Source organism: Nonomuraea aurantiaca (genome assembly GCF_020215705.1).
GTDB classification, from domain to species: Bacteria; Actinomycetota; Actinomycetes; order Streptosporangiales; family Streptosporangiaceae; genus Nonomuraea; species Nonomuraea aurantiaca.
In genome coordinates this window covers 168,115-225,785 of the sequence record NZ_JAIWNB010000020.1, presented here as the reverse complement: position 1 = coordinate 225,785, position 57,671 = coordinate 168,115, and the positions used below count along the sequence as shown (strand labels likewise).

Here is a 57,671-nt window from a genome sequence, read left to right as displayed (position 1 = left end):
CCGTTTCCACGCCCGGATGGCTGCGGTGTGCCTGACCTGCGGCAACCCGTTGAGCGTGCAGTTCACCGAAGCCCTGCGGCGCAGGATGAGTCGCGGGCTACGATGGCCACATGACCGCTCCCCAGCGCCGCGGGCAACTTGCCGCCCGCGTCCAACGGCTCGAAGCGGCCGCTTTTACGCTCGGTTCCGACCCAGGGGACATCAAGGCGCCTCCGCGCTGAGCCCTGGCTGAGACGATCCGGGTCCTCGACCGGGCGAAGGGGGCGAGCACCGCATCGGTCCACGTACCGCCCGCAGGCACACAGGCGCGCACACGGCCTCTTCCCACGACGGCTTGACCCACCAAGCCTTCATTACCAGGGAATCAGCCGAGCGGGACCTCCGCCGAGCGGGAGGGAATGGCGTCGAGCGTGTCGAGCATGTCGCGGTCGAAGGTGATCGTACCGGCGGCGATGTTCTCTTCGAGGTGCTCGATGGCGGCGGTGCCGGGGATGAGCAGGACGTGGGGAGCGTGGTGCAGCAGCCAGGCGAGGCCGACCTGTGCGGGCGTACGGCCGAGTGACGCCGCGGCGGCGAGGACGGCAGCTTCGTCGGTCACCTTCGGCATCTGGGGGAAGGCGCCGCCGAGGGGAAAGAACGGCACCCAGGCGATGCCCTCGGTCCGGCACAGTTCGGTGATGGCTTCGTCGTCGCGTGTGACGAGGCTGTAGGCGTTCTGCACGCAGGCGATGCCGGCGGGGATCGCTCGGCGCAGTCCGTCGAGGGTGACGCTGCCCAGCCCGATCGCGCCGATCTTGCCCTCGTCGCGCATCGCCGTCATCACGGCGAGCTGGTCGTCGATGTCGACCACCTGATCGCCCGTGGCCCGCACGCCGGGACCGGAGTCCGTGCGGCGCAGGTTCACCACCGGGATCTGCTCCAGGCCGAGGCTGATGAGGTTGTCCTCGACGCTGGCGCGGAGTTCTTCTGGCCGCTGTGCGAGCCGCAGCGGGATCGGACCGCCGGGATCGGGGGTGGCGCCGACCTTGCTGACGACCATGACATCGTCCTCCGGCCGGATCGCCTCGCGGAGGAGCTCATTGACGAAGCCGTTGCCATAGAACTGGGCGGTGTCGATGTGGTCGACGCCCAGGTCGATCGCCCGGCGCAGGACCGCCAGGGCCGCGTCCCGATCGTCGTGCAGGCGTGCGAGCTGCATGGCGCCATATCCGATGCGGGACAGGGTACGGCCGGCGAACTGAGCGGTGCCGCCGGGCCGAGGAGCATTGACCGGCTCGCCGGAAACGGTGTTGCTGGAGGTCATGAGAACCCCGTCCAGGTAAGATGTGGGAGATATCGGAGGATCCTCCGATATCTCCACTGACTATAGAGCAATATCGGAGGTACCTCCACTTTGACTTCGCCCGACCCGGCGTCCGCCGGCACCGCCGCGGAACAGCCGGCCACGACACGGCGTCCGCTCCGCGCCCACGCCCAGCGCAACCGGGACAAGCTCATCGCCATCGCCCGGACCGCCTTCGCGACCGCCGACGACACCGTCCCGCTCGAAAGCATCGCCCGTGAGGCGGGCGTCGGCATCGGCACCCTCTATCGCCATTTCCCCACCCGTGAAGCGCTCGTGGAGGCGGTCTACGCAGCCGAACTCGACGACATCGCCACGAGCGCCCCGGCCCTGCTCGAACAGTTCCCGCCGCAGATCGCGCTGCGCGCCTGGTTGGACCGCTACGGGGCGTTCGCCGCGATGAAACGCGGCATGGCCGACACACTGCGCGCCGGCCAGGCCTCGGGCCGCATCCCGACGGCCACCACCAGGGACCGCATCACCACCGCGATCAGGACGATCCTCGCCAAGGGCGCCGACACGGGCTCACTCCGCGCGGACGTCGATCCCGACGACGTCGCCACGATGCTCCTCGGGATCTTCCTCGCCACGGCGGCCCGCGACACCCCCGAGCAGACCGGCCGGCTCCTCGACCTGCTCGTCGACGCCCTACTCCCCAGGCCAGGCCGCTAGCAGGGGTCCGGGACAGCCCGAAGGATCATTTCGTGTCCCAGATGCGCCAACGCATGGCAACCCTTGTCTCCGAAGCCGGCTACCGCAGCGACGAACCGATCGTGGTCGGGATGCGGCAGGGCGGCACGCCACCCGTACTCCTCGCCCATGGGCTGTCATCCACCGGTGGGCCGGTGACCGCCGCGACGCTCGCCTACGCGGCGTCACTGTCGAAGCAGATGACCGCGGCCTGCGCGGCGCTGCTGGCCCAACGTGGCGTACTGGACATGGAGTCGGCCCTGTCACGCTGGCTGCCCCGGCTACCGGCGTGGGCCGGCACCATCCGGCTCCGGCACCTGGTCCATCACACAGCCGCCCTTCCCGCCGACTCCGAGATCGATGCCATCATCACCGGGGACGATCGGACCACTCCAGGCATCATCCAAGCACTCGCCCGGTTCCCGGCCCTGGACCACCGGCCGGGCACCGAACACGTCTATTCCAACGCCGGATATGTCTGCCTGGCGGCGGTGGTGGAACGAGCGGCGGACATGCCGCTGCCCGACTTTGCCCAGCACCACCTCTTCGTCCCGCTCGCGATGGCGGACAGCCGCTACTGGCCCGGGCCTGACCCGACGCCCCCGGGCGCCGCGCCGCTTGCCCGCCTTCATCCCGCCCCACTGTCCCTGGGTGACGGAGGGGTGTGGACGACCCTCCGCGACCTGCTGCGCTGGGGCCAGGCGCTCAACGCCGATGAGCTCGGCGTCTCGGGGCTCATGCAGACTCCTGGACGCCTCGATGACGGAACGCCGATCGACTACGCCTGGGGCATCGGCGTGCGATCCCACGCCGGGCACCGCGTCTATCGGCACGGAGGAGGCTGGACGGGCCTGCGGGCTCTGCACGCCCGAGTGCCCGACCTGGACCTGAGCGTGGCTCTCCTGGCGATCGACGACCACACCGAACGCCGAGTCCCGCTCCTCGACAGCCTTCTCGATGAGGTGACCGGTCTCCACCTCCCGTCGAAGGACGGGCAGGCCTGATTCCCAGCGCCCATCACGCCGGGAAACGCGAACATGATCCGCTCAGAGCGGGCGCTTGCGGAGCAGGGCGAGGAACATCGCGTCGGTGCCGTGGCGGTGCGGCCAGAACTGCGCGTGCGGGCCGTCGCCCAGCCCGTCGATCTCCGGCAGGTAGTCGCGCGCGTCGAGCTGCTCCACGTCGCCGCGCCGACCGGCGATGTCACCGACGACGACCCGGGTCTCGGCCAGGTGCGGCGAACAGGTGACGTACGCGACCACCCCGCCGGGCCGTACGGCGTCGAGCGCGGCGTCGAGCAGGCGCCGCTGCAACCGGCCCAGCTCGGCGATGTCCGCGGGATCCCGCCGCCACCTCGCCTCGGGGCGGCGGCGCAGCGCTCCGAGCCCGGTGCAGGGCGCGTCCAGCATGATCCGGTCGAACGCACCCGGCCGCCAGGCCGGCTCGGTCCCATCGGCGGCGACCACGGCGGCGTCCCGGGTGGTCTGCCAGACCAGCCGCGCCCGGTGATACTGCACGTCGGCGGCCAGCAGCCGGGCCCCGCCCGGATAGGCCACCGCCCGAACCCCGGGCCCCACAGGATCGGCGGGATAACGGTCGTCGGAAGCCGCGAGGTCGCCGTAGGTGGCGATGGCGTCGAGGAGGCCCGCCTTGCCGCCCGGTCCGGCGCACATGTCGAGCCACAGCTCGTCGCGCCCGTCGAGCGGCACGCGGGTCAGAGCGAGCGCCACAAGCTGGCTGGCCTCGTCCTGGACGGCCGCGCGGGTCTCGGCGACCGCCGGGATCCTGCCCGGGTCGCCTTCCGGCAGGTAGGCGGCGTACGGCGAGTAGCGGGCCGGGTCGGCGCCGCTGTCGGTCAGCTCCTCGACCGAGCTGCGGCCGGGCCGGGCGACCAGCGTCACCAGCGGCCGCTCGTTGTCGGCGGCCAGCAGGTCGGCGACCTCGTCGGCCCGAATGCCCAGGGCGTCGCGGAACGCGCTCACGATCCACCGCGGATGGCTGTAGGCGACCGACAGATGCCCGGCCGGGTCGTGGGCCCGGTCGGGGGCCACGATCGGGATCCACTCCTCGATGGTCCGTGACCCGATCTTGCGCAGCACGGCGTTGGCGAACTTGGCGGCACCCGACCCGATGCGCAGCCGTACGAGATCGACCGTCGTGCCGACGGCGGCGTGCGGGGGAACGCGCATCTTGAGCAGCTGGTGGGCGCCGAGCCGCAGGGCGTCGCGCACGTCGGCATCGGGCGTCCGGTCGACGCACATCTCGATGATCGCGTCGTAGGTCCCGAGCCCGCGCAGCGTCCCGTAGGCCAGCTCGGTCGCCAGCGCCGCGTCACGCCCCTTCACCCCGCGCTCGCGCAGCAGGCGCGGCATCAGCAGGTTGGCGTACGCGTCACGCTCGTCGACGGCCCGCATGACGTCGAAGGCGGCATTGCGCGCCTGGTCACGCGCGGGACCCCGCGGCCGGCCCCGGCCACCGCCACGACCCCCGCCCTGACCGGCCCGGCCGCCGCCATGCCCGGTGCCGGTCGACCGTCCGTCGTTGTGGCGGCGCGGGCCCTGTCCCATGTCGTTTCTCACTCGAACCTGTCGTCGCTCTCAGGACGCACACCGCGCGCCCACTCCCCCGCGCTCATCAGCCGCTTGCCCTGCGGCTGGAGCTCGCCCAGCTCGACCGGGTGGGTCGCGGTGCCGACCAGCACGGTGTTCTTGGTGGCGGCGATGGCGCCGGGCGCCAGCGGCTCGGCCGTGGGGGCGAGCCGCACCGGGCCGAGCTTCAGCCGGTGGCCGCGGAACTCGCTCCAGGCGCCCGGGTTGGGCGTGCAGGCACGGATCAGGCGGTCGACCCGCATGGCGGGCGCGGACCAGTCGACCCGGGCGTCGGTCACGTTGATCTTGGGCGCGATGCTGACCCCGTCGGCCGGCTGGGGAACCGCCTGCAGCTTGCCGTCGGCCACTCCGTCGAGCGTGGCCGACAGCAGCTCGGCGCCCGAGACCGACAGGCGTTCGAGCAGGGCGCCGCTGGTGTCGTCAGGGCGGATCTCCTCGGTGACGACGCCGAAGACCGCCCCGGCGTCGAGCTCCTTGACGATCTGGAACGTCGAGGCGCCGGTGATCTCATCACCGTGCAGAATGGCGTGCTGGACGGGCGCGGCGCCCCGCCAGGCGGGCAGGATCGAGAAGTGCAGGTTGATCCAGCCGAGCGGCGGCACGTCGAGCGCGGACTGCGGCAGCAGCGCCCCGTAGGCGACCACGGGGCAGCAGTCGGGCTCCAGCCCGCGCAGCCGGTCGAGGAACTCAGGGTCGCCGGCCTTGGCCGGGCGCAGCACCTCGATGCCCGCCTCCTCGGCCAGCTCGGCCACCGGCGACGGGTGCACCTTGCGGCCGCGCCCCGACTGGGCGTCGGGCCGGGTGACGACCGCGACGACCTCGTGGCGCGGCGAGTCGATCAGTGCGCGTAGTGACGGCAGCGCCGTCTCGGGCGTGCCCGCGAAGACCAGGCGCATGGTCAGAGTGCCCTCCCGCCCGTGGTGTGCGGGGAGAACTTGACCATGGGAACGGAAAGCCCGCTCCACTCCGCCTCGCGGACGGCCTTCATCGCCAGCTTGCGCTGCTTGGGGTCCATCCGGTCGATGAACAGGATGCCGTCGAGGTGGTCGGTCTCGTGCTGGAAGCAGCGGGCCATCAGGTCGGTGCCCTCCAGCGTGACCGGCTCGCCGTACATGTCGTAGCCCTTGGCGACGGCGCGGATGGCCCGCGGTGTCGGGAACGACAGGCCGGGGAAGGACAGGCAGCCCTCCTCGCCCTCCTCGTCGATCTCGGCGGACAGGTCGAGATCGGGGTTGATCAGATGGCCGAGCTGTTCGTCGATGTAGTAGGTGAACACCCGCAGCCCGACGCCGATCTGCGGGGCCGCGAGCCCTGCGCCGGGGGCGTCCATCATCGTGTCGGTGAGGTCTTTGACCAGCTTGCGGAGCTCCTTGTCGAAGTCGACGACCGGCGCTGCCGCGGTGGTCAGCACCGGGTCTCCGAACAGGCGGATCGACTGGATCGCCAAAGGGTCACTCCGTTTCGTCAGTGGGTCAGCCCAGTTTAGTGTGCGCCAGCGATCGGGCTTTCATCGCGGCTTTGCGGGCTGCCTTGACGACGGCCTTGTCGTCGTGCGCGGTGGCGAGCATGTCGAGCACCGCGATCGTGTCCGGGTGGCCTACGGCGGGCATCTCGCCGACGAGCCGGATCAGGTCCTCGCCCGGCTCAGGGTCCAGCCGGCCCGCGGCGGAGCCGGACAGGTGCATGAGGGCGGCCAGCGAGTCGACCGCGAGCCAGGTGTGGTCGTCGGGGCTGAGCGTGGGTGCGTCGAGGTCGCGGATGTGCAGCCAGGACGCGGCGTATCGGCGCATCAGCGGCAGGTCGAGCGCCTCGCGGACGGGAGCCTCGGCCTCGGGCCCCAGCTCCTCCAGGATGGCGCCGACGGCGCCGCGCTGCCCCGCGGTGCCCTCCGCCGCGATCTCGATGAGGTCGTGCGCGGCCTGCGCGGGCGGCCGGCGCTCCAGCCAGCCGGCGACGGCGCTCTGCGTGGCGGCGCCCTTGACCAGGGCCTCGACCAGCTCGGCGGCGGACAGGTCGGCGAACACCTCGACCTCGGCCGTCGTCGGCGCGTCGTGTCCCTCGCGCAGCAGGTCCCGGCGTACGGCCCAGACGCCCAGCGAGGTGAGCGCGGTGCGGCCGGCCGCGGTCTGCTCGACCAGGCCGCAGTAGGCCAGCAGCGACAGCGCGTCGAGCAAATCGGCGGGCAGCGAGGCGGCCAGCCTGCGCATCTCGATGGCGCCGGGCTCGCAGGCGACCTCGTGCGACTGCAGGATGCCCCGGGCGAGGTTGGCGATCGCGACGCCGGAACGTACGGAGTAAACCGTGGCCAGCATCTCCGCCAGGTGCTCGTCGACGACGGCCGAGCCGGTCAGGCCCTCGTCGGCGCGGTCGAGCACGTCCATCACCACGCCGTCCCAGAACTCCAGCGTCGCCTCGACCGAGAGCCGCTCCGGCAGCGGTCCTCGCGAAGCGCGCCCGCCGGAGATCTGGAGCAGCCCGGTGTTGACCGCGACGATCCAGACGAGGCGCAGCCGGGCGGCGTCGAGGCCCAGCTCGGCGGCGGCCGCGTGGGCGTCGGCCTCGGCCGGCAGCCCTTCGGGGGTGACCTCGCGGGTGCCGGTCCAGCTCGCGAGCCGGATGGCGTCGGCGACGAGCGGCACTGTGGGCACGATCGCGGCCAGCTCGGCGTCGGGAGCCAGCAGGACAGGTGGGAACGTCAGCGCCTCTTGCTCCGCCACGGGAGTCTCCTCGGGTGGCCGTGGGGGCACGGCGGACTGCTCATCGATCAGCTTGCGCAGCTCGGCGAGGTCGAAGACGTTGTTTGCCACCCCACGAAACTTACTGCACACGAGTCACATGAGCGTACTCAACGGATGGCTCGGGAGCGCGCCTTGAAGGCGGCCTTGCGCGCGGCCTTGGCCACCGTGCCGTCGGGCAGCGAGCGTCCGAGCAGCTCCAGCACGTCTACGACGTCGGGGTGGTCCACGCGCCACATCTCTTCGATGAGGTGGGCGGGCGGGCCGGAGGCGGCCATGTTCTCGGCGAAGATCTCGGGGGCCTCCTCGGCGGCGGGCAGCGCCAGGGCGAGCATGTCGATGCTGACCCACAGCAGCTCCTCCTGGCTGAGCTGCGGGGCGGTCAGCCCTCGGGCGGTCAGCCAGTGGATGGCATGCGGGCGCAGCTCCTGGTCCTCCAGGCAGGCGCGTACCTCGGGCTCCGCCTCGGCGCCCAGCCGGTCAACGATGGTCACCGCGATGCCGCGCGCCACGGCGGGGGCGCCGGACGCGGCGGCGAGCAGCTCGGCCGCCGCCGTGACCGGGCTGCGGCCTGCCAGCCACCGGCTGATGTCCTCTTCGGCCAGCTCGGTGGGCATGCCGTCGAGCAGGCCCTCGATCAGCCCGGTCGCGTCGGCCTCGGCCAGGTCATCGGCCTGCGGGGCGTCGAGGCCGAGCGCCAGGTAGTGCTCGCGCAGCCCCCACACGGCCAGCGGGGTGAGCCCGGCGGCGTCGCCCTCGACCGTGACCATGCCGCACCAGGCCAGCCGGTCGAGCACCGCGCCCAGATCGGCGCCGCCCGCGTCCGCGACCTCCTCCAGGTAGTCGCCGATCACGGTGATGGGCACGGGCGCCCGCAGCCGGTAGAGCATGTCGAACAGGTCGTAGAGCTCCTCGTCGAGCTCGGCCGATCCGGTGACGGTGCCGCGGGTGTCGCGTTCGACGATGTGCGCGACGATCTCGGCCCACGTCTGGAGCGGGTCGTCACCGACGTCGCGCCGCAGCTCCTTTTCCAGCTCTCGGTACTTTCTCGCCTTTCCGGATTTCCCACCCAGGAGCGGCACATTCGCCAGCTCGGCCACGAGCGCGTCGGGCTCCGCCAGCCGTACGGCCGGCAGCGGCGCGCACCCCGGGCAGTCGCAGGGCGCCTCCCCCATGTCGGGCAGCTCGCCCGAGGGGATCGCGACCGACTGCTCCAGCGACTCCGGACCGATGGAGCTGAACAGGCTCTTGGCCATGCCGAAGTTGGCCGTGTCGGCGAGCGCCCCGGGCATCTTCGGCTCGATGCCGGTGAGCTCCTCGCGCATCGCCGCCGCGGTCTCCTCGCCGACCGCGCCGGCCTGTTGCAGGAAATCGACGAGGGTACGGGCGGCCGCCACCGTCTCCGGCGCGCTCTCCGGCGGTGCGATGACCTTGCGAGGGTAGATGGACAGCAGCAGCTCGTCGAAGGTCGCGGGAGTGAAGTCGCCCAGTTCGTTGACGTTGAGATAGTCGCTGGCGTAGTCGCAGAGCAAGCGGATTTCGTCCGCGTCCACCACGACACCCCGCGCGCGCCCCCAGGCACGGAGGTCGTCGATGGCCTGGTTCACCCATTCGATCGACACAGGGGCACGCTAATGGCTGGCTTACAGATGAGCGAATCGGGGAAATCGCTTAAATGAGGTCGAGCGGGTCGACACTCACCCGGACGACATCAGGCGCCTTACGGGCCGCACGTACCCCAATGGCCCCTTTGAGCGCGGCGGACAGCGCGGCGCCGCCGCCGCGCGGCACGCGGATCATGGCGCGTTCCCTGCCCGCCTCGTCCACCGGCACCGGGCCGAGCACCTGGGCGCCGTCGGGCAGGCGCGTCTCGTCGAGCATCTGCCGGACCGCGGCGGCGCTACCCGTGAGCGTCGCCATCCGTACGGCGGGCGGGAAGCCCAGCTCGGCGCGTTCGGCCAGCTCGCGTTCGGCGTGGGTGATCGGGTCCCAGCGCAGCAGCGCCTGTACGACCGGCAGCGCGGCGTCGCCGAGCACCACCACCTCGGCACCGGGCCGGAGCAGGGCGGCGGCGTTCGTCCAGCGGCGCAGCGCCTCCTCGGCGGCGCGCAGGTCCGGCCGGCCGAGCAGTGCCCACGCGTCCAGCAGCACGGCCGCCGCGTAGCCGCCCTCGGCCACCGGCTCGGCGCCGGGCGTGGCGACGACCAGGGCCCGGCTGGCGGGCACGGTGGCCAGGACGCCGTCGCGCCCCGAGGTGCGTACCGGAACCGAGGGGAAGGCCCGGCCCAGCTCCTCGGCGGTACGGCGGGCGCCCACGACGACGGCGCGCAGGCGGTGGCCACCGCAGTTCGGGCAGCGCCAGCCGGCGTCCACCCGGCCGCACCAGCGGCAGTAGGGGGCGGCGTGACCGCCTCGCAGGGCGAGCGGGCCATGACACGACGGGGGCCCGATGGTCGTGGGGTCACCGTCGAACCTCAGCCCGCCGTGCGTCGTCCCGCTGTTCTTTGTCCCGGTGTGCTTTGTCCCGCCGCCGGACCCGCGGCCGGCCGTCGCCGCCATGGCCAGGCCGGGTATGTCGGGTATGTCGGCGTTGGGGTCGTTCGCCGCGGCTCCGGGAGCCGCGAGGGCGCTGAGGCGGGTGGGGGGGAGTTCGCAGCGGGCGGGGGCGCGGCAGTTCTGGCAGGCCAGTGCGGGCAGGTAGCCGCGCCGGGGCACCTGGACCAGCACCGGACCGGACTCCAGCCCCTGGCGCAGCGCGCGCCAGGCCAGGCTGGGCAGCCTGGCCTGCCGCGCGGCCTGGTCCTTGGCGAGTTCGGCGTCCTCTCCGGCGGGATGTACGCGGGGCGCGAGGCTTCTGATCGTGGTGCGGGCGGCGACGATCGGCCTGGCCCAGCGGCCGGCGATGAGCTGAGTGGCCTCGGCGGTACGCGTGTAGCCGCCGATCAGCATGGCCGCGCCCGTGCGATGGGCCCTCAGCGCGAGAACCTCGCGGGCGTGCGGGTAGGGGGCCAGCCGTTCGGCGTGAAGGTCGTCACCGTCGTCCCAGATGGCCACCAGACCGAGCGCCGCCACGGGGGCGAACATGGCGGCCCGGGTGCCCACGACCGCCCGCACCTGCCCTCGCAGGACGCGCAGCCAGCGCCGGTAGCGTTCGGCCGGGCCCAGGTCCGCGGTGAGCGCCACGTGCCGCCCGTCACCGAGCACCCGGGTGAGCTCGGCGTCGGCCAGCGCCACGTCCTTGCCGTCGGGCACCACGACGACCGCGCCCCGCCCGCCGTCGAGCGTCGCGCGAACCGCCTCGGCCACCGCCCCGGCCCAGCCCTTGGCACCCGGCAGGGCGGACCAGACGGCCCGGGGCGCCCGGCCGTTGCGCAGCGCGTCGAGGAACGACGGCCCCATCGGGTAGTCGTCCCAGGCGCCGGCGGACGCGCCGTCCGCCGGGGCGGGACCCGTGTCGGTGGCCGGAGGGGTGGGCGCGCCAGTCGCCGCATCGCCGGACGTATCGGGAATCGAACCCATAGGCGCGCCAGTCGTCACATCGCCGGACATATTGGGCACCGAACCAGTCGCCGCATCGCCGGGCGTACCGGAAGCCGGTTCAGTCGGCGCGGCGGCCGTCTCGGCGGGTCTTGGGGGGTTGGCCTCGGCGCTGGCGTGGCGCGGTGGGATGGCCAGGCGCAGGACGTCGGCGAGCGTGCCCGCGTAGCGGTCGGCGACCGCCCTGGCCAGGCCCGCGATCTCCCCGGTCAGCACCCGCTCACTCGACACGACCCGTTCGAGGGCGGTGAGCTTGCCCGTGTGGTCGCTCTCCTCGACCCGTTCGAGTACGAACCCGTCCACCAGCTGACCGGCGAACCGCACCCGCACCCGCACCCCCGGCTCGGCCGTCTCGTGCATCGACGCCGGCACCAGATAGTCGAACGGCCGGTCGAGGTGCGGCAGCGGGTTGTCGACCGCCACCCGGGCCACCGGCCGCGAAGGAGCGGGAACCGGAGCCCCCTTGGCGGGCTTGGACGGCTCCACCCTCCGCACGGCGTCGAGCGGCAGGAGGGCGTTGGAGTCGGTCACGCATTACGTCTACCAGACCTGGACCACCGGCAACGCCCGCACGCCTCTCGAACCGAACCCCCACACCGGTCCGATCCCAAGCCGCACACCAGTCCGGTCCCAGCCCACACCAGGCCGGTCCCCAAACCCCGCACCAGCCCGCTCACCGACCTCCACACCGGTCCAGTCCCCGAGCCCCACGCCGGTCCAGTCCCGCGCCGCAGGCGGGCTCAGCCTTGCTCGCGCTGCCGCCGCCCGATCACCCAGGCGGCGACCTGACGCCGTCCGGAGAATCCGAGTTTGGCGAGGATGTTCTCCATGTGGGAGTCCACCGTGCGCCGGGCGACGACCAGCCGCTGCGCGATCAGCCGGTTGGTCAGCCCGGCGGCGACCAGCTCGGCGACGTCCACCTCGCGCGGGGTCAGCGGCGCCCAGAACGGTACGGCCGGGGCAGGAGGCGTGACGCTCGGCGCGAGCGCGTCGGCGATCGCCTCCTCCTCCGACATGGCCCGGCCCTCCGCGACGGCCTTTCCATGCTGTCGGCCGAGGGTCTCGCGTAGTTCCTTGTGGTGGCTGTCGCGCTCGGCGGCGAGGATCGGCGCGCCGAGCAGGGGGCTCACCTCGTACCCCCACAACCGTTGCGCCGCGCTCAGCAACCGGGCGGCGCGGGCGGGCCGGCCCTGGTCGGCGGCGAGCCGGCCGAGGAGCTCGACGCAGAGCGCCCGCCCGAACGTCATGTGCTTCGACACCTGCGTCCGAAGCGCCATCCTGGCCAGGGTGTCCGCCTCCGCGTAGTGGCCGGCCGTCCGCCGCGCCAAGGCGAGCGCGAGCTCCGTCCAGGCGGCGGTGGCGCCGTCGCCTGCTTCCCGGCAGAGCGCGCGGGCCCGGGCGAGAACCTCCTCCGCCTCGCTGGTACGGCCGGCGAGCAGCAGCGTGAGACCCAGTTCGACGGTGGCGTCGAGCGGACGGGCGCCTCCCTCGGGCGGCAGGCCGTCGATGCACCGGGTCAGGTGGCGTTCGGCCACGGGCAGGTCGCCCGCGCAGAGGCTCACCGTGCCGCGCGCCTTGGCGAGGCGGAGGGCCCCGCGCGGGCCCAGACGGGCCGCGGGCGCCTCCGCCTCCTCGAGCGCCTTACGGGCCGCGCCCAGGTCGCCGCTGCCGGCCGTCAGGTGGGCGAGCAGCACCAGGGCGTCGAGCCGTACCGGATCGGGGCAGGAGGTGATGGGCAGCAGGCGTTCCAGGTAGCGGCGCCCGTACCGGGCCATGCCCCCGAACACCCACAGCCGCCCCAGCCGAAGTCCCATCCGCAGCCCGCGCTCGCGGACGGCCGGATCGGCGGCGAAGGACTCGAGCGCGGCCCGCAGATCGGCCCACTCGGCTCTGACCCGGACGATCTCCTCACCCCAGTCGCGGCCCGCCACCTCGGCAAGCTCGGCCCTGACCCGCGCCGTCTCCTCACCCCGGTCACGACCCGCCACCTCGACCCACCCGGCCCTGACCCGGGCCATCTCCTCGCCTCGGTCACGACCCGCCGCCTCACCGCGGCCGCGACCCGCCGATTCGCCCTGGTCGCGACCCGCCGCCTCACCCTGGTCGCCACCCGCCGCCTCGGCGAACGCGTAGTAGTGCTCGCGGTGGCGTGCCCGCAGCCGTTCCCGCTCGCCGGTGCCCGCCAGCCGGGCGGCGGCGAACTCGCGCACGCTGTTGGGCATGCGGTACGCCGCCTGCCGCTCGTCCTGCTCCCTCGTCACGATCGACTTCTCGACCAGCGCCGCCAGTGTGGGACGCACCCGCGCGGCGGGCAGTGGGCCGCCGGCGCAGACCGCCTCGGCCGCCGGCAGCTTGAACGTCCCTGCGAACACGGCCAAGCGCTCCCACAGCAGGCGCTCCTCGGGCGAGCAGAGCCCGTGGCTCCACGCGATCACGGCCTGCGTGGTCGCGTCCCCGCTCCGCTGCGCCCCCGCATCCGGCGAACGCCTCCCCCGAGGACCACCCGCGTCCGCTGGATGGCTCCCCTGCGGCCCGAGCACTCCCGCTGGATGACTCCCCTGCGGCCCGCGAACCTCCGCTGAGTCACTCCCCCGACTCCCGCGCACGCCGCCTGGGTGGCTCCCCTGCGGGCCGCGCACTCCCGCTAAATGGCTCCCGTGCGGCCCGAGAACCTCCGCTGAATCGCTCCCCCGAAACTCCCGGGCGTCCGCTGAGGGCTTGAGCCGCCTGCCCGCATCCGCCACGTTCCTGGCCCGCCGCCCGCCCTCGTCTGCGGGATATGTGGCCCGCCCGTTGCCGTCCGGCGTCACCGGGCGTCCGTCCGACTCCGGGTAACCGTCCGAGTCCGAGCGGCCGAGCGGGTCCGGGCGACCGAGCGGGTGTGAGCGACCGACCGAGTCCGGACGACCCAGCGCGTCCGGACGACCCAGCGGGCCGCCGTACGCGTCCATCTGCGCGAGCAGCTCGTCCACGGGCGACCGGCGGGCGTGGACGGCGGCCAGCTCGATCGCCAGCGGGATGCCCTCCAGGCGGCGGCAGAGCTCGGCGACGGACGCCGCGTTCCGCTCGGTGAGCTCGAAGCCGGGAGAGAAGCCGGGCTCGACGCCGGGATCGACGGCCGCGACCCGGTCGAGGAGGAGCGACACCGACTCGACGCGCGCCACGTCGGCGGGCGCCGACTCTCCCCCTGGCACGGCCAGCGGCCGGACGATGACCGCGTGCCCGCCGCGGACGCGCAGCGCCTGCCGGCTCGTGGCCAACACGTGCAGGCCGGGGGCGGCGCGCAGCAGCGACTGTACGAGGGCGGAGCAGGCGTCGGTCAGGTGTTCGCAGCTGTCGAGCACCAGGAGCAGGCGGCGGCGCGACAGCTGTGCGGTCAGGTCACCCGTCACGTCAAGGGGCTGGGCGATGACCTCTTCGAGGGAGCCGGGGTCGGTGTGCCCGGCCAGCTCGACGAAGCGGCTGCCGTCGGTGAAGGCCCGCCGCATGAACTGCGCCGCCCGTACGGCCACCCGGGTCTTGCCCACTCCGGCGATGCCGGTGACGGTGACGAGGCGGCTGCGCTGGAGCATCCGCCGGACGTCGGCGACCTCCTGGCGGCGACCCACGAAGCTGGTCGGCGTGGCACGCCATGGCATGATCCGTTCCCCAGTTTCCGGAAGATCCAAGGAGACCACGGTACGTCTCCACGGCCTCCCTCAGGGAACGGCCCCCTCTCGACCGGCCGTGAACACGCAGATGCCGCACCCCGAAGCCGGGGTGCGGCATCTGACGGGAACGGTCACAGACCGGCGGCGGACCTCAGCGTCTCGGCGCGGTCGGTCGACTCCCAGGAGAAGCCCTCACGGCCGAAGTGCCCGTAAGCGGCGGTCTCCGAGTAGATCGGGCGCAGCAGGTCGAGGTCGCGGATGATCGCGGCCGGGCGCAGGTCGAACACCTGGAGCACGGCGGCCTGGATCTTCTCGACCGGCAGCTTCTCGGTGCCGAAGCACTCGACGAACAGGCCGACCGGCTGGGCCTTGCCGATGGCGTAGGCGACCTGGACCTCGCAGCGGTCGGCGAGCCCGGCGGCCACGACGTTCTTGGCGACCCAGCGCATCGCGTAGGCGGCCGAGCGGTCGACCTTGGACGGGTCCTTGCCGGAGAAGGCGCCGCCACCGTGGCGGGCCATGCCGCCGTAGGTGTCAATGATGATCTTGCGACCGGTGAGGCCGGCGTCGCCCATCGGGCCGCCGATCTCGAACCGGCCGGTCGGGTTGACCAGCAGACGGTAGCCCTCGATGTCGATGTCGAGGCCCGCGAGCACGGGGTCGACCACGTGCTCCTTGATGTCGGGCGTCAGCATCTCCTTGAGGTCGATCTCGGCCGCGTGCTGCGTGGAGACGACCACGGTGTCGAGACGGACCGGCTGGTCGCCGTCGTACTCGATGGTGACCTGGGTCTTGCCGTCGGGCCGCAGGTAGGGGACGGTGCCGGACTTGCGCACCTCGGACAGGCGCTGGGCCAGCCGGTGGGCGAGCGTGATCGGCAGCGGCATCAGCTCGGGCGTCTCGCGGCACGCGTAGCCGAACATCAGGCCCTGGTCGCCCGCGCCCTGGCGGTCGAGCTCGTCGATGTCGCCGTCGACCCGGTGCTCGTAGGCGTCGTCGACGCCCTGGGCGATGTCGGGCGACTGCGCCCCGATGGACACCGACACGCCGCAGGAGGCGCCGTCGAAGCCCTTGTGGGAGGCGTCGTAGCCGATTTCCAGGATCTTCTCCCGGATGACGCCGGGAATGTCGACGTAGGTCTCGGTCGTGACCTCGCCTGCGACATGGACCTGGCCGGTAGTGATCATCGTCTCGACGGCGACCCGGCTCTTGGGGTCGTCCTTGAGCATGGTGTCGAGAATCGCGTCACTGATCTGGTCGGCGATCTTGTCCGGGTGGCCTTCGGTGACCGACTCGGAGGTGAACAGGCGACGTGACAACTCAGTGGCTCCTCATGCAGCGGCTGCTGACGGACGTGCGGGCTCCGGCGACTGTACACCCCGCCAGTGCCTTGCCGAAGTCTAGCCCCACCCATGGGCATGTCGCGAAACGGGTGGTTCACAGGTCGGGCAGGGGGTCGGGGGGCAGCGTCTCCGGCGCGAAGATCTCCGCGTCGGCGGCGGCGACCACGGCGGCGTACTCCTCCTCGAACTCGAACGCCATCACACCCAGCTCGATCACCGGCCCGGACGCCTGCATGATCGGGCCGAGCCTCGTGTGGCGGGGGAACGTCGCGTGTACGGAGACCGGGCGGTCGCTCCGGAGCATCCTGGTGGCGAGGACGGAGATGGCCGTGTCGGTGACCACGATCAGGAAGTTGCCCGCGCCCGGCGGTCCCAGGGACAGCGCGGGGAAGACGTAGCGGATCTCCCCCTGATCGCCGAGCAACGTTCTGCATCGATCTCTGACAGTGGAACTCACCGGCATTCCCCGCCCCCTTTTGCCCCCTTATGTCTTAAGTATCGGCAGGCGTTCGGGAATGCCGCAACAGCTTGGCGACCTGATCCCAGACCGCGTCGGCGACGTCGTCCTTGGGACCGCGCGGGATCTCCACCGGCTCGCCGCCCGCGACCAGCACGGTCGCCGCGTTGTCGGGCGTGCCGAAGGCCAGGTCGGGGCCGACCTGGTTGACGACGAGCAGGTCGCAGCCCTTGCGGGCGAGCTTGGCCTGCCCGTTGGCGAGCACGTCGTCGGTCTCGGCCGCGAACCCGACGATCACCTCGGGGTGCGGCCAGGCAGCCACCCCGGGATGCGGCCCCGCGGCGTGTCGCCGCTCACCCAGCTCAGCCAGGATGTCGGGATTTTTCACCAGATAGAGGGGGTCGGGGTCGCCCTCGGCCTTCTTGATCTTGGAGTCCTGCCGCGCGGCGGGCCGGAAGTCGGCCACGGCCGCCGCCATCACCACCACGTCGGCGGCGGCCGAGGCGGTCAGCACCGCCTCGCGCAGCTCGGCCGCCGACTCCACCCGCACCACGTCGGCCCCGGCCGGATCGGGCAGGGACACGTTGGCGGCCACCAGCGTCACCTGGGCCCCGCGGGCGACGGCCGTGCGAGCCAGGGCGTATCCCTGCAGCCCGGAGGAACGGTTGCCCAGGTAGCGGACCGGATCGATGGCCTCACGCGTGCCGCCGGCCGAGACGACGACCCGCCGCCCGGCCAGGTCGCGTGGGCGGTCGGCCAGTACGCGCAGGCAGATCTGGAAGATCTCGGCGGGATCGGGCAGGCGCCCGGGCCCGGTGTCGGCGCCGGTGAGGCGCCCGACCGCGGGGTCGATGACCACGGAGCCCCGCTCGCGCAACGTCGAGACGTTGGCCCGGGTGGCGGGATGCTGCCACATCTCGGTGTGCATCGCGGGCGCGAACACCACCGGGCAGCGCGCGGTCAGCAGCGTGTTGGTGAGCAGGTCGCCGGCCAGGCCGTGAGCGGCCTTGGCGAGCACGTCGGCGGTCGCGGGCGCCACCACGACGAGGTCGGCCCGCTGGCCGATCCGTACGTGGGGCACCTCGTGAACGTCGTCCCACACGTCGGTCGTCACCGGGTGGCCGGACAGCGCCGCCCAGGTGGGCTCGCCCACGAACCGCAGGGCGTCGCGGGTCGGGACGACCCGCACCTCGTGCCCGGACTCGGTGAACAGGCGCAGCAGCTCACACGCCTTGTACGCGGCGATGCCCCCGCTGACGCCCAGGACGACCTTCTTCATCTAACGGGTCAGACCGCGCCTTCGATGGGCTCGGCGTTGAGCAGGCCCTCGGCCACCTCGCGCAGCGCGATGGACAGCGGCTTCTCCTGCGCGTGCGTCTCGACCAGCGGCCCGACGTATTCGAGCAGGCCCTCGCCGAGCTGGGAGTAGTAGGCGTTGATCTGGCGGGCGCGCTTGGCACCCATGATCACCAGGGAATACTTGCTGTCGACGATGTCGAGCAGCGCGTCGATCGGCGGGTTGGTGATGCCCTCTGCGACCGGGGCAATTCCTGCCACGATTGTCAGACCTCTCGGTTGGTGGTTTTGATGACCCCCTGAGGGTCAGTCATCAAGGCTATCAGCCGGCGGCACACCTCTTTGACACTCGTGTTCACCAGCGTGAGGTCGAATTCCTTCTCGGCCGCCATCTCGACGTGCCCGGCCTGAAGGCGGCGGGCTATGACGTCCTCCGGCTCGGTGCCACGGCCGCGCAGCCGCTTCTCCAGCTCCTCCCAGGAGGGCGGAGCCAGGAACACCAGCAGGGCCTCCGGCATGCTCTGCCTCACCTGCCTGGCGCCTTCCAGGTCGATCTCGAGCAGCGTGGGCATGCCCGCGGCGAGCCGGTCGAGCACCGGGGCGCGCGGCGTGCCGTACCTGTTGCCCGCGAACTCCGCCCACTCGAGCAGCTCCCCCGACTCCACGAGCCGGTCGAACTCCTCGTCGTCGGCGAAGAAGTAGTGGAGCCCGTGCACCTCGCCGGGCCGGGGCTTCCTGGTTGTCACCGAGACCGACAGCCACACCTCGTGGTGTGCCCGCCGGAGCTCGGCGACGACCGTTGACTTACCGACGCCCGACGGTCCGGACAGGACCGTCAGGCGCCGTTCACTCGAGGGGAGGAAGTCGCCGACCCTCGTTCCAGATCCGACTGCCTCATGGGCCCAAACACTGCCGGACCTGGACCTGTCGGTCACTTCCTACCCCCCGTTGAACCTGCGCTTTCGTGTGGAACCGAGATTAGCTCTCGTTGCCACCGAACTCGCGCTCGAGGGAGGCCCTCTGGTTCGCACCGAGACCCCGCACGCGGCGGGACTCGGCTATGGCTAGCCGCTCCATGAGCTGCTTGGCGCGGACTTTGCCCACGCCGGGGAGCGATTCCAACAAGGCCGACACCTTCATCTTGCCGATGACGTCGTCGGTCTGCCCATCCTTGAGCACCTCAGCCAGAGAAACCGCGCCATGCTTGAGCCGGTTCTTGACCTCGGCACGCTCTTTACGGGCCTTGGCAGCCTTTTGCAGGGCTGCGGCGCGCTGCTCAGGGGTCAGGGGAGGAAGAGCCACGCCGGGTCACCTCGAATTTCTGTCGATGTACTCGGACGGGAAGGGAAACTAGCTGGTCATCGCCCCCTAAGCAACGTCAATGGCGGTTTCTCTCCTCACAAAATCCACTTCATCACTCTCCGTGTATGTAAAACTACAGACTGCTGATCAAATCGCCTCCACTTCCCACTTCTTCCTTACACACAGGAAGCGCCGTGGGGGTACGATGATGATCACCCACCCGTCAGGGATAGGTGTCCGAAACGTGCGCGGGTTTACGTCCGAAACCCCGCCCGAGGTGGGCTTCCGTATGCCCTGTGGGGGTGTTCTGACGACCGTGCGCGGGTCGTTGTGGGACGCCGTTCCGGGGTCGGCGTCCCCATGGGGAAGCGCTCACCGTGCGTACACGGGCACCGGCCGTGACGTGTGCCATGGGAGCGGTTCCACCACAGCCGGGTGACGACGGCTGGGCTCACTGCACATCCGTCCGCCACACGGGCTCGACGGGTCAGGGGTTCCTGGTTGGCCGCGAGACCGGCAGTCACACCTCGGGGTGTGCCCGCCGGAGTTCGGCGACGACCGTTGACTTACCGACGCCCGACGGTCCGGACAGGACCGCCGACATGGGCCTGACGGACCGACCGGCCTGCCGCATGGTGGGCCGCGCCTGGCTAGTAGGGGCCGCCATACGGCGGCAGCACACAGCCGCGCGGGGACGAGCCACATACGGGCGCGATGAACCCCCACAGGCGCGATAGACCGCGGACGTACAGGGCGCCGCGTGCCGCGGACGCACAAAGCGCGGTGGACCGCGGACGGGCGCGGTGGCCGCACAAGCACGCAGACGCAGGTCCTGGCCGACCGTGGCACTGGCGGCGGCCGGTTTGCCGCTGTTCACCGGTGCCACGTCGCGCTGGGCCGCACACGAAAACCCATCAGGAGCATGCAACGGCGTAGCCGCGACCAGCCACCCACCTGGCCATGCCGAGTCGCGCGCCAAGGCCCGTCAGAGCACGACCCCCTCCTGAGGAGGCCGTGAACCCCTTCAGGAGGGGGTCGTGCGCCGCAAGGAGGAGGCGATGGCGGCGGCCGTGGCGCCCGGGTCCGGGGAGGCGGTGATCGGGCGGCCGATGACCAGGAGGTCGGCGCCGTCCGCCAGTGCCTGCTCCGGCGTCGCCACCCGCGCCTGGTCCTGGCTGTCCGCTCCCGCCGGGCGTACGCCGGGCGTGATGAGGGTGATCTCCGGCCCGACCTCCGACCGCAGGTCGACGACCTCGTGCGGCGAGCACACCAGGGCCGTGGCGCCCGACTCGACCGACAGGACGGCCAGGCGGCGGACCGCGTCCGAGGCGGGGCCGGCGAGCCCGATGCGGCTCAGGTCGGCCTCCGACAGCGACGTCAGCACCGTGACCGCCGCGATCTGGGTGTCCGGGGCCGCCTCGACGGCAGCGCGGATCATCGCGGGGCCACCGGCCGCGTGGACCGTGAGGATGGCCGGGCGCAACCGGGAGACCGCCCTGGCCGCCGCCGCGACCGTGTTGGGGATGTCGTGCAGCTTGAGGTCCAGGAAGACCTGTACGCCGCTCGCGCCCCGGATCGAGGCGATCACGTCGGGGCCGTAGCGCAGATAGAGCTCCAGCCCGATCTTCACCGTGGTGACGTGCGGGGTCACCAGGGCGGCCCACCTGGCGGCGGTCTCCAGGTCGGGGGCGTCGAGGGCGACGGCGATGGGTGCGGGCGTCAAGGGGAGCTCTCCTCGGAGTCGACGAGCAGGTGCCGGGGGGCGCTCCCCGGCGGACGGTGGGCCAGGCCGACCGCGTCGGCCAGCCGCTGGAAGCCGCGTGCCCGCAGCAGGTCCTCAAGCTCTCGCTCGATGCGCAGGCACGCGTAGGGGTCGTGGAACAGCGCCGTCCCCACCCCGACCGCGCAGGCGCCCGCCAGGATGAGCTGGAAGGCGTCCCTGCCGGTCGCCACGCCGCCGACGCCGATCAGCGGCACCCCGGGCAGGGCGGCGTGCACCTGCCACACGCACCGTACGGCAAGGGGCAGGATGGCCGGTCCCGAAAGCCCGCCGGTCACCGCCGCGAGCGAGGGCCGCAGCGCCTCGGTGTCGATGGCCATGCCGAGCGGGTTGTTGATCATGGACAGCGCGTCGGCCCCGGCGTCGACGCAGGCGCGGGCGACCGCCACGATGTCGGCCACGTCGGGCGCCAGCTTGGCGACCACCGGGACGTCGTACCGCATGATGGACCGCACCGACGCGATCACCTCGGCGGCGGCGCTGCCCTCGCGGGCGAAGACCCGGCCGCGGTCCTCGATGTTCGGGCAGGACAGGTTCACCTCCAGGGCGGTGACGCCGGGCGCGTCGGCCAGCCTGCGGGCCAGCGCCGAGTACTCGGCCACGGTGCCGCCGCCGATCGACACGATGGTCCTGATGCCGCGCTGGGCCAGCCAGGGCAGCTCGCGTTCGAGGAAGGCGTCGATGCCGGGGCCCTGGAGGCCGACGGCGTTGAGCATGCCCGAGGGGGTCTCGGCCATCCGGGGGGTGGGGCGGCCGGCACGCGGGGCCATGGTGATGGAGCTGGTGGTCAGGGCGCCCAGCCGGTGGAGGTCGAAGAACTGGGCCAGCTCGCGGCCCGAGGCGGCACAGCCGGCGGCGGTGGTGATGGGGTTGGCGAGCTCCACATGCGCCAGAAAAGTACGCATATCTACCGACAAGTCAGCTCACCCACCGCAGAGAAGCCGCCGAAAAACAGCCACCAGACAGGCGCCGCGCCACCAGATCGCGCAGGACGCGGCAGAAAAAGCGCGGGCAATCAATGTCAGCCCGCATGGCGAGCACCGCCCTGCCCCCCGGGCGCCCCCAGCGCGTCGAACGGGATCGTCCCCACGTCCTCGAACCGCACCCGCTCCCCCCGGAACACCGGCCCCTCGGCGCAGGCCCGCACCATCCGGGTCACGCCGTCGTCGCCGATGACCGGCAGCACGCACGTCATGCAGACCCCGATCCCGCAGGCCATCGCCTCTTCCACCGCCACCTGCACCGGGATGTCGAACTCCATCGCCACCGCGGTGACCGCCCGCAGCGTCTCCATGGGCGCGCACGCGTAGACCACGTCCGCCCGCGTGTCGGCGATCACCGCGGGCAGCGCGTCGGTAACCCTGCCGCGCAGCCCGAGCGAGCCGTCCTCGGTGGTGAGCGTGGTGGTCTGGGCCATCCGCCTGGCCCGCATGGCGCCGAACACCCGGTCCGCGCTGGCGCCGCCCAGCACGAAGTCGACCCGGCAGCCGCGTTCGATGAGCTGGTCGGCCACCGGGAAGAGCACCGCCGAGCCGTACTCGGAACCGACCAGCACGCAGTGGACCGGGTCGCGGGGCAGCGGGAAGGGCCGGCCGAGCGGCCCGACGAGGTCGATCGTGTCACGCGCCCGGCGCTCGGCCAGCCACGCGGTGCCGGGCCCGCGCACGGTGAAGACGAGCTCCACCGTGCCGCCGTAGTCGGGCTTGACGTCGTGGATGGAGAAGGCCCGCCGCGTCACCATGGACGTGTGGGCCCCGCCGACGGCGACGGACACGAAGTGGCCGGGCCGGTAGCGCTCGGCGATGCCGGGCGCCACCACGGTGAGGGCATGGTAGGCGTCGACCCGGCGCGTCGTCAGCACCGTGCCCGTCACCTGCACCGGAGTGCCGGCCAGTCCTCTTCACCTCCCGCGGGAGCCTGCCGTCGATCGAGCCCTACGCCCCTGCCGCCCGCAGCGCCCGCCCGTGCTCCTGGAGGGACCGTACGCCGACGTCGCCCCGCACGATGGCCTGGATGCCCGCGGCCGCGGCGGCGAGGCCGGCGACCGTGGTGATGCACGGGATGCCGCGCAGCACGGCGGCGGTGCGGATGTCGTAGCCGTCGAGCCGCGGGCCCGACTGGCCCGGACTGCCGAACGGCGTGTTGACGATCAGGTCGATCTCGCCGTCGAGGATGTACTGGACACTCGTGGGCTCACCTCCGGCTCCGGGCCCCTCGCTCTGCTTTCGCACGATCTTGGCATGGACACCGTTGCGGCGCAGCACCTCAGCGGTCCCCTCGGTGGCCAGGATCTCGAACCCGAGGTCGGCGAGCGCCCGCACCGGGAAGATCATCGCACGCTTGTCCCGGTTGGCCACGGACACGAACGCGCGGCCCTTGATGGGCAGCTCGCCGTACGCGGCCGCCTGCGACTTGGCGTAGGCGACGCCGAAGGACTCGTCGATGCCCATGACCTCGCCCGTGGAGCGCATCTCGGGCCCGAGCACGATGTCGACGCCGCGGAAGCGGTTGAACGGCAGCACCGCCTCCTTCACCGCGATCGACGCCTCCAGCGGCAGGGTGCCCCCGTCGCCCGTGGCGGGCAGCATGCCCTCCGCGCGCAGCGAGGCGATCGAGGCGCCCAGCATCACGCGGGCCGCCGCCTTGGCCAGCGGCACCGCCGTGGCCTTGGAGACGAACGGCACGGTACGGCTGGCGCGCGGGTTGGCCTCCAGGACGTACAGGACACCGGCCGACATGGCGTACTGGACGTTCAGCAGCCCGCGGACGCCGACTCCGCGGGCGATGCCCTCGGTGGCGGCGCGGATGCGCTTGATGTCGTTGCTGCCGAGCGTGATCGGCGGCAGGGCGCACGCCGAGTCGCCGGAGTGGATCCCGGCCTCCTCGATGTGCTCCATGACGCCGCCCAGGTAGAGCTCCTCGCCGTCGAACAGGGCGTCCACGTCGATCTCGATGGCCTCGTCGAGGAACTTGTCGACCAGCACCGGATGGCCGCCCTCCTGGGCCGCCATGTAGGTGGTCAGCGTCGCGTCGTCGTAGACGATGGCCATGCCGGCCCCGCCGAGCACGTACGAGGGCCGGACCAGCACGGGGTAGCCGATCTCCTCGGCCACGGCCAGCGCCTCGGCGACGGTCGTCGCGGTGCCGTGCTTGGGCGCGGGCAACTGCGCCTCGGCGAGCACCCGGCCGAACGCGCCGCGCTCCTCCGCCAGGTGGATCGACTCGGGCGAGGTGCCGACCACGGGCACGCCCGCGTCCTTGAGCGCCTGCGCCAGGCCGAGCGGCGTCTGCCCGCCGAGCTGCACGATCACGCCCGCGACCGGGCCGGTCTGCTGCTCGGCGTGGACGACCTCCAGCACGTCCTCCAGGGTGAGCGGCTCGAAGTAGAGCCGGTCGGAGGTGTCGTAGTCGGTCGAGACCGTCTCCGGGTTGCAGTTGACCATGACGGTCTCGAACCCGGCCCGTGACAGCTCGAAGGAGGCGTGCACGCAGGCGTAGTCGAACTCGATGCCCTGGCCGATGCGGTTCGGCCCGGAGCCGAGGATGATGACCTTCTCCCGCTCGCCGTACGGGACCTCGCTCTCCTCGTCGTAGGCCGAGTAGAGGTAGGGGGTCTTGGCCGCGAACTCCGCGGCGCAGGTGTCGACCGTGTTGTAGACCGGCCGCAGGCCGAGCGCGTGGCGCAGGTCGCGGACGCGGGCCTCGTCGATGCCGCGGATCTCGCCGATCTGCGCGTCGCTGAAGCCGTGGCGCTTGGCCCGCTCCAGCACCTCGGCGGTCAGCTCGGTGGCCTCGCCGACGGTCCGCGCCTCCTCGTCCAGCAGGAACAGCTGGTCGAGGAACCACGGGTCGATGTTGGTGGCCTCGAACAGCTCCTCGGCGGTGGCGCCGGCCCGGATGGCCTGCTGCACGGTACGCAGCCGGCCGTCGTGCGGGACGCGGGACTCCTCGATGAGCTCGGCCTTCGGCCGCTGGGGACCGGCCCAGGTGAAGGAGGAGTCCTTCTTCTCCAGCGACCGCAGCGCCTTCTGCAGCGCCTCGGGGAAGGAGCGGCCGATGGCCATGGCCTCGCCCACCGACTTCATGTGCGTGGTGAGGGTCTGGTCGGCGCCCCTGAACTTCTCGAAGGCGAACCTCGGCACCTTGACCACGATGTAGTCGAGCGTGGGCTCGAACGAGGCCGGGGTCTCCTTGGTGATGTCGTTGGGGATCTCGTCGAGCGTGTAGCCGATGGCCAGCTTGGCGGCGATCTTGGCGATCGGGAAGCCGGTGGCCTTCGAGGCCAGGGCGCTCGATCGGGACACGCGCGGGTTCATCTCGATGACGATCATGCGGCCGGTCGCCGGGTTGACCGCGAACTGGATGTTGCAGCCGCCGGTGTCGACGCCGACCTCGCGGATGACCGCGATCGCGACGTCGCGCATGTTCTGGTATTCGCGGTCGGTCAGCGTCAGGGCGGGGGCGACGGTGACGCTGTCGCCGGTGTGGACGCCCATCGGGTCGATGTTCTCGATGGAGCAGACGATGACCACGTTGTCATGCTTGTCGCGCATGACCTCGAGCTCGTACTCCTTCCAGCCGATGATCGACTCCTCCAGGAGGACCTCGGTGGTCGGCGAGGCATCCAGCCCGGCGCCGGCGATGCGCCGCAGGTCGGACTCGTCGTAGGCGAACCCGGACCCGACGCCGCCCATCGTGAAGGAGGGCCGCACGACCAGCGGGTAGCCCAGCTCGGCGACGGCGGCCAGGCACTCGTCCATCGTGTGGCAGACGACCGAGTTGGCCGACTCCGCGTTCAGGCCGTGCTCGCGGGCGACCTTGGCGACGATCTCCTTGAACCGCTCGCGGTTCTCGCCCGCCTGGATCGCGTCGAAGTCGGCGCCGATCAGCTCGACGTCGTAGCGCTCCAGCGCGCCCGACTCGTGCAGCGCGACGGCGGTGTTGAGGGCGGTCTGGCCGCCCAGGGTCGGCAGCAGCGCGTCGGGGCGCTCCTTGGCGATGATCTTCTCGACGTACTCGGGGGTGATCGGCTCGACGTAGGTGGCGTCGGCGAACTCGGGGTCGGTCATGATCGTCGCCGGGTTGCTGTTGACGAGGATCACGCGGAACCCCTCGTCGCGCAGCACGCGGCAGGCCTGGGTGCCGGAGTAGTCGAACTCGCACGCCTGTCCGATCACGATCGGCCCCGAGCCGATCACCAGGACGGACCTGATGTCATCACGCTTGGGCACGGTTCATGACCTCACAGAACTCGTCGAAAAGGTAGGCGGCGTCGTGGGGACCGGCGGCGGCCTCCGGGTGGTATTGCACGCTGAAGGCGCGCCCGTCGAGCAGGCGCAACCCTTCTACGCAGCGGTCGTTGAGGTTGACGTGGCTGACCTCGGCCGGGCCGTAGGGGGTGTCGAACGGCTCACCGAGCGGCGCCTCGACCGCGAAGCCGTGGTTGTGGGCGGAGATCTCTACCTTGCCGGTCCGTACGTCCTGGACCGGCTGGTTCACCCCCCGGTGGCCGTAACGCAGCTTGTACGTGGACAGGCCCAGGGCCCGGCCGAACAGCTGGTTGCCGAAGCAGATCCCGAAGAACGGCACCTTCGCCTCCAGCACCCCGCGCAGCGCGGAGACGTCCGCGGTGGCCGGGTCGCCGGGGCCGTTGGAGAAGAACACCCCGTCCGGCTGCACCGCCATGATCTGCTCGAACGTGGCGGTGGCCGGCAGCACGTGCACCTCGCAGCCGCGCTCGGCCATCCGGTGCGGGGTCATGCCCTTGATGCCCAGGTCCACGGCCGCGACCGTGAACCGTTTCGCGCCGATGGCCGGCACGACGTACGGCTCGTCCGTGGCCACCTCGGCGGCCAGGTTCGCGCCTTCCATGACCGGCGCCCGCCGTACGCGCTGGACGAGCTCCTCGATCGGCGCGGACGGATCGGTGAAGATCCCGGCGCGCATGGCGCCGCGCTCGCGCAGGTGGCGGGTGAGGGCGCGGGTGCCGGGCATGGCGATGCCGACGACGCCCTGTTCCTTGAGGTAGTCGTCCAGCGAGCGGTTGGCCCGCCAGTTGGAGACCACGCGGGACGGCTCGCGTACGACGTAGCCGGCGACCCAGACGCGGCCCGACTCGGGGTCCTCGTCGTTGACGCCGGTGTTGCCGATGTGGGGGGCCGTCATCGCGACGATCTGCCGGTGGTAGGACGGGTCGGTGAGGGTCTCCTGGTAGCCGGTCATGCCGGTGTTGAAGACCATCTCGCCGAAGGTCTCGCCCGCGGCGCCATACGGGGTTCCGTGGAAGACGCGACCGTCCTCCAGAACGAGCAGCGCAGAAGTCACACCAGCTTCCCTTCAAGTACTGTCGGCTTGCCGCGCAGGAAGGTCGCCACGACCCGGCCGGGGAGCGTCATGCCCTCGTACGGCGTGTTGCGACTCTTCGACGCGAAGGCGGACGGATCCACCTCTGTACGGACGGACGGGTCATACAACGTGAGGTTGGCCGGCACGCCCACCTCGATCGGTTGCCCGTGCCCCGACAGGCGGCCGATACGCGCGGGCACGATCGACATGCGCTCGGCGACGCCGGCCCAGTCGAGCAGCCCGGTGTCCACCATGGCCTCCTGCACCACGCTGAGCGCGGTCTCCAGGCCGACCATGCCCATGGCCGCGGCCGACCACTCGGTCTCCTTGTCCTCGACCGGGTGGGGCGCGTGGTCGGTGGCGACGATGTCGATCGTGCCGTCTGCCAGCGCGGCGCGCAGCGCCTCGACGTCGGCGCGGGTGCGCAGCGGCGGGTTGACCTTGTAGATGGGGTTGTAGGCGCCGACCGGCGAGTCCTCGACGAGGTCGTCGGTGAGCAGCAGGTGGTGCGGCGTGACCTCGGCGGTGATGTTCCAGCCCTTGGACTTGGCCCAGCGCAGGATCTCCACCGAGCCGGCCGTGGAGACGTGGCAGACGTGCAGCCGGGAGCCGACGTGCGCGGCCAGCAGGCAGTCGCGGGCGATGATCGCCTCCTCGGCGACCGCCGGCCAGCCGGTCAGGCCGAGCCGGCCGGAGACGACGCCCTCGTTCATCTGGGCGCCGCCGGTCAGCCTGGGCTCCTGGGCGTGCTGGGCGATCACGCCGTCGAACGCCTTGACGTACTCCAGGGCGCGGCGCATCAGCACGGCGTCGTCGACGCACCTGCCGTCGTCGGAGAAGACGCGGACCCGGGCGGCGGAGTCGGCCATCGCGCCGAGCTCGGCCAGCTGCCTGCCCTCCAGGCCGACGGTGACCGCGCCGACCGGCTGGACGTCGCAGTGGGCGAACTCCCGGCCGAGCCGCCAGACCTGCTCGACCACGCCGGCGGTGTCGGCGACGGGCGAGGTGTTGGCCATGGCGTGCACGGCGGTGTAGCCGCCGCGGGCGGCCGACTGGGTGCCGGTCTGCACGGTCTCGGCGTCCTCGCGGCCGGGCTCGCGCAGGTGGGTGTGCAGGTCGACGAGGCCGGGCAGCACGATCGCGCCGCCGCCGTCGATCGCCGCCTCCCCCTCGATCCGCGGGGCGATCTCGGCGATCACCCCGTCCTCGATCCGGATGTCGGCGGGCTCGCCACCGAGAATCCGTACATTCCGAATGATCACGAGGTCTCTCCCCCGAGCAGCAGGTACAGGACGGCCATGCGGATGGTCACACCGTTGGCGACCTGCTCGACGATGGTCGAGCGCGGCGAGTCGGCCACCTCGGCGGCGATCTCCATGCCCCGGTTCATCGGCCCGGGGTGCATCACGATGGCCTCGTCGGGCATCTTGGCGAACCGGTCGCGGTCGAGGCCGTAGCGGCGGGAGTATTCGCGCTCGCTCGGGAAGTAGGCGGCGTTCATCCGCTCCTTCTGCACCCGCAGCATCATCACCACGTCGGACTTGGGCAGCACCGCGTCGAGGTCGTAGGAGACCGCGCACGGCCAGGTGTCGATCGAGACCGGCAGCAGCGTGGGCGGCGCCACCAGCGTGACGTCGGCGCCGAGCGTGGCCAGGAGCAGCACGTTGGAGCGGGCGACCCGGCTGTGCAGGACGTCGCCGACGATCGTGACCTTGCGGCCGTCGAGGCCGCCCAGCCGGCGGCGCATGGAGAAGGCGTCGAGCAGCGCCTGCGTGGGGTGCTCGTGGGTGCCGTCGCCGGCGTTGACGACGCTGCCGTGCACCCAGTTGGCCAGGCGGTGCGGCGCGCCGGACGCCCCGTGGCGGATGACGACCGCGTCGGCGCCCATCGCCTCCAGCGTCAGCGCCGTGTCCTTCAGCGACTCGCCCTTGGAGACGCTGGAGCCCTTGGCGGAGAAGTTGATGACGTCGGCCGACAGCCGCTTGGCCGCCGCCTCGAAGGAGATGCGGGTGCGGGTGGAGTCCTCGAAGAACAGGTTGACCACCGTACGGCCGCGCAGCGTCGGCAGCTTCTTGATGGAACGTTCCGAGACCCTCGCCAGCTCCTCGGCCGTGTCGAGGATGAGCAGGGCGTCGTCCTTGCCGAGGTCGCCCGCGGAGATGAGGTGGCGGTTCACTTGGCGTCCTCCTTCATCAGGAGCACGGCGTCGCGCCCGTCGGTCTCCTGCAGGTAGACCTTCACCTTCTCGCTCTTGGCGGTCGGCAGGTTCTTGCCCACGTAGTCGGCGCGGATGGGCAGCTCGCGATGGCCCCGGTCGACCAGCGTGGCCAGCTGTACGGCGGTCGGGCGGCCGAGGTCGTTGAGCGCGTCGAGCGCCGCGCGGACGGTGCGGCCGGAGTACAGGACGTCGTCCACCAGCACCACGATCCTGCCGTCGATGCCGTCGGGCGGCAGCTCGGTGTGGCCGAGCGGCCGGGCGGGCCGGAGCCGGAGGTCGTCGCGGTACATCGTGATGTCGATCGAGCCGACGGGGATCTTGACGCCTTCGAAGCGCTCGATGCGGTCACCCAGCCGGCGGGCCAGGGTGGCGCCGCGGGTCGGGATGCCGAGGAGGACGACGCCGTCGGCGCCCTTGGTTCGTTCGAGGATCTCGTGCGCGATACGGGTCAGCGCCCGGTGGATGTCCGGGCTCTCCAGGACGGCCCTTGACAGGGGCGTCTGGTCGGGCGAGGAGTCGGACGTTGAGGAGTCGGACACGGCAGAGCTCACCACCTTTCCCGCCTCACAGGACGGGTCTTAAAAGGGTGTTGGTCGTGACACACAGTACCAGGGGCTACCAGCCAGAACTCTTGCCACCTACTCCCCATGGCCGCCCACGGTTGGGTAATTTCCGGGCCCTTTCCGTGTTGGAACCGTCCGCGCGGGGCACGTGACGGGCACCGCGGGCGGTGCCAGCGCGTTGACGTCCGCCTGCTTCGAGGGGATACAGGGACAATGACCTTCCATGTCGACTCCGAGGTGGGCAAGCTCTACCAGGTGCTGCTGCACAAGCCCGACCTGGCGCTCAAGCGGCTCACCCCGACCAACAAGGACGCGTTCCTCTTCGACGACGTGCTGTGGGTGCAGCGCGCGATGGAGGAGCACGAGGAGTTCCAGCAGGTGCTGCGGGATCGCGGCGTCAAGATCCACCTGCTGGCGGACCTGCTCAGGGAGACGATCGAGCTCCCCGAAGCGCGCAAGCACATCCTCGACGGGATCCTCGACGAGCGCTTCATGGGCCCCCTGGCCGTCGACGACATCCGCAACACCCTTGACACGATGGACTCCAAGACCCTGCAGATGTACCTGACCGGGGGCATCACCAAACGCGAGATGGTCGAGGCGGGCTGCGACCCGAAGTCGATGTCCTACCACGCGGCCGGCGACGACGACTTCATCCTGCCGCCCCTGCCGAACCACCTGTTCACCCGCGACACCTCCTGCTGGGTGTACGACGGCGTCTCGATCAACGCGATGAAGAAGAAGGCGCGCATGCGCGAGACGGTGAACATGGAGGCCGTCTACGAGTTCCACCCGACCTTCGCCGACGGGTTCGGCCGGCCGCAGAAGGGCGGCTACAACGTGTGGCTGCCCGGCCAGTCGATCGCCCCGGCCACGCTGGAGGGCGGTGACGTGCTGGTCCTCGGACGCGGCGTGGTGCTGATCGGGATGAGCGAGCGCACCCAGCCGCAGGCCATCGAAATGCTCGCGCAGCGGCTGTTCCAGGCCGGCTCCGCGCGGAAGATCGTCGTGCTGAACGTGCCGAAGGCCCGCGCGTTCATGCACCTCGACACCGTGATGACCATGGTGGACGTGGGCGTGTTCACCAAGTACGCGGGGCTGGGCATGCTGCCCTCGTACACGATCGAGCCGGGCGACACCGAGAAGGAGCTCAAGGTCACCGACCATCCGCCGGAGGACATGCACCGGGCCATCGCGCGGGCCCTGGACCTGGACGACATCAAGGTCCTCATGCCGACGCAGGACGTCTACGCCGCCGAGCGGGAGCAGTGGGACGACGGCTGCAACGCGCTGGCCATCGAGCCGGGCGTGGTCGTCGCCTACGAGCGCAACACCACGACCAACAACTTCCTGCGCGACAACGGCATCGAGGTCATCACGATCCGGGGCAGCGAGCTCGGCAGGGGGCGCGGCGGGCCGCGCTGCATGAGCTGCCCGCTCGAGCGAGACGGCATCTGACCGATGAGGGTCATCGTCGCCCTGGGGGGCAACGCGGTGCTCCGGCGCAGCCAGCGGGCGGACGTGGAGCCGCAGATCGCCAACGTCGCCCACGCGGCCAAGACGCTGGCCAAGCTCGCGGAGAAGCACGAGCTGATCATCACCCACGGGAACGGGCCGCAGGTGGGCCTGCTGGCGCTGGAGAGCGCCAACGACCCCCGCCTGACCAAGCCCTACCCGTTCGACACGCTCGGCGCCGAGACGCAGGGCATGATCGGCTACTGGATGCTGCAGGCCCTGCAGAACGCGCTGCCCGGCCGGCAGGTCCTGGCCATGGTGACGCAGACGCTCGTGTCGGCCGTCGATCCGGCCTTCGAGAACCCGACCAAGTTCGTCGGCCCGGTCTACGACCAGGACGAGGCCACGAAGCTGGCCAAGGAGTACGGCTGGACGGTCGCCGCCGACGGCCACGACTGGCGGCGCGTCGTCCCCTCCCCCACCCCGCAGCGCGTGGTGGAGACGCGGCTGATCAGCAAGATGGTCCGCGAGGGGGTCGTGGTGATCTGCGCGGGCGGCGGTGGCATCCCGGTCATCCGCGACGAGCACGGCCGCCTGTCCGGTGTCGAGGCGGTCATCGACAAGGACTCCACGGCTTCGATGCTGGCCGAGGCGCTCGAATGCGACGCCTTCCTCATCCTGACCGACGTGCCGCGCGTACTGAGGGACTTCGGCACACCGCACCAGAGCGAGCTCGCGAACACCACCCCGCACGAACTACGCGCCCTCGACTTCCCAGCGGGCTCCATGGGGCCGAAGGTGGAAGCGGTCTGCCGTTTCGTGGAGACCACCGGCGACATGGCGGCCATCGGCGAGCTCGGGCAGGCGGAGCAGATCTTGGAAGGCACCGCGGGCACGATCGTCACGCCGAACGCACGCTGGCCGCTGACCAGCACGCTTTAGGGCTCTAGGAGGTTTCGAGTGGCACTCGCCCAACGGCTCTTCCGCATCAAGCCCACCGACCAGATCGTGGCCGAAGGCGGCCACGGCGAGGGCGGTGAGCTGCGCCGCACGATGTCGCTGTGGCAGCTCACGCTGTTCAGCGTCGGCGCCACGCTCGGCACCGGCATCTTCGTCATCCTCGGCCAGGCCGTGCCGAAGGCGGGTCCCGCCGTCGTGCTGGCCTTCGTGCTGGCCGCGATCACGGCGCTGTTCTCCGCGCTGTCGTACGCGGAGCTGGCCGGCACGATCCCGGTGTCCGGCTCGTCCTACTCCTACGCGTACGCGACGCTGGGCGAGATCGTCGCCTGGATCTGCGGCTGGTGCCTCATGCTGGAGTACGCGGTGTCGGTCGCGGCGGTGTCCGTCGGCTGGGGCGAATACCTCAACTCCTTCCTGAAGGGCCTGTTCGGCTGGGAGCTGCCCGCGTCGATCACCCGCTCCCCCGGCCAGGACGGCGGCGTGGTCAACGTCACCGCGATCCTCATCGTGCTGCTGGCCACCTGGCTGCTGCTGCGCGGGGCGTCGGAGAGCGCCACGGCCAACGCCGTGTTCGTGCTCATCAAGGTCGCCGTGCTGATCTTCTTCTGCGTGGTGGCCTTCTCCGCGTTCAGGGCCGGGCACTTCTCGCCGTTCGCGCCCATGGGCGTCGCGGGCGTCACGGCCGCCGCCTCGCAGGTGTTCTTCTCCTACATCGGCTTCGACGCCGCCTCCACCGCCGGCGAGGAGGCCAAGAACCCCAAGCGCGACCTGCCCCTGGCGATCATCCTGTCGCTGGCCATCGTCACGATCATCTACGTCGTGGTGGCCGTGGCCGCGATCGGCGCCATGCCGTGGACCGACTTCGACCCGGAGCGCACCGAAGCCAGCCTCTCCTACATCGTCGACCTCGCCACCGGTGCCACCTGGCCGGGCCTGATCGTCTCCTTCGGGGCGGTCGTGGCCATCGCCAGCGTCGTCCTGACCGTCATCTACGGCCAGACCCGCATCCTGTTCGCCATGTCCCGCGACGGGCTCATCCCGCACATCTTCCAGAAGGTGAACCCGCGCCACCAGGTCCCCGTCGCCAACACACTCATCGTGGCGGCGTTCATCTCCGTACTGGCCGGGCTGGTGCCCCTGGGCCAGCTCGCCGAGGCCACGAGCATCGGGACGCTGTTCGCCTTCGCCATCGTCAACATCGGCGTGCTCGTGCTCCGCTACCGCAGCCCCGAGCTGCCGCGCAGCTTCCGCACGCCGCTCTTCCCCGCCACGCCGATACTCGGCACGATCTTCTGCGTCATCGTCATGGCCGGTCTCGCCGGGGTCACCTGGCAGGCGTTCGGCCTCTGGATGCTGGTGGGCCTGATCTGTTACTTCCTGTACGGCTATCGCCACTCGCGGTTGAACACCGAGGTGCCCCAATGAAGCTCGAAAGCGTACTGGCCGGATTCATCCCCGAGCCGAGAGGGCGTGACGCGCTGGCGCTGGCCGTGCTCCTGGCCGGACAGGTCAAGGGGCAGCTGACGGTGGCGTACGTGCAGCCGCCCGCGTGGACCACGCCGGGGCCCGCGCGCGCCGACCTGACCGAGTGGCGCAAGTATCTGCAGGAACAGGCGGAGGCCACGCTCGGGCAGGCCCGGGCGCTCACCGGCGACAAGGCCGACTACGTCGTCCACACCAACAAGGGCAGCGGGCGCGGGCTGGTGGAGCTGGCCCGCAAACGCGCGGCCGACGTCGTCGTGATCGGCTCCGCGCCGGGCGGCGGCAGGGGCCGCATCTCCGTCGGCAGCACCGCCGACCAGCTGCTGCACTCCTCGACGGTGCCGGTCATGCTGGCCCCGCGCGGTTACGCGGACGCACTGCCCCCGGCCGTCGAGCGGATCACCGTCGCCTACCGCCGCGGCCCGTGCGCCGACGCCGCGGTGCGCGACGCCGCCCAGGCCGCGGTCATCCTCGACGTGCCGCTGCGGCTGGTCACCCTGCTGATCCGCGGCGCCCGCCGCGCCAAGATCGAGGAGGACATGCTCACGCGGCTGCGCGACCAGGTGGCGGACGACCTGCAGGCGGCGGCCACCGGGCAGCGGCGGCACATCCGGGCGGAGTTCGAGATCCTGGAGGGCCGCGACGTGGCACAGGCCATGGGCCAGACGTCGTGGTCGCCGGGCGAACTGCTCATCTGCGCCTCCAGCAACGCGGGGCCGTTGCGGCGGGTGTTCCTGGGGGACACGTCACTGAAGATCGTCCGTGCGGCCACGTGTCCGGTCATGATCCTAACGCGTCAACCCTGACCCCGGCGCCACATCGTCCGCCGGACCGCCCTTCACCGCGCTCTTGGCCGCCCCTCGCCGGGCCCTTGGCCGGCCCGCACCGCACTCTCGGCCGCCCTCGCCGGGCTCTTGGCCGGCCCTCGTCGGCCCTTCTCAAGGCCTCTCACCTCGGGCTCCACGCGATCACTGACATGGTTTAGCGGTGATTTCCACCATGCATGTCACTGGGCAAACAGTGACGAAGTATTGTTACTCATGGGACAAGAGGGGCTATTAAGTCGTTCCATCCCGGATCGGATTCGGCATCTTTTTTCCAATCAGCTTGACCTTCGGCGCCCGCCCCTTTACCGTCACTGTGCGTAACCACACTGCGCGGCGTTATGGGGTAAACCCAGAGCCATGGCTACCGATGGTGCCTAACACGGCACACACCCCCCGGTGGCCGGGGCATTCGCCGCAAGGGAGCACAATCTACTGAGAGCGCTACATACGAGAGCCGGGGGGCCACACGATGCCGTCTGAGTACGCAAAGTCGCTGGGTGCACGACTCCGCGCCATCCGCACCCAGCAGGGCCTGTCCCTGCATGGAGTCGAAGAGAAGTCGCGTGGCAGGTGGAAAGCCGTGGTCGTGGGCTCGTACGAGCGTGGCGACCGTGCTGTAACGGTTCAGAAACTTGCCGAGCTTGCCGACTTCTACGGGGTGCCCGTCTCCGAGCTGCTGCCCGGCGGGGCCGCGCCGAGCCCGCTCGGCCCGACACCGAAGCTTGTCATCGACCTGGAACGTCTTGCGACGCTGCCGAAGGAGAAGGCCGGGGCACTCGCCCGTTACGCGGCCACCATCCAGAGCCAGCGTGGCGACTACAACGGGAAGGTCCTGTCGATCCGCCAGGAGGACCTGCGCTCCCTGGCCGTGATCTACGACAAGTCGCCGAGTGAGCTGACCGAGGAGCTCATCAGCTGGGGCGTCCTCGACGCGGAGGCCCGCCGCGCCGTCGAGTCCTTCTGACCACTCCTGCGTCTCGGGGCGCGCCATGTGACGGGCGCGTCCCGCTTTTTCGTCTTGACGTCTCCCGTACGGCGGCACGGTGAACCTCCGTACGGGAGCACGAGGACGCGCTTCGTCCGGCCAGGCGCGGGCACCGGCCAGGCTGAGAACCTCGGTAGGACGCCTCGTGTCTGCCGGCTCGTCACGACCCTGCAGGCCCCGCCGCGCGAGTTCATCGGCGAGGGCCTAGCGGCACGCCCCCGCGCGAATCCCACCGCGACGTCGCGCACGGATCCCACCGCCACATCTTGTGCGAATGCCGCCGCCGTATCCTCGCGCAAATCCACCGCACCTCCACCGCGCCCACGCGTCGGCCCAGCCGCGCAGGTCCGGCGGAGTCTGGCCGTCCAGAGTCCCACCGCGTTCGCCCAGACAGGGCTGGGAAACGGCGCGTTCTCCTAGCTATATCGAACGCCAGTTCGTATACTGGATCAATGCATCTCGACATGAAAGGCCTACCAGGGTTGTGGCGGCCACCGATCGTCGAACATGCCGCGACGACGTTCTCGACCACCGACTGCGGCGGCGAGGCGCGTTATCTGCTGGCGTGGGGCGATACGGAAGGAGAGCGGTGGGGATTCCTGCTATGGCCCCCGCAGACGCTGAACACCGATGACGGCACCGAGCACACGGGCCAGGCCCAGTGGGTGGTCTGGCAGGACATCCGGCCGGTGACCGGCGAGGATTACAGCACCGTACCGCTGTGCGATCCGATGTGAACCACCTCCTGACGGGCTGCTGAGGACGTACGGGCAGACCGGGCGGGACTCGTACGCCGAGCAGGTCGGGCCCCGCGGAGCGAGCAGGTTGCGGCACGGGGAGCGGATCGGAGCACTCAGGGCGAAGCGGATCGACGCGGCGACGAAGGCGGAACACCGCTCGCCTTCGTCGCCGCGCGGTTGCGTCCGGTGCGTCCCCGCCGCAAGGCGCCGACATGGTCACACGTCCAGGCGGTTCCACCACGCGATGGGACGTATCGCCTCGGGGCGGTGGTTCGCAGGCCGGGCAGCGCGAGGATCGTTCATGCCGTGGTGGGCACGGCGATGTTCTGCTCGTAAGCGGTGCCGCCGGGAAGGCGGAAGGCTTCATCAGGGCCGGGGCTTTGCGCGTTCTCGCGGCGGGCCGTCTCGGCGGAGCCGGCCGTGAAGGTCTGCCAGCGCCTGGCCTGGCTGTTGAGGAGCGCGACCAGCGGCAGCAGCGGAGTGCTGTCCGATTCAGGGATGCCCAGGTGGTCGGAGAGCTCGGTGCCGAAGGCACGCCGCAGCAGGCCGTGGAGGAGGTCGCGGAGTCGGTCCTCGGCCATCAGGGGGTTGGGTGCGCAGGCCATGGCGCTCGCCGTGGCGCTGACCATGGCCGCGGTCAGCGCACGCGAGTTGTCGTCCGGCTCAGCGTTCGTCATGTCCAGCAGGTTCTGCAGACGACGAGCGCCGGCGTGGTCCGTGACGCCCTGGTAGAAGCGTTCATCGATCCCGAGCAGATAGGCGACGTAGGCCCAGTACTGGTACAGGCTCTTCTGTTCTTCGGCACTCAGCTCGATACCGACCGCCGCGAGGGCCGTGAAGGGGGTGAGCGTGAAGTCCAGCCACGTGCGGGCCATGTCGGTCTGCCCGATTGGGAGGCCCCAGACGGCCGTGTCCCAGCCGCGCTGGAGAGCGGTGGCTCGTACCCGCGCATGCAGCAGGCGGACCTGCGCGGTGCTGATGTAGCCGGGAGCTCCTCGGTGAAGACCTCCGGGCAGCGTGCTCTGACGCCCCCACATCCCGGTCTCGACGAGTCGGCGGGAGGCCATCTTCGTCAGCTGTCCCGTCTGCGCCAGCAGCCGCGCGATGGCGGGCGAGACATAGGTGTGCACCAGGGCGCTGCTGATCGCGCAGATTTCGAACCACGGCTGGGGCACCGACAACAGGGCGACCTCACCACGGTCCAGCAGCGCGGGATCGACCCAGGAAGGCACCGTCTCCAGCTGCCGTAGCAGTGCCTCGATGGCCCTGGGCGGCTCTTCGCCCAGGCCGGCAAGACCCTCGGCGAGTCCCCGGTTGAGGATGCGGCGGCCTTCCTTGCCCAGCTGGTCGAGTTCGGCGATCACGGCGTCGGCCAGCGGGTCTCCGGCCATGACCAGCTGGGCCGCGTGGTCGGCCATCGCGCCATGCCGGTGTCGGGCCTCGTCCAGGTTCACGACTCGCTCGGGGATGACAGCGTTGCGGTAGGCGTGGGACATGCGTCTGCTCTTACTTTCTCTAGAGGGAGCGGCCGGCGGGAAGGAGAAGACTCTCCTCGCCCCTTCGGCAGGCGGCACTTGCCTGGGCTCCCATAAAAAGCGCTGGTCAGTGGGGCTGGTGTGAGCCCGGGGCGGGGTGCTCGTGCTGGTCGTCCGGCTGATCGTGCGGGGGGCTCGTCTGCCGCGTCGGGGGGAGAGTCAGCGGGAGGTGAGGAGGGTTTCGGACTCGACGCGGGTGAGTTTTTCGGGGTTGCGGACGTAGTAGAGGCCCGTGACGCGGGCGTTGTCCACGCGGAAGGCCAGCACGCCGTCGATCACGTCGTCCAGGCGCAGGATGAGTGCGGGATTGCCGTTGACCGTCGTGGGCTCACTGGTGAAGGTGCCGCCGGCTTTGCCGAGACTGCCGGCCATGTAGCTGAGCACCTTGTCGGCACCGACCACCGGCCGCAGGGCCGCCAGCTTGAGGCCGCCGCCGTCGCTGACGAAAACAACATCCGGGGCGAGTACGTCGAGCAGCCCCCGCAGGTCCCCGGTCACGAGCGCGGACTGGAACGAATCCAGCGCTGCCCGGGTCTCTTCCGGGGAAACCGGTGTGGACGGTCGGCGGGCGTCGACGTGCCGGCGTGCGCGGTAGGCGATCTGGCGTGCGGCGGCGGGGCTCTTGCCGATCGCGGCCGCGATGTCGTCGTAGCCGAAGTCGAAGACCTCGCGCAGCACGAAGACGGCGCGTTCGGTCGGTGAGAGGGTTTCAAGGATGAACATGAGTGCCAGCGAGAGGTTCTCGGACAGTTCGACGTCCTCGGCCACGTCCGGCGCGGTGAGCAGGGGCTCGGGCAGCCAGGGGCCGACGTAGGCCTCCTTGCGCCGTTGGAGGGTCCGTAGCCGGTTGAGTGCTTGCCGGGTCGTGATCCGTACCAGGTAGGCGCGCTGGTCCCGCACCTGCGCCAGGTCGACCTTCGCCCACCGCAGCCAGGCCTCCTGGAGGACGTCCTCGGCGTCCGCCGCCGATCCGAGCATCTCGTAGGCGACGGTGAACAGCAGGTCTCGGTGGGCGACGAAGGCCTCGGTCGCGGGGTCGGTGACGTCGTCGTTCATGTCGTGCGCTTCACTCTCTCGTGGTCGGCCTCACACGCCGGAAGCAGACCGTGGATATGTACCCGGTCCGATGACGGGGTCATCGGCAGCAGCCTCCCCACTGATCAGGCCAGGTGGAGTGAGCGGGCTGGTGGGAATGTCGCTTCGGTGCCCGGCCACGGCACACGAGGCCGCGGCGTTGTGTGCCGTCACTCCGGCTCGGTCCTCCTTGGGCCGGACCCCGTCGGGCCGACCCGACGAAAGGACTTGGCGCGTCGGGTGTTGGACGGCGTCGTGCGGTGTTCAGGCTGAGGCGTTTTCCAGGCGGTCGTCGCTGTCGCCGTGGGATGCGCGGGAGGTGGCCTTGCGTGCCCCGGACACCAACTGATTGAGGGTGAACCGGCAGGCGATCTCCTTGACGGGGGCACCGAGCCGCCCGCTGATGTGGAGCGCGTTCACCCTGTCGTTCAGGTAGGAGAACTGGGTGACGCCCTCGTTTCGGCCGAGGCTGAGGCACTGCCCGGCGAACAGCAACCGGACGGGAGCGGGTGTTCTCCCCGCGATCCGGCGCAGAATCGTGGTGGCGGCCCCCGGGCCCAGCTGCACGGCGGCCTGGCAGCTCATCCGGAACGGCCGGTCCGTCATCGCCGCCGCGTCCCCAGCGGCGACGATGCGCACGTCGTCCACGCTGGTCAGCGTCGTGTCGGTGAGCAGGCGGCCTTGGGCGTCGGTGCGCAGCCCGCTGCGGGCGGCCAGGTCCGGGACACGGAATCCCGCGGTCCAGATCGTCACCACGCTGGGCAGCTCGCGGCCGTCGTCGAGCCGTATCGCCTCGCGTGTCACTTCCGTCACTCGCGCGCGGGGACCTTCGAGGACGGTCACGCCCAGCTCGGCGAGCCGGCGAGAGACCAGACGGCGGACTCGGGCATGCAAGTAGGGGCCCAGCACATTGCCGCAGACCAGGGTGACCTTGCGGCCCAGTTCCGCCAGCTCGGCCGCGGTCTCCAGGCCGGTCGGGCCGGCCCCGACCACGGTCACCGGAGCCGTCGCGGGCGTCGCGGCCAGCGCCGACCGCAGTCGTCGCGCCCCCTCGATGGTCGACACCGAATGAGCGAACTCCGCCGCTCCGGGCACGCCGGGATCGGCGGCGCCGCTGCCCACCGCGTAGACGAGATAGTCGTACGAGAGCGTGCCACCGCCCGCCAGCGACACCCGGCGCTCTGCGGCGTCGATCCAGGTCGCGGTGTCGACCACCAGCCGGACGTTCCCGCCCAGGACCTCACCGAAGTCCTCGACCGCGTCATCGGAGCCGGTCACGAGCTGGTGCAGGCGGATCCGCGAGACGAAGTCGGGACGCGGATTGACCAGGGTCACCGACACGCCATCGCGCCGAGCCAGGCGATTGGCCGCCGTCACTCCCCCGTACCCGCCACCGATCACGACCACCTCGACGTTGCCGTTCATCATGTCTCCCTCGTGTTGTGGACTCGACATGGAGACACCAGCCGCGTATCCGGCGTAACAACCCGCGGATGAGACTTAGCGCACAACGGACGAGACGCGGCGGCGACGCCGCCCCTTCTGCCGTGAGTGGCGTAACACGGCCTTGACGAGGTCGGACAAGGGCCGAGGAGCCTCGCGGTAGCGGGCGAGTGCGGCCCAGCCCGCTGTAGTCGGCCTAACACGGCCCTGCGGTGGCCACGCGGGGTCCGTCGCCACCGCGGGGCCGTGGTCACGGCCAGGCCGTGTCAGACCCGGCGGGGGCCGTGGCCGCCAGACCGGCCCCGGCTATCTGGCCGATCCCCAGGCCGCCAAGACGCTGCTGCCCCTCTGTCAGCCGGCTGCGTGCCGGAGACCTGGTCCGGATCGACAGGCAGGGGTACCGCAGCCTCAGTGGCCGCCTCAAGGAACTCATCAGGAGTCCTGCTCAGGTCAGAGTCGGTCCGGGAGCCGGGTGACGCCAGAGACATCCTCGAGTTCGGCCGCGCGGCCATGGAGGAACGGATGGGCCACAGGAGCATGCTTCAGGAGTCGTGCTCTGCTTCCACCGGGTTGGCGTGGTCGTTCTTGGTCGGGATGGTCTGCTGGCCTTCGCCTGGGTCGGTGTGTTCGCTCGTGTTCGAGCTGTCCGGCTGCCCACTCGCCGCCGATGTCGGCGGCGCGAGCGGTGTGGTCAGCCGGCCAGGGGGACCTCGACCGGGAGCTGGGGTTGAGCAGGGACGCCCAGGATGTCCTGGACCACGGCGACGAAGGTGTCGGCTTCGGCCAGGAGCTCGTCCGCGTCGGCCGCGCTGACGCCACGGACCATGCCGGCCTCGGCGGCGGCGCGCTTGGCGGCGCTCACCGAGAAGTAGGCGGCCCATTCCGCGAGCTTGGGCTCCGCCTCCGGGAGCAGCTCCCAGGCGCTGCGCAGGCGGCGCCTGCGGCCTTCCATGGGACGTGGACGGGCGGCCAGGATCGCCGCCGCCGCTCGTAGGGCTGCAAGGTGCGCTGCCACGTATCGGGATGCCGGGGTGCGAGCGGCTGTCGCCTCCGCCAGGCAGGAATGTGAATCCGTCAGGTGCGCCCTAACTGCGGGCGACAGCCGGGGCCCCTGCGTATCGCTGAGCCTTGGTGCCATCTTGCGCGCCTCCTTGGAGTCATGGCGGCTCCCGGCGTCTCCACCGGTGAAGCCAGATTCGCAGACCCCACCGACAATTCCGCCGGGCTGGCCGGACGAGGAGCTTCCCCGCACCCCGTCCGGCCAGGACGCGCCCACTCGTCTCCGCCGACGACGAGGACACGCCCTTCGCCCTGGAGCCTGATCGCGGGTCTCGCTTGGGGGAAGCGAACGGCCCGCGACCAGGTCCTACGACGTGAGCCGCGAGCCTCACGCCACTAGGTCGAACATAATTTCGATCACGCTCGGTGTCAACCTGTTCTACGAACACAGATTCGATCAACGTGCGGGAGGACGGACGATACGTCCGTCGACGTGCAGCGGGACGGAGGTTGGACGGGTCAGAGAACGCGTAGAAAGGCACACCGGGGACACGCGAGAGGGCACGCGGAGGGCACGCGCAGGGGTCCGCCCCCTTGGTGCGAGTCCGTCCGACGGGGGCGGTTAACGCAGGAGCGGGCAGCGCGCTCAGAGGCCACCCAGGGATCCACGGTCAGCGGTCCGCGCCCGACTGGTCCCCGAGAGTGGCGCGTCCGCGCTGAGTATCGGCAGCCGAGAGCCGGTGGGCGGATGGGACCGGGGGGCCGGTGGGGCCGGGGAACCGGGGAGGCTAGCGGGCCGGTGGGGCGGTCATTCGGTAGGTGGTCGGCCCAATAGGTGGTCGGTCTAGTAGCAGGGTCAGCCCAATAGACGGTCGCACCAGAAGACGGTCGCGGCGACGGCGGGGCAGGTTCGGGCTGGGCGAGCCGTAACACGGCCGGCCAGTCCGTACGACAAAAGCCACCCGCCGTCGACGCGGAAGGAACCAGCAAAGCGAAAACCCGTGCAGGCGGCTGTCTCAGACCACCGAGATGGCGCCTGACGGGCACAGCGTCACCGCGCGGCGGACGGCGTCTTCCAGTTCGGCCGGTGGGGTGGAGTCGAGGACCACCACGGTCCCCTCCTCCTCGCTCTGGTCGAATATCGCCGGCACCGTCAGCGCGCACATGCCCGCACCGATGCACACCGTCGTGTCTGCCTTGATCTCCATCATTGACCTACCAGGTGACAGGGAGGCGGTGCACACCATAGATGCTCATGTCCGAGCGCATCGGCACCTCCTCCGGTGATATGGCCAAGCGTAGGCCGGGGAAGCGCCGCAGGAGCGCCGGGTAGGCGATGCGCATCTCGGCCCGGGCCAGTTGCTGGCCGAGGCACTGGTGGATGCCGTGGCCGAACGTGAGGTGGCCGGTGGCGGGCCGGGTCAGGTCGAGGGCGTCGCCGTCCGGGAAGCGGGACGGGTCGCGGTTGGCCACCGGGAGGTGGATCGCGACCGATTCGCCGGCCTTGATGAGCCGGCCCTCGATCTCGACGTCGGCCAGGGCGCTCCTGACCGGGCCGAGGTGGATGATCGTGAGGTAGCGCAGGAGCTCCTCGACGCCGTTCTCGACCGCCGACGGGTCATCGCGCATGAGGGCGAGCTGGGCGGGATTGGTGAGCAGCGCGTACGTGCCGAGGCCGAGCATGTTCGCGGTCGTCTCGTGGCCGGCCACCAGCAGCAGGAACGCGACGCCCGTGAGCTCCTCGTCGTTCAGCTCGCCGTTCTCGATCAGCCCGCTGAGCAGATCGTCCTCCGGCTTCGCGCGCTTGCGCTGGATCAGCCCGTACAGGTACGCGGAGATGCGCGTCATCGCGCCCATGGCGTCCTCGGCCTTGATCTCCAGGTTGACGAGCACCTTGGTGTCTTCCTGGAACTGCGCCCGGTCCTCGTACGGCACCCCGAGCAGCTCGCAGATCACCAGCGACGGGATGGGCAGCGCGAACTCCTGCACCAGGTCCACCGGCTTGGCCGCGGCCTCCATGGCGTCCAGGCAGCTGTCGGTGATCTCGGCGATCCTCGGCTCCAGCTCCTTCATCCTGCGCACGGTGAACTGGCCGGTGAGCAGCTTGCGGTAGCGGGTGTGCTCGGGGGCGTCCATGCGCAGGAAGAACCCGGGCGGCACGCGGAGCGCCTGGTCCCCCGCGAGCTCCATCCGGGCCGGGATCAGCGGGTGCATGAGCTCGGGGCGGTTGCTGAAGCGCGCGTCGGCGAGTATGGCCCGGGCGGCGGCGTAGCTGGTCACGATCCAGCCGAGGTGCCCGTCGGCGTAGGTCATGCGGTGGATCGGCGTTTGTTCTCGTAGCTCGGCGATTTCGTCGGGCGGGTCGAAGGGGCGCTGGCGGGTGGTGGTGAGGGTCAGGTCCGACATGATGTGACTCCTTTCGCGTGGTCAACTCCCCCAGAAAACCTCATTCACTGCAAAACTTCAATGGATGAAAATCCCTAACTTTGGCGGTACAGTTCCCGGCATGGTGGGACTACGGGAGCGCAAGAAGCAGCGCACACGCCGGGCGCTGATCGATGCCGCGCTCCGGCTGTTCGACGAGAAGGGTTTCGAGGAGACCACGCTGGCCGAGATCGCGGCCGAGGCCGAGGTGTCGACGCGGACGTTCTTCAGCTACTTCGCCAGTAAGGAGGACGTGCTGTTCTTCGACGGCGCGTCGCGCATGGCACTGGCCACGGAGATGATCGCGTCCAGGATGCCCGGCGAGCACGTGGGCGACCTGCTGCTGCGGCTCGTACGGGCGAGCCTGCAGTGGGCGAGCGACGACGACTTCCGATTGTTGGACGCGCCCCTGCGGATGCGGCTCATCATGACCGTCCCCTCCTTGCAGGCACGGGCGCTGCATCTGCTGTTCGACAGTCAGCTCCAGCTGGCGCGGGCGCTGGAGGACGCCTTTTCCGACGAGCTCGACCCCGTGGACGCGGCGGCGGCCGTGGGCGCGCTGATCGGCGCCACCAAGCTCGCGGTCATCTCCACCATCAACCGGGGCGGGTCGCTGGAGCAGGCGGAGGAGGCGGCCGTGCGCGCCGCCCAGCTTGCCCTGCGCGGCCTTTCATCAATCGGATGAACCAGGGCCGATTACACCGAGCGCAGGCGGATCAGTGCGCTGGCGTAGTCGCCCGGAGGCAGGTCCGGCCGCAGGCCCGCCGACATCAGCAAGGCTCCGTGATGCAGCTGCCCGGTGTCCTCGTCGCGGTAGCGGCCCAGCGGGTCGAGCCCGGCCAGGCGGAGCGGCACGTGCGGCGTCCCGTGCGCGACGGGTCCCCGCCAGGCGAGGACGACCGTCCGGTCCCCGTAGGTGTACTGCACCCCGTACTCGAGCCTGTCCTGCCGCCCGAGCTGGACGACGGGCCTGATGTCCTTGTAGACGGCGACCAGCGCGGCCGCCTCGGCCAGCTCGGCCGGGCTCCACTTCAGCAGGTCGCCACCGAGGCCGAGCGCGCCGGCCATGGCGACGTGGAAGCGGAAGCTGATCGGGGTGACGCGGCGGGTGAGCGGGTTCGGGCTGTCGGTCACCCAGGCGGCCATCACGCGGGCCGGGTAGATCTGGCTGAAGCCGTGCTGGATGGCGACGCGGTCGTGGGCGTCGGTGTTGTCGGAGGTCCACACCTGGTCGGTACGGGCCAGCATGCCCAGGTCGGTACGGCCGCCGCCACCCGCGCACGCCTCGATGCGCAGGTGCGGATGGTCGGCGCGGAGCCGGTCCATGATCGAGTAGACGGCTCGCACGTGGTCGATCCAGAGCCGGTCCTGGTCGGCGGCGCCGGGCCAGCCCGCCTCGGTGAAGGCCCGGTTGAAGTCCCACTTCAGGAAGTCCACGCCGTGGTCGCCGACCAGCCGGTGGAGCCACTTGTGCGCCCAGTCCGCGACGTCGGGCCGGGCGAAGTTGAGGACGAGCTGGTTGCGCAGCAGCGTGCGCGGGCGGCCGGGCATGTGCAGCACCCAGTCGGGGTGGGCGCGGTAGAGGTCGCTGTCGGGGTTGACCATCTCGGGCTCGACCCAGAGGCCGAACCGCATGCCCAGCCCGTGCACCTCGTCGATGAGCGGGGCCAGCCCGGAGGGGAAGCGGTCCGGGTTCGGCCACCAGTCGCCGAGCCCAGCGCTGTCGCCGGTGCGCCCGCCGAACCACGCGTCGTCCATGACGAACAGCTCCACCCCCGCACGGGCGGCGAGCGCGGCCAGCTCCTTCTGGTTCGACTCGGCCACGTCGAACCCGACGGCCTCCCAGGCGTTGTAGACCACCGGGCGCAGCTCGTCCGGCTCGGGCAGCACGTACCCGGTGACGTGGTCGTGCCAGCGGCGGCTGGCCCCGCCGAACCCGTCGGGCGCGTAGACGCCGGCGAACACCGGCGTCACCCACTCCTCCCCCGGCTCCAGCCGCCAGGTGAGGCCCTCGTGGCCGAACCCGCCCGTCCACCCCGCGTTCCCCGAGGGGTCGCGGGTGACCGTGATGCGCCAGCTGCCGCTCCAGGCGAGCGCGCAGCTCCACACCTCGCCGTGGCGCTCGCCCGCGTCGCCGCCGTCGACGGTGAGCCACGGGTTCGCGTGGTGGCTGCTCAGCCCACGCCTGCTGGTCAGCGTCGTCTCGCCCACGGTGAGGTCGGTACGGCGCAGCCCGTGCTCGGCGCTCCACCCGCCGACGGCGTGGCTGAGCCGGTAACCGGGCAGCGGCGGAACGCTCCACGCGGCCGAGTCGCACCGCAGGATCGTCACGGGCACCTCGGAGCGCAGCGCGGTCCACCGTTCCAGGACGTCGCCGCGCACCCGGTAGTGCAGGTCCACCTCGAACGGCTGGACGGCGTCCCGGAAGTGGACCGTCAGGTGTCCCCCGTCGATCGTGTGACCGAGATGGCGCCAGTCGACGCCCCGGGACCCATCGGGAAAGGCGATCTGCAGCGACGGAGTGCCGAAGCGGGCTCCCGCCTCGGTGCCGAGTTCCTCGGCCGGTCCTGCGCCGTCGAAACTGCTCGCGGGAGGTGCCGCCGGGCGCGGCAGCGACGCCGCCTGCTCCTGGGTCAGAAGAGGTCCCCAGTGCAGGTGGACGGGGGTATCGTCGGCGTCGAGCCCGAGGACGTAGCTGGTGGTTGAGGTAGGCAGCAGATACGTACGGCTGGCCGCGTCGAAGGTCACCGAAGGCATGCCCCGGAGCCTAGATCGATGGGCCCTTCGAATCAATTCTTAACGAAGTTAATTAGTGTTACGATGCCCATCATGCCTGCACCGCTCACCACTCCCGCGGCGGCCACCGTGTTCACCATGGTCCTGACGCAGGGGCCGGTCTCCCGGGTGGAGATCGCCAGGCGGACGGGGCTGTCGTCCGCCGCCGTCACCAAGGCGGCGCGCCCGTTCATCGAGGCGGGCTATCTGGAAGAGCTGGAGGCCACGGACCGGCCGGGGCCCGGCGCGGGCCGTCCGGCCAGCCCGCTGGCCATCAAGCCGGACCGGGAGTTCTTCACCGGCGTGAAGATCACCGACGACGAGCTCATCGGCGTCGTCACCGACCTGCGCGCCCAGGTGCTCGTCGCCGCGCACCGCCCGCTGACGGCCTCGTCGCCCGAGGACGTGGTGGCGACGCTGGCCGACCTCGTGGCCGAGCTGCTCGCCGCCGACCCGGCCTACCGGCAGCGCTGTCACGCGCTGGGCCTGGCCGTGTCGGGCGACGTGGACAAGGCGCACGGCATGGTGCGCTACTCCCCCTTCCTCAACTGGCGGCAGGTGCCGCTGGCCCGGCTGGCCGCCGAGGCGACGGGTCTGCGGGTCACGCTCGAGAACGACGTCAAGTCCCTCACCGTGGCCGAGCAGTGGTTCGGCGAGGGCATCGGTGCGTCGTCGTTCGCGGTGGTCACGGTGGGGGTGGGGATCGGCTGTGGGCTGGTGGTGAACGACCGGATCGTGGCCGGCTCGCACGGCGTCGCCGGGGAGATCGGGCACGTCCCGGTCGGCGGCGAGGAGCCCGCGTGCCACTGCGGGGGACGCGGCTGCGTCGAGGCGATCGCCGGCACCGCGCCCATCGTGGCCGCGGTCCGCGAGGCCACCGGCGACGCGTCGCTGACCATCGACGCGGCCATCGACGCCGCCCACGCGGGCGACGTGGCGGCGCGCGAGGTGTTCGCCAGGGCCGGGCACGCGATCGGGCTGGCCATGGCGGCCATGGCGAACCTGATCGGGCCCGAGCGCATCATCGTGACCGGCGACGTGCAGGGGCTGGCGGCCTACGACCTGTTCGAGGAGCAGATCAGCCGGTCGTTCGCGAGCCAGGCCTTCGGGGCGGCGGCCGACTGCCGGATCTTCCTCCGTCCCCGGCCCTTCGAGCAGTGGGCGCGCGGCGCGGCCTCGGTCGCCATCCAGACCTTCTTCACCCTCCAGGAGCGCCAGTGACTCAGGAATGGCAGTGACCGCGACGACCGGGGTCTGGCAGCCGCACGACCGGGCTCCGGGCGAGACCCGCGAGGCGCGCCTGCGCGCGGGTGCGACGGAGCTGACGGCGACGGCGGCGGCCGAGCTGACGTGGACCGTCACCAAGGACGCCGCGGGCGTCCACGAGGTGCGGATCACCCCGGACCGGCCGGCCATCGTCCGCGTGGCGTGGCGGGTGCCGTGCGTGGCCGCCACGGCCTTCTGGGCGCCCGACGGCGGCGAGCACAGAGGGCTGCCGCCGTTCTGGCGCCGGCCCCGGGTGGCCGCTCTGGAGAAGAACGCCCCCGTGGGCTGCCTGGTGGGCGCCGGTGACGTGTCCCTGTGCACGTACGCCGTCGGCGAGGTGGTCCGGCCGGTGCACATCCGCACCGGGGTGGTGGAGGAGACCGGGGACTTCGGCTTCTGGGCCGAGCACGACGCCGAGCCCGGCACCGGCCTGGTGCTGCGGCTCGACCTCACCGGACGGCCCTTCGCCCGCACACTCGCGGACGTGGCCGAGTGGTGGCGCGGCAACGCCTGCAAGCGTACGGACGAGGCCGAGGGGTGGCGCGGCCCGTCGGGAGAGGTGCCCGGGGTGGCGCGGATGCCCGCGTACTCGACCTGGTACGCCATGCAGCAACACGTCGACGCCGCGAGCGTGGAGCGGCAGGCGGGCCCGGCGGCCGAGCTGGGCTGCGAGGCGATCATCGTGGACGACGGCTGGCACAGCGACGACCGCGGGCGCGGTTACGGGCACGTCGGCGAGTGGGAGCCGTCCGCCAAGTCTTTTCCCGATATTTCGGGACACGTGGCGGCGGTCAAGCAGGCGGGGCTCGCCTACCTGCTCTGGTACGCCCTGCCGTTCGTCGGCCGCCACACCGCGCTCTGGGACCGCGTACAGCCCTACTCGCTGGCCTACAAGGAGCACATGAACGCGGTCATCGTCGACCCGCGCTACCCCTACATCCGCGAGCTCCTGGCCGGCCACCTGAACCGCGCGGTCCAGGAGTGGGGCATGGACGGCCTGAAGATCGACTTCATCGACCAGTTCGCCGTCGAGGACCCGCCCGAGCCGGGGCCCGAGGCCGACTGCGCGACCGTCAACGAGGGCGTGCGCAGGCTGCTGGCCATGCTCCCCCGGGACTGCCTGGTCGAGCTGCGCCAGCCGTACGTGAGCCCGGGGCTGTGGCCGTACGCGACGATGGTCCGCGCCTCGGACTGCCCGCTCAGCCCCGCGCACAACCGCCAGCGCACGGTGGACCTGCGCCTGATCGCCGGGCCACTGGCCGTGCACGCCGACATGCTGATGTGGCACCCGGACGAGACCCCGGAGCGGGTCGCGGCGCAGCTGGTCAACGTGCTGTTCGCGGTCCCGCAGATCTCGGTGGACCTCACCACGCAGACGCCCGCGCAGCTGGAGGTGCTGCGGTTCTGGCTGGGCTTCGTCAAAGAGCACGCCGATGTGCTGCAGCGCGGCGCGTTCGAGCCGGCCCGCCCGGACCTGGTCTATCCGCAGGTCACGGCCCGTTCGGCAGACACGGTGATCACCGCCCGCTACGCGCCGTTGCCCGTGGCGGTGCCGGCGACGGGCACGTTCTGGCTGGCCAACGCCGACGACTCGGCCGACGTGCTGCTCCAGGTCGGCCACTCCGGTACGGCCCGCGCCAGGGTCCAGACCTGCCGGGGCCGTACGGTGGACGACACGACGCTGGAGCTGTCCCCCGGCACGCACACGATCACGGTGCCCACCGGCGGGCTGCTCCGGCTGGACCTGGACTCAGAAGCCGCCTCGTAGGCGGTCGAGGAACTGCGCCTCGTACAACGAGGGCGGCAGGAGCCCCGGCTGCCCGGTGCCCTCGATGTACCCGGCGGGCTGCTGGAAGGGGCCGTCTCCGGTGACCGTCCCCAGGCAGCCGATCGCGTAGTTCTGGGCCGTCGGCGGCTTCTGGACGATGAGCCGGCTGGTCGACACGTCACACCGCCAGGCCACCGAGTGCGCCGCCGACCAGCCGTGCGAGGTGCCGTAGCGGCCCCGGTTGTACAGGCCCAGCGTGTAGTCGTAGTGCGGGTCGATGTCGCGGTGCCCGTCGTAGAGCAGGCCCTGGGACCAGCGGCGGTGGCCCTCGCTGGAGTTCAGCGCGTACTCGGCCGTGCCGCGCAGGAACACCACGCCCGAGACCGTGCTGTGCCCGTTGGAGACGAAGGCGTGCCGCGACTTGTAGGCGTGGCAGTCGCGGAAGAGCACCTGCTGGGAGTAGACGTAGGTGTTGAAGTTGTACCGCCTGCTGCCCGTGACGATGCTGACGGGGTCGATGGCCCGGCAGTTCTCGACCGTGGCGCGGGTCGTCTCCTGGGTGGCCACCCCGGCCTGGGTGAAGTGCAGCATCGTGCAGTCGCGCACCCACGAGTCCTCGGTGCGCAGCAGCACGATCGCGTTGTAGGCGTGGTCCTCGTCCTGCTCGGGGTCGCCGTGGTACTCGATGTCCACGCGCAGCCGCTCGACGCCCACCTGGGTGACGAGCCCGGCCCGGTCCCACTTGTAGACCGACGACTGGGACAGCGCCCGGTTCAGGTGGTTGAGCACGGGCACGTCGATCTTCAGCCGGTTGCCGGAGATCTCGCGGATGTAGCGGTTGTAGATGATCGGGTGCTCGCCCACCTGCCAGGCCGGGCCCACGTCGTGGCCGCCGTAGTCAATGGCCTTCAGCCACCCCTCCGAGCACGGGTGATAGATCACGATGTTGTCGCCGGGCCGCAGCGAACCGGCGTTCGCCACCTCGAACTCGCGCGCGCCCACCTGCACGAAGTCCGTGGTGATGTCGGTACGGGTGCCCGGCACCTCCCCCGCCCAGCCGCCCGCCGCCGTGCCGCCGACCACGATCACGTCGCGGTCCTTGGGGTTGTTGCCGGTGGCCTTGATGATCGTGTTGCCCGCCGGATCCTCGCCGTCGCCGCTGCCGCGCAGCACCATGCCGTCGGCGCGTACGTACAGGGTTCCGGCGACCGGGTAGAGGCCGGGCAGCAGGAGCAGCGCGCCGCGCCGCTCGCGGGGCAGCGCCGCGATCTCGTCGAGGGCCGCCTGGACGTGGGCGGTGTTGTCGCCCTCGACCGGCCGGATGGCCTTGACCACCCGCGCCCACGGGATCGGCCGCTCGCCGTTGCGGTATCCGGCATGGCTGAAGTCCGGCAGCCGGTTGCCCTCGGCGTCCTGGGCGTAGGTCAGGCGCCCGCGCCGGTCGTAGGAGAGCAGCTTGGACTGCCAGAAGGTGCCGGCGCCGGCGGGGGCGGCGCCGGTCGCCGCCGCGAGGGCCAGCGCGCCGCCCGCCACGAGTAGACCGCGTCTGCTGAGGTCGTGTGCCATGGGGCCTGACTCCGTCCTAAGGGGGTGGTACGGCCCGCTCCCAGGCCATACGGGCGTGGTACGGCCCGCGCCCCGGCTGGGCGCGGGCCGTACGGGCTCAGCTGATGACGATCTTGTCCAGCTCGGGTCCCCTGGCCGTCAGGCCGAAGAACCGGATCGTGTTGACCCCGGCCACCAGGTCCACCGGCACGGTCGTGGTCGTCACCGTGTCCTTGGTCCCGGTCATCGGCACCTGGATGGAGTCGGCCCCGTTGACGCTGACCGCGAACGTCTGCGCGCCGTCCACCAGCGCGTGCACGGTCATCCGCCGGGTGCCGCTGGTCTCCGACAGCACGCCCTTGACCACGGCGTAGTCGTAGACGTTGCCGCCGATGAGGATCACCTTCCTGCCGCCCGAGCAGACCGCGCAGTAGGCGGGCTCGGCCGCGCCCTCCCACACGTTGCCCACCCGCTCGGCCTCATAGACGCCCGGGCTCCGGTCCGGCGCCGGCAGCTTGACCGGCGGCGTCGCCGGGCCGAGCTGCCACGCCTTGAGGTCCTTGACCAGCAGGTACGTCTCCTGCAGCCCGGCGCTCTTGATGCTGCGGTAGATGCCCCACTTGGGGCGGTTGTACTGCTCCTGGGTCCACCACAGGTCGATGTGCTCGATCTTCTGGTCGGCGATCGTCCGGCGGCCGTCGGCCAGGGTCCAGCGCATGTAGCCGTCGTCGCTCGACTTGAACTCCAGCGTGCTGGTCACCCACTTGTTCTGGATGGGCTCCAGGTCGGCGGTGGCGAAGTCGTGCGAGGCGTTGTCCGGCAGCGTCCAGTAGCGGGCCGCGATCTTCTGCACGCCCCCGATGACCGGCAGCGAGATCTGCGCGATCGGGGTGCCGACGTCGGAGTTCTTGAGCTGCCAGATGTGGGTGAAGGAGGTGGTCGCGTCGAGGGTGTCCGGGATGTACATGCGGTAGCTGATCCGCCAGGTCTCGTCCTTGCGGATCTCCAGCGGGGCGCCCTCGTGGTCGCGCATGCCGCGTACCTCGTTGCGCATGCGGTCGGAACCGTCGCGGTCCTCCAGGTGGGCGGTGAACCGCCAGGCGTCCTTGTCGGTGGAGACGTGCGGCAGGCCCTCGGGATGGGAGCCGCGCCGGTCGTCCTCCAGCGCCTCGAACGCCTTGACACCGTCCTTCTTGACGCTCGGGTCCCAGCGCAGCTCCCAGCGCGGCGGCCGGGCCGTCTGGGTCTGTGACGGCCCCTCCGACGGGGTGGGAGTGCGGGCCGCCACCGCGGGGGTGGCGGTCGCGATCAGGGCGAGCGTGGCGAGCGCGCCCGCCAGGCGGGCGCCGTACTTCTTCACGGGTTGGCTACCTCGTCGGTGTCGGCCGCGCTGGCGGTCTGCTGTTCGGCGCGCAGGTTTCTGACCAGCAGGTACGTGTTCTGCAGCCCGGAGCTCTTGATGCTGCGGTAGATGCCCCACTTGGGCCGGAGGTAGTCGGTGTCGGCGCGCCAGAGGTCGGTGTTGTCCAGGCGCTTGTCGACCAGGGTCGTCGAGCCGTCCTTGAGCGTCCAGCGCAGGTAGCCGCTGTCCGACGCCTTGAACTCGAAGGTGGTGTCGAGCCACTTGCCCTGGATCGGGTTCAGGTTGGTGTTGCCGACCTCGTGCGTCTGCTCGTCCTCGTCCCAGTAGCGGACGTTGATCTTCGGGGTGCCGCCCGAAATGGGCAGCGACATCGTGTAGAGGGGCGCACCGGAGCCGGGCACCTTCATCTGCGCGATGTGGGTGAAGGAGCTGGTCGCGTCGAGCGAGGTCGGGATGTACAGCTGGTAGGAGATGCGCCAGACCTGGTTCTTGAGGATCTTGATGTACGAGCTGCTGCTCGTCCGCATGCCCTTGACCTCGTTGCGCTGCCGGTCGTCGCCGTCGCGGTCCTGGGTGTGCATGTCGAAGCGGTAGGCGTCGCCGGAGACGTAGATGTGGGTGACACCGGGGTGGGAGTCGGAGCGGTCGTCCTCGATGCCCTCGAAGGCCTGGGCGACCGTCTGGTTGGCCGGGTTCGGGTTCCAGCGCTGCGTCCAGACGGCCGCGGCGTCGGAGGCGGAGGCGGGTGCCGCCGATAATGAGACGAGGGTGATGGCGGCGAGGGTGCCGCTCAGGCGCTTGATCATGGAGTCTCTCTCCTCAGATGGAGCGTGAACCCGCCGTTGGGGGATACGGCGAGGTCGAGCTTGCCCCCGGCCGATACCGTCGCCGTCTCGGCGAGGATGCCGTCGTCGGGGGCGTCCCGGTAGATCTCGGCCGTCCACGCCCCTTCGTCCAGGAAGTCGAGCGGCACGGTGAGCGTGCGGGCCTCGCCCGACACGCCCGCGCCGACGTACCATTCGCCGCCGCTCCTCCTGGCCAGCAGGATGTGGTCGGCGGGGTCGCCGGACAGCAGCCGCGTGTCGTCCCATGAGGTGGGGACTCCGGACAGCAGCCGCAGCGCCTCGGGCCTGGCCTCGTAGGCCTCGATGCCGTCGGCGAAGTGCTGGACGCCCGATTCGAAGATCACGGATAGCGCGAGCTCGAATCCGGCGGAGATGGTGCGGACCGCGGTGAAGGTGCACGGGGTGAAGTCCATCGGGCCCTGCACATTGCGGGTGAACGCGAGCGACAGGTAGTGCGTGGGCGGGTAGAGCGGCAGCTTGCCGGGCTTCGGCTTGATCCACTCGGCGCCCTTGACCGCCTCCGCGGTCATGAACTGCGGCCAGGTGCGCTCGGTGCCGCGCGGGATCGTGCCGCCGTGGAAGACGACCATGAGCTTCAGCCGGGCGGTGGCGGCCAGGATGGCGTCGAACCAGCGCATCCGGTCCTGGCCGTCGGACTCGGTGAAGTCGATCTTGACGCCGACGGCGCCCCACTCCTTCCAGAGCGCGAGCTTCTCGCGGTGCTCCAGCTCGGTGTCGACGTGCTGCCAGTGCGACCAGAGCCAGACGCCGACGTTCCTGGCCGCGGCGTAGGCGATCAGCTCGGGCATCCACTGCTTGTTCCATCCGGCGTCGGCCAGCACGTACGGCCAGCCGTGCGCGGCGGCGAAGTCGACCCAGCGCTTCTGCTCGTCCAGGTCGCGGGTGGAGGGGCCGTCGGACCACCACGACCAGGCCGCCGCGCCGGGCCGGATCCACGAGGTGTCGTCCACCGCCGAGGGCGCCGCCAGGCTGGTCACCAGGTCGCTGGCGACGATCGTGGCCAGCTCACCGATGATCATCGTGCGCCACGGGGTGACGAGCGGGCTGGCCGCCGTCACGTACGGGTCGGGCAGGTCGAGGCGGAAGGCGTGGCCGTCGAAGCGCAGCCGGGTGCCCGCGTAGCCGCTGTCCAGGTTCGACTCGGTGACCATCAGCCAGGTGTCGCCGATCTGGAAGAGCGACGGGTAGCCGTACAGGATGGGCTCGGCGTCGGCGACCGGGCCGTGCCGGTGGATCTCCTCGTAGTCGCAGCGCCCGTTCTCGTACGGCAGGAGCACCGCACGGGCCTCCTCCGGCACCACATACTCCGAAATTTCGTCAATTATGGTCACCGGTCCGGTCCACGGCACCACGTACCGGTACGCCACGCCGTGGCCGCCGATCCGCACCTCCAGGTGGAGCCGGTGCGCGCCCTTGGTGAACGACAGCGTCCACTCCTTGGCCGTGTAGCGGTGCTCGCGCCGCTTGCCGGTCACCGTCTGATAGGACTCCGTCACCTGCCTGGACGACATCCCGTCGAAGGCCAGGCCGGCGCTCAGGTCCTCGTGCGCGGCCCGCAGGCCCAGTCTGGACGGCCGCACCACCACCCGGCCGTCGCGCCGCACCTCCAGGGTCGGCTCGCCCTCGGCCGAGAGCGCGATCTCGACTTCCAGGTCTTCGTCACTGAGCGTCCATTGCGACACAGGGCCTCCAAGCAGAGATAGGAGGAGTGAGCCGAACTCATCGGCAACCCGTTCGGGCCCGCCGACTCGGGCAGGGCGGCCGACGCCGACCCCACTGAGCTCCTCACAACGTGCCTGAGCCTAGGTTGCAAGCGCTTTCAATTCAATTCTTGACGAAGTTAATTACCAGGTCTACGGTACGGCCATGCCCCACGCATCGGATGATGACGGATCAACACATCGGATCTCTCCCGCTCGGCTGGCCGAATTCCGGCAGCAACGCTTCGGGCTGTTCATCCGCTGGGGCCTGTACGCGCTCGCCGCTCGCCACAAGTGGGTCAAGCAGCGGGAGCGGCTCACGGACGAGCAGTACCAGCCCTACTTCGACCACTTCTCGCCCGACCTGTTCGACCCGGACGCCTGGGCCGAGGCCGCCGCCGGAGCGGGGATGCGCTACATGGTGCTCACGACCAAGCACCACGACGGCTTCTGCCTGTGGGACTCGGCGCTCACCGACTACTCGGTGGCGCACACGCCCCACGGGAAGGACCTGGTCGGCCCGATCGTGGACGCCTTCCGCGCCCGGGGGCTCGGCGTGGGCTTCTACCACTCGCTGCTCGACTGGCATCACCCTGGCTTCCCCATTGACGGGTTGCACCCCGCGTGGCGTGAAGGTGTCTCCAATAATGACCGAAACATCGCGAAATATCAGGCCTATTTGCATGGCCAGGTCGAAGAGCTGCTGACGCGCTACGGCCGCATCGACACCATGTGGTTTGACTTCTCCTCCACCAAGAGGCGCCGTAACGGGAAGCCCACGCCCGGCGCCAAGGGCGCGGCCGACTGGCGCTCGGCGGAGCCGGCCGCGCTGGTCCGGAAGCTGCATGCTGATCGACTCCGTCTCCAACAACGGCAACCTGTTGCTCAACGTCGGCCCCGACGGGCGCGGCGCGTTCGACCCCCGGCATCTGCACCTGCCGGGGCCGGCGGGCAAGGTCCGCTACGCGCAGTTGCTCAACGACGCCTCGGAGATCCGTCCGCTGATCCCCGATCCGGCCTTCGACAGCGGCCACAAGAAGCTGGGCGCGCTGCCACCCGAGACCCTCACCCTCCAGCTCCCGGTCCAGCGCCCGGACGTGGCGATACCGGTGATCGAGCTCTTCCTCTGAAAGGTCCACCCCCATGGAGATGAACCGCCGGCAGATGCTGGCCCTGGCAGTGGCGGCCGCGGCCATGCCCGCGCTGTCCGCCTGCGGCGACAGCCGTCAGTCGAAGCAGGCCGCAGCCCCGGTCAAGTCGGGCGCGCAAGTGATCGACCCGAACCGGCCGGCCAGCGATGACTGGCCGTTCGAGGAGGCCGAGCAGCTCAACAACTCGCTGACCTGGCCGAAGACGGACGTGCCCGACCCGGCGTCCAAGGTCGTGATCACGCTGGCGTTCACCACGGACGCCGTCACCGAGGTACGCAACGCGCAGTTCGACTTCTTCTTCAAAAAGCGCCACCCGAACATCGAGATCAAGCGCGAGTCGGCGCCGTTCGACCAGTTCCTCACCAAGTACATGGCGCAGGCCGCCGGCGGCACGCTGCCCGACGTGCTCTACAACCACTACTCCTGGACGCAGAACCTCATCGCCAACAAGGTCCTGCAGCCGCTGGACGACTACATCGCCAAGACCCCCGAGTTCGACATGAACGACATCCCGCAGCATGGGCTCGGCTACTTCAAGCGGGACGGCAAGCTGTACGGGCTGCCCACCGACATGGCGCCCAAGCTGCTCTTCTACAACAAGGACCTGTTCGACAAGGCCGGGCTGAAGTACCCGGACGAGAGCTGGACGTGGGACAAGCTCTTCGAGACGGCCAAGAAGATGACCAGCGGGTCGGGGGCGGAGAAGATCTACGGTGTCTCGCCGATGCCCAAGCCGGCGCCGGACCTGAGCTCCGTGTACCTGATGCCGTACGGCGGGCGGTTCCTGGACGCGGCCGAGTCCAAGGTGATGATCACCGAGCCGAACGCCAGGGACGTCATGGCCCGCTGGCTGGACCTGCTGCTCAAGGACAAGGCGGTACCGAGCCTGGCCGAGCTGCAACTGCTGGAGAAGGTCGATCCGTTCAAGTCCGGGCACGCGGCCCTGTTCCTCAACGGCGCGTGGGTCATGCTGGAGCTGTCCAAGCAGAAGGCGTTCAAGTGGGGCGCCACGCAGATGCCCAAGGGGCCGCAGGGCCGCACCACCCCGGCCGTGGGCAGCGCGCTGGTGATGTCGGCCTCGTCGCAGAACAAGGACGCCGCCTTCATCTACATGCACGAGTACCTGTCCGCCTCCGGCTACAAGTTCCGCCGGATCGCCGCGCCGGCCCGCCAGTCCGCGTGGGAGGACAACGCCAAGGCGCTCGGCATCCCGGCGGAGGAGGCGGACCTGGTCAAGAAGATCATGGCCGACTACGCCTCGGACGACGGCGTGCTGCGGTTGCCGGCCAACAAGAAGGTCGTGGACACCGCCGTACCGATCTGGGAACGGGCACAGCTCGGCAAGATCGGCGTGGACGACGCGTTGAAGGAGATGGCCGGCAAGGTCACGCCGGTTCTCAGCGAGAACAAGATCGCATGACCGCGGTGAGCGCCCGCGGCACTCTG

The 57,671-nt window shown here is 70.9% G+C and carries 47 protein-coding genes and 2 pseudogenes (1 of these 49 running past the window's edge); 15 read left to right on the top strand and 34 right to left on the bottom strand.

From position 1 onward, the window contains the following. Window positions 1-364: 364 nt before the first annotated feature. On the bottom strand, window positions 365-1,303 hold the full coding sequence (locus tag LDL49_RS37800; RefSeq protein ID WP_225298699.1) for an aldo/keto reductase: 939 nt from the start codon (window positions 1,301-1,303) through the stop codon (window positions 365-367). Between the two features lie 90 nt (window positions 1,304-1,393). Here LDL49_RS37800 and LDL49_RS37795 point away from each other — a divergent pair, with 90 nt between their 5' ends. Then, window positions 1,394-2,014, top strand: coding sequence for a TetR/AcrR family transcriptional regulator (locus tag LDL49_RS37795; protein ID WP_225298698.1), 621 nt, complete (start codon window positions 1,394-1,396; stop codon window positions 2,012-2,014). Between the two features lie 53 nt (window positions 2,015-2,067). Beyond that, window positions 2,068-3,036 (top strand): serine hydrolase domain-containing protein, encoded by a 969-nt coding sequence (locus LDL49_RS37790; RefSeq protein WP_225298696.1) that lies wholly within the window; start codon window positions 2,068-2,070, stop codon window positions 3,034-3,036. Window positions 3,037-3,078: 42 nt separating this feature from the next. On the opposite strand, the gene LDL49_RS37785 is transcribed toward LDL49_RS37790, so the two are convergent. The 22 genes and pseudogenes from LDL49_RS37785 to pyrR form a co-directional block, all read right to left on the bottom strand. After that, window positions 3,079-4,599 (bottom strand): RsmB/NOP family class I SAM-dependent RNA methyltransferase, encoded by a 1,521-nt coding sequence (locus tag LDL49_RS37785; protein WP_225298693.1) that lies wholly within the window; start codon window positions 4,597-4,599, stop codon window positions 3,079-3,081. An 8-nt stretch (window positions 4,600-4,607) separates the two neighbouring features. After that, window positions 4,608-5,537, bottom strand: coding sequence for a methionyl-tRNA formyltransferase (fmt, locus tag LDL49_RS37780; protein WP_225298691.1), 930 nt, complete (start codon window positions 5,535-5,537; stop codon window positions 4,608-4,610). A 2-nt stretch (window positions 5,538-5,539) separates the two neighbouring features. After that, a complete protein-coding gene (def, locus tag LDL49_RS37775) occupies window positions 5,540-6,088 on the bottom strand; it encodes a peptide deformylase (protein ID WP_225298689.1) in 549 nt (182 codons plus the stop codon). 25 nt (window positions 6,089-6,113) lie between these two features. Then, window positions 6,114-7,448, bottom strand: a complete 1,335-nt coding sequence (locus LDL49_RS37770; protein ID WP_225298687.1) for a hypothetical protein — start codon at window positions 7,446-7,448, stop codon at window positions 6,114-6,116. 38 nt (window positions 7,449-7,486) lie between these two features. Further along, the gene (locus tag LDL49_RS37765; RefSeq protein ID WP_225298685.1) at window positions 7,487-8,998 is read right to left on the bottom strand and encodes a hypothetical protein; all 1,512 of its coding nucleotides are present in this window, start codon (window positions 8,996-8,998) and stop codon (window positions 7,487-7,489) included. A gap of 49 nt (window positions 8,999-9,047) precedes the next feature. Further along, window positions 9,048-11,444, bottom strand: a complete 2,397-nt coding sequence (locus LDL49_RS37760) for a primosomal protein N' (RefSeq protein ID WP_225298683.1) — start codon at window positions 11,442-11,444, stop codon at window positions 9,048-9,050. A 209-nt stretch (window positions 11,445-11,653) separates the two neighbouring features. Continuing rightward, on the bottom strand, window positions 11,654-14,551 hold the full coding sequence (locus tag LDL49_RS37755; protein WP_225298681.1) for an ATP-binding protein: 2,898 nt from the start codon (window positions 14,549-14,551) through the stop codon (window positions 11,654-11,656). 143 nt (window positions 14,552-14,694) lie between these two features. Further along, entirely contained in the window at window positions 14,695-15,882 is a 1,188-nt protein-coding gene (metK, locus tag LDL49_RS37750; RefSeq protein ID WP_219532887.1) for a methionine adenosyltransferase, read from the bottom strand. 118 nt (window positions 15,883-16,000) lie between these two features. Beyond that, window positions 16,001-16,330, bottom strand: a complete 330-nt coding sequence (locus tag LDL49_RS37745; protein ID WP_225298679.1) for a hypothetical protein — start codon at window positions 16,328-16,330, stop codon at window positions 16,001-16,003. Window positions 16,331-16,397: 67 nt separating this feature from the next. Beyond that, on the bottom strand, window positions 16,398-17,642 hold the full coding sequence (gene coaBC / locus LDL49_RS37740; RefSeq protein ID WP_225298677.1) for a bifunctional phosphopantothenoylcysteine decarboxylase/phosphopantothenate--cysteine ligase CoaBC: 1,245 nt from the start codon (window positions 17,640-17,642) through the stop codon (window positions 16,398-16,400). A gap of 8 nt (window positions 17,643-17,650) precedes the next feature. Further along, window positions 17,651-17,920, bottom strand: a complete 270-nt coding sequence (gene rpoZ, locus LDL49_RS37735) for a DNA-directed RNA polymerase subunit omega (RefSeq protein WP_214637710.1) — start codon at window positions 17,918-17,920, stop codon at window positions 17,651-17,653. A 5-nt stretch (window positions 17,921-17,925) separates the two neighbouring features. Continuing rightward, on the bottom strand, window positions 17,926-18,498 hold the full coding sequence (gene gmk / locus LDL49_RS37730) for a guanylate kinase (RefSeq protein WP_225298725.1): 573 nt from the start codon (window positions 18,496-18,498) through the stop codon (window positions 17,926-17,928). Between the two features lie 139 nt (window positions 18,499-18,637). After that, window positions 18,638-18,961, bottom strand: a complete 324-nt coding sequence (mihF, locus tag LDL49_RS37725; protein ID WP_214637712.1) for an integration host factor, actinobacterial type — start codon at window positions 18,959-18,961, stop codon at window positions 18,638-18,640. Window positions 18,962-19,484: 523 nt separating this feature from the next. After that, window positions 19,485-19,595 (bottom strand): annotated as a pseudogene (locus LDL49_RS37720) (guanylate kinase); the annotation flags it as partial. 390 nt (window positions 19,596-19,985) lie between these two features. After that, window positions 19,986-20,684, bottom strand: a complete 699-nt coding sequence (gene pyrF, locus LDL49_RS37715; protein ID WP_225298675.1) for an orotidine-5'-phosphate decarboxylase — start codon at window positions 20,682-20,684, stop codon at window positions 19,986-19,988. Beyond that, window positions 20,681-21,646: a dihydroorotate dehydrogenase gene (locus tag LDL49_RS37710; protein WP_225298673.1), complete on the bottom strand. Its 966-nt coding sequence runs from the start codon at window positions 21,644-21,646 to the stop codon at window positions 20,681-20,683. Before LDL49_RS37710 ends, pyrF begins: the two co-directional genes overlap by 4 nt. A 116-nt stretch (window positions 21,647-21,762) precedes the next feature. After that, a complete protein-coding gene (locus tag LDL49_RS37705) occupies window positions 21,763-22,635 on the bottom strand; it encodes a dihydroorotate dehydrogenase electron transfer subunit (protein WP_263656021.1) in 873 nt (290 codons plus the stop codon). Window positions 22,636-22,675: 40 nt separating this feature from the next. Further along, window positions 22,676-25,972: a carbamoyl-phosphate synthase large subunit gene (carB, locus tag LDL49_RS37700; protein WP_225298669.1), complete on the bottom strand. Its 3,297-nt coding sequence runs from the start codon at window positions 25,970-25,972 to the stop codon at window positions 22,676-22,678. Beyond that, entirely contained in the window at window positions 25,959-27,065 is a 1,107-nt protein-coding gene (gene carA / locus LDL49_RS37695; protein WP_225298667.1) for a glutamine-hydrolyzing carbamoyl-phosphate synthase small subunit, read from the bottom strand. Before carA ends, carB begins: the two co-directional genes overlap by 14 nt. Continuing rightward, window positions 27,062-28,348 (bottom strand): dihydroorotase, encoded by a 1,287-nt coding sequence (locus LDL49_RS37690; protein ID WP_225298666.1) that lies wholly within the window; start codon window positions 28,346-28,348, stop codon window positions 27,062-27,064. The genes carA and LDL49_RS37690 overlap by 4 nt, the downstream gene beginning before the upstream one ends. Next, a complete protein-coding gene (locus LDL49_RS37685) occupies window positions 28,345-29,262 on the bottom strand; it encodes an aspartate carbamoyltransferase catalytic subunit (protein WP_225298664.1) in 918 nt (305 codons plus the stop codon). The genes LDL49_RS37690 and LDL49_RS37685 overlap by 4 nt, the downstream gene beginning before the upstream one ends. Further along, a complete protein-coding gene (pyrR, locus tag LDL49_RS37680; protein ID WP_308016243.1) occupies window positions 29,259-29,843 on the bottom strand; it encodes a bifunctional pyr operon transcriptional regulator/uracil phosphoribosyltransferase PyrR in 585 nt (194 codons plus the stop codon). The genes LDL49_RS37685 and pyrR overlap by 4 nt, the downstream gene beginning before the upstream one ends. A gap of 237 nt (window positions 29,844-30,080) precedes the next feature. Here pyrR and LDL49_RS37675 point away from each other — a divergent pair, with 237 nt between their 5' ends. The 6 genes from LDL49_RS37675 to LDL49_RS37650 all read left to right on the top strand — a co-directional run bounded on the left by LDL49_RS37675 (window position 30,081) and on the right by LDL49_RS37650 (window position 36,313). Further along, window positions 30,081-31,325 (top strand): arginine deiminase, encoded by a 1,245-nt coding sequence (locus LDL49_RS37675; protein ID WP_225298662.1) that lies wholly within the window; start codon window positions 30,081-30,083, stop codon window positions 31,323-31,325. A gap of 3 nt (window positions 31,326-31,328) precedes the next feature. After that, window positions 31,329-32,264: a carbamate kinase gene (gene arcC / locus LDL49_RS37670; protein WP_225298660.1), complete on the top strand. Its 936-nt coding sequence runs from the start codon at window positions 31,329-31,331 to the stop codon at window positions 32,262-32,264. 18 nt (window positions 32,265-32,282) lie between these two features. Beyond that, entirely contained in the window at window positions 32,283-33,707 is a 1,425-nt protein-coding gene (locus LDL49_RS37665) for an amino acid permease (protein WP_225298658.1), read from the top strand. After that, entirely contained in the window at window positions 33,704-34,570 is an 867-nt protein-coding gene (locus LDL49_RS37660) for a universal stress protein (protein ID WP_225298657.1), read from the top strand. Before LDL49_RS37665 ends, LDL49_RS37660 begins: the two co-directional genes overlap by 4 nt. Before the next feature lie 490 nt (window positions 34,571-35,060). Continuing rightward, window positions 35,061-35,555 carry a transcriptional regulator BldD gene (bldD, locus tag LDL49_RS37655; protein ID WP_026214021.1) on the top strand — a complete coding sequence of 165 codons (495 nt, stop codon included), beginning with the start codon at window positions 35,061-35,063 and terminating at the stop codon, window positions 35,553-35,555. A 473-nt stretch (window positions 35,556-36,028) separates the two neighbouring features. Beyond that, on the top strand, window positions 36,029-36,313 hold the full coding sequence (locus LDL49_RS37650; RefSeq protein WP_225298655.1) for a hypothetical protein: 285 nt from the start codon (window positions 36,029-36,031) through the stop codon (window positions 36,311-36,313). A 302-nt stretch (window positions 36,314-36,615) separates the two neighbouring features. Here the strand turns inward: LDL49_RS37650 and LDL49_RS37645 are convergent, their stop codons facing one another. From LDL49_RS37645 to LDL49_RS37620, 6 genes are all read right to left on the bottom strand, one after another. After that, window positions 36,616-37,812: an oxygenase MpaB family protein gene (locus LDL49_RS37645; RefSeq protein WP_225298653.1), complete on the bottom strand. Its 1,197-nt coding sequence runs from the start codon at window positions 37,810-37,812 to the stop codon at window positions 36,616-36,618. A 198-nt stretch (window positions 37,813-38,010) separates the two neighbouring features. Next, entirely contained in the window at window positions 38,011-38,907 is an 897-nt protein-coding gene (locus tag LDL49_RS37640; protein ID WP_225298651.1) for an RNA polymerase sigma-70 factor, read from the bottom strand. A 282-nt stretch (window positions 38,908-39,189) separates the two neighbouring features. After that, on the bottom strand, window positions 39,190-40,353 hold the full coding sequence (locus LDL49_RS37635; protein WP_225298650.1) for an NAD(P)/FAD-dependent oxidoreductase: 1,164 nt from the start codon (window positions 40,351-40,353) through the stop codon (window positions 39,190-39,192). A gap of 706 nt (window positions 40,354-41,059) precedes the next feature. After that, window positions 41,060-41,506: an SAV_6107 family HEPN domain-containing protein gene (locus LDL49_RS37630; protein WP_225298648.1), complete on the bottom strand. Its 447-nt coding sequence runs from the start codon at window positions 41,504-41,506 to the stop codon at window positions 41,060-41,062. An 877-nt stretch (window positions 41,507-42,383) separates the two neighbouring features. Then, a complete protein-coding gene (locus tag LDL49_RS37625) occupies window positions 42,384-42,578 on the bottom strand; it encodes a ferredoxin (RefSeq protein WP_372470517.1) in 195 nt (64 codons plus the stop codon). A 4-nt stretch (window positions 42,579-42,582) separates the two neighbouring features. Beyond that, a complete protein-coding gene (locus LDL49_RS37620) occupies window positions 42,583-43,773 on the bottom strand; it encodes a cytochrome P450 (RefSeq protein ID WP_225298646.1) in 1,191 nt (396 codons plus the stop codon). Window positions 43,774-43,873: 100 nt separating this feature from the next. On the opposite strand from LDL49_RS37620, the gene LDL49_RS37615 reads away from it, so the two are divergent. Further along, window positions 43,874-44,476 (top strand): TetR/AcrR family transcriptional regulator, encoded by a 603-nt coding sequence (locus LDL49_RS37615; RefSeq protein WP_225298644.1) that lies wholly within the window; start codon window positions 43,874-43,876, stop codon window positions 44,474-44,476. An 11-nt stretch (window positions 44,477-44,487) separates the two neighbouring features. Here the strand turns inward: LDL49_RS37615 and LDL49_RS37610 are convergent, their stop codons facing one another. Further along, a complete protein-coding gene (locus LDL49_RS37610) occupies window positions 44,488-46,548 on the bottom strand; it encodes an alpha-galactosidase (RefSeq protein ID WP_225298642.1) in 2,061 nt (686 codons plus the stop codon). 72 nt (window positions 46,549-46,620) lie between these two features. Between LDL49_RS37610 and LDL49_RS37605 the strand changes: the two genes are divergently transcribed. After that, window positions 46,621-47,787, top strand: coding sequence for an ROK family transcriptional regulator (locus tag LDL49_RS37605; protein WP_225298640.1), 1,167 nt, complete (start codon window positions 46,621-46,623; stop codon window positions 47,785-47,787). A gap of 13 nt (window positions 47,788-47,800) precedes the next feature. Further along, window positions 47,801-49,600, top strand: coding sequence for a glycoside hydrolase family 36 protein (locus LDL49_RS58685; protein ID WP_225298638.1), 1,800 nt, complete (start codon window positions 47,801-47,803; stop codon window positions 49,598-49,600). Here the strand turns inward: LDL49_RS58685 and LDL49_RS37595 are convergent. The 4 genes from LDL49_RS37595 to LDL49_RS37580 form a co-directional block, all read right to left on the bottom strand. After that, window positions 49,583-51,166 (bottom strand): hypothetical protein, encoded by a 1,584-nt coding sequence (locus LDL49_RS37595; RefSeq protein ID WP_225298637.1) that lies wholly within the window; start codon window positions 51,164-51,166, stop codon window positions 49,583-49,585. The genes LDL49_RS58685 and LDL49_RS37595 overlap by 18 nt on opposite strands. A 97-nt stretch (window positions 51,167-51,263) precedes the next feature. After that, window positions 51,264-52,505 carry a carbohydrate-binding protein gene (locus LDL49_RS37590; protein WP_225298635.1) on the bottom strand — a complete coding sequence of 414 codons (1,242 nt, stop codon included), beginning with the start codon at window positions 52,503-52,505 and terminating at the stop codon, window positions 51,264-51,266. Beyond that, entirely contained in the window at window positions 52,502-53,314 is an 813-nt protein-coding gene (locus LDL49_RS37585) for a hypothetical protein (RefSeq protein ID WP_225298632.1), read from the bottom strand. The genes LDL49_RS37590 and LDL49_RS37585 overlap by 4 nt, the downstream gene beginning before the upstream one ends. Next, a complete protein-coding gene (locus LDL49_RS37580) occupies window positions 53,311-55,056 on the bottom strand; it encodes a glycoside hydrolase family 97 protein (protein ID WP_225298630.1) in 1,746 nt (581 codons plus the stop codon). The genes LDL49_RS37585 and LDL49_RS37580 overlap by 4 nt, the downstream gene beginning before the upstream one ends. Before the next feature lie 184 nt (window positions 55,057-55,240). On the opposite strand from LDL49_RS37580, the pseudogene LDL49_RS59380 reads away from it, so the two are divergent. The 4 genes and pseudogenes from LDL49_RS59380 to LDL49_RS37560 form a co-directional block, all read left to right on the top strand. Continuing rightward, window positions 55,241-55,903, top strand: a pseudogene (locus LDL49_RS59380) (alpha-L-fucosidase); the annotation flags it as partial. Between the two features lie 16 nt (window positions 55,904-55,919). Next, window positions 55,920-56,204, top strand: a complete 285-nt coding sequence (locus LDL49_RS37570) for an alpha-L-fucosidase (RefSeq protein WP_225298627.1) — start codon at window positions 55,920-55,922, stop codon at window positions 56,202-56,204. Window positions 56,205-56,217: 13 nt separating this feature from the next. Continuing rightward, window positions 56,218-57,645, top strand: a complete 1,428-nt coding sequence (locus tag LDL49_RS37565; RefSeq protein ID WP_225298626.1) for an ABC transporter substrate-binding protein — start codon at window positions 56,218-56,220, stop codon at window positions 57,643-57,645. Beyond that, window positions 57,642-57,671: the beginning of a carbohydrate ABC transporter permease gene (locus LDL49_RS37560; protein WP_225298624.1), read on the top strand. Its footprint extends 870 nt past the window's final position; the window shows 30 of its 900 coding nt (coding positions 1-30); the start codon lies at window positions 57,642-57,644; the stop codon falls past the right edge of the window. Before LDL49_RS37565 ends, LDL49_RS37560 begins: the two co-directional genes overlap by 4 nt.

What these genes read in the sequence shown, in the direction of transcription:
- LDL49_RS37800 (WP_225298699.1), bottom strand. Translation starts at nt 1,303, where the DNA reads ATGACCTCCAGCAACACCGTTTCCGGCGAGCCGGTCAATGCTCCTCGG.
- LDL49_RS37790 (WP_225298696.1), top strand. Translation starts at nt 2,068, where the DNA reads ATGGCAACCCTTGTCTCCGAAGCCGGCTACCGCAGCGACGAACCGATC.
- LDL49_RS37785 (WP_225298693.1), bottom strand. Translation starts at nt 4,599, where the DNA reads ATGGGACAGGGCCCGCGCCGCCACAACGACGGACGGTCGACCGGCACC.
- fmt (WP_225298691.1), bottom strand. Translation starts at nt 5,537, where the DNA reads ATGCGCCTGGTCTTCGCGGGCACGCCCGAGACGGCGCTGCCGTCACTA.
- LDL49_RS37755 (WP_225298681.1), bottom strand. Translation starts at nt 14,551, where the DNA reads ATGCCATGGCGTGCCACGCCGACCAGCTTCGTGGGTCGCCGCCAGGAG.
- coaBC (WP_225298677.1), bottom strand. Translation starts at nt 17,642, where the DNA reads ATGAAGAAGGTCGTCCTGGGCGTCAGCGGGGGCATCGCCGCGTACAAG.
- LDL49_RS37710 (WP_225298673.1), bottom strand. Translation starts at nt 21,646, where the DNA reads ATGCGTACTTTTCTGGCGCATGTGGAGCTCGCCAACCCCATCACCACC.
- LDL49_RS37675 (WP_225298662.1), top strand. Translation starts at nt 30,081, where the DNA reads ATGACCTTCCATGTCGACTCCGAGGTGGGCAAGCTCTACCAGGTGCTG.
- arcC (WP_225298660.1), top strand. Translation starts at nt 31,329, where the DNA reads ATGAGGGTCATCGTCGCCCTGGGGGGCAACGCGGTGCTCCGGCGCAGC.
- LDL49_RS37660 (WP_225298657.1), top strand. Translation starts at nt 33,704, where the DNA reads ATGAAGCTCGAAAGCGTACTGGCCGGATTCATCCCCGAGCCGAGAGGG.
- bldD (WP_026214021.1), top strand. Translation starts at nt 35,061, where the DNA reads ATGCCGTCTGAGTACGCAAAGTCGCTGGGTGCACGACTCCGCGCCATC.
- LDL49_RS37650 (WP_225298655.1), top strand. Translation starts at nt 36,029, where the DNA reads ATGCATCTCGACATGAAAGGCCTACCAGGGTTGTGGCGGCCACCGATC.
- LDL49_RS37645 (WP_225298653.1), bottom strand. Translation starts at nt 37,812, where the DNA reads ATGTCCCACGCCTACCGCAACGCTGTCATCCCCGAGCGAGTCGTGAAC.
- LDL49_RS37640 (WP_225298651.1), bottom strand. Translation starts at nt 38,907, where the DNA reads ATGAACGACGACGTCACCGACCCCGCGACCGAGGCCTTCGTCGCCCAC.
- LDL49_RS37635 (WP_225298650.1), bottom strand. Translation starts at nt 40,353, where the DNA reads ATGATGAACGGCAACGTCGAGGTGGTCGTGATCGGTGGCGGGTACGGG.
- LDL49_RS37630 (WP_225298648.1), bottom strand. Translation starts at nt 41,506, where the DNA reads ATGGCACCAAGGCTCAGCGATACGCAGGGGCCCCGGCTGTCGCCCGCA.
- LDL49_RS37625 (WP_372470517.1), bottom strand. Translation starts at nt 42,578, where the DNA reads ATGATGGAGATCAAGGCAGACACGACGGTGTGCATCGGTGCGGGCATG.
- LDL49_RS37620 (WP_225298646.1), bottom strand. Translation starts at nt 43,773, where the DNA reads ATGTCGGACCTGACCCTCACCACCACCCGCCAGCGCCCCTTCGACCCG.
- LDL49_RS37615 (WP_225298644.1), top strand. Translation starts at nt 43,874, where the DNA reads ATGGTGGGACTACGGGAGCGCAAGAAGCAGCGCACACGCCGGGCGCTG.
- LDL49_RS37610 (WP_225298642.1), bottom strand. Translation starts at nt 46,548, where the DNA reads ATGCCTTCGGTGACCTTCGACGCGGCCAGCCGTACGTATCTGCTGCCT.
- LDL49_RS37605 (WP_225298640.1), top strand. Translation starts at nt 46,621, where the DNA reads ATGCCTGCACCGCTCACCACTCCCGCGGCGGCCACCGTGTTCACCATG.
- LDL49_RS37595 (WP_225298637.1), bottom strand. Translation starts at nt 51,166, where the DNA reads ATGGCACACGACCTCAGCAGACGCGGTCTACTCGTGGCGGGCGGCGCG.
- LDL49_RS37585 (WP_225298632.1), bottom strand. Translation starts at nt 53,314, where the DNA reads ATGATCAAGCGCCTGAGCGGCACCCTCGCCGCCATCACCCTCGTCTCA.
- LDL49_RS37570 (WP_225298627.1), top strand. Translation starts at nt 55,920, where the DNA reads ATGCTGATCGACTCCGTCTCCAACAACGGCAACCTGTTGCTCAACGTC.
- LDL49_RS37565 (WP_225298626.1), top strand. Translation starts at nt 56,218, where the DNA reads ATGGAGATGAACCGCCGGCAGATGCTGGCCCTGGCAGTGGCGGCCGCG.